Origin of the sequence: Pseudomonas sp. W2Jun17, assembly GCF_023127795.1 — a bacterium.
Classification (GTDB): domain Bacteria; phylum Pseudomonadota; class Gammaproteobacteria; order Pseudomonadales; family Pseudomonadaceae; genus Aquipseudomonas; species Aquipseudomonas synxantha_A.
Window position 1 is genome coordinate 1 of sequence record NZ_SPKO01000011.1, and the last position, 43,480, is coordinate 43,480.

Genomic DNA, 43,480 nt, shown 5'->3' on the forward strand with positions numbered 1-43,480 from the left:
GGTCGCGCTTGAGTTCAGGCAATCTGAAAATCCGACTTTTTCAACAGAATCGTTCGATAGCTGCCCTTCGGGAAGGGCAGCAATCGATAAATTATCGATTGAATCGCTCGACCAATGAATACTGGGTATTGGCGGTCTGGGTCAGTTCCTTGCTCAGCTCCGCCGAATGCTTGGCCTGTTCAGACGTCTGGTCTGCCAGGTTGGCAATAGTCGTGATATTGCGGCTGATTTCCTCGGCCACGGAGGTTTGCTCTTCGGTCGCCGCGGCAATCTGGGTCGTCATGTCCGTGATGTTCGCGACCGCTTCACTGATCCCGACCAATGCTTTATCTGCCTCAAGTACCCACGCCACGCCTTCTTCGGCCAGGCGATGCCCGTTTTCCATGGTTTTCACCGCATTGTTGGACGAGACCTGCAGTTTGGAAATCAACCCATGAATCTGCGCTGTGGACTCCGTGGTGCGCTGCGCCAACTGGCGCACTTCATCTGCGACCACAGCAAAGCCACGACCCATGTCGCCCGCCCGCGCGGCTTCGATGGCGGCGTTCAGCGCCAGCAGGTTGGTCTGGTCGGCAATACCCTTGATCACATCGACCACCGTACCGATTTCATTGCTGTCCTTGGCCAGTTGCGCGACGGTCAGTTCGGTTTCACCCACCACCACCGAGAGGCGCTGAATGGCTTCTCGGGTGCCCCGCGCCACATCGCGTCCGCGCCCGGTTAATACATTCGCTTCCTGGGTAGCGTCGGCGGTGCGCTGGACGTGACTGGCGACTTCTTGTGTGGTGGCCGCCATTTGATTGACCGCGGCCGACACCTGCTCGGTCTCAACCCGTTGGCGTTCAAGCCCAAGGGAACTTTCGGTGGCAAGGCCGTCTGAGCGGCCCGCCAGACCGGTTAGTTGCTCAGCCGTATCCTGCAAACGGGTGAGGCACGTATTGAGTCGCGCGGCCTGGCTGACAAACGCCGTTTCAAGGCGAGCCTGGTAGCCGCGTTCGTCGCTGTACATTTTGGCCAGCAAAGCGTCGCAAGTTGAGGGTTCGACCATTTCCAGGAGACGCAGCGCACCGCGGTTTTGCCTACTCGACACCCACAGCCCGAGCGGCACCGATACCCCGACCGTCAGGATCATCGCCACGGACATGCCGAGGAACATGCCGCTCAACGCCCCCACCAGGCCCATGGCCAACACCGGCAGCCAGGAGGCTAGGGCGGGTTGCCATTGATCTCTGACTGGGACGGCTGACTTGCCCGGGCTGAGGCGTTTATAGAGGGCGTTGGCGCGACGGATCTGCTCGACCGTCGGCTTGACCCTCACCGATTCATAGCCCACAACCTCCAGCCCCTCGAAAATCGGCGTAACGTAGGCGTTGACCCAGTAGTGGTCGCCGTTCTTCGAGCGATTCTTGACGATGCCCATCCACGGCTTGCCAAGCTTGAGTGCACCCCACATATGAGCGAAGACGGCGGAGGGCACGTCAGGGTGACGAACGACGTTTTGAGGCGCGCCGATTAGATCAGAATTGTTGAAACCGCTGATCTCGACGAAGGCGTCATTGCAGTAGGTGATGACGCCCCGCGCATCCGTTGTCGAGATGAGTTTCTGTTGAGGCCCAAGTACAACCTCGCGCTGCGTAACCGGTTGGTTGTTTCTCATCTGTATTGCTCCTATGCCCTAAACTAGGGGCATCGGCTGCAATATGAGAAAGATTAATGAGTAAGTCTGAAAGCGCAGGTAATGCGTCCGAAAAGAAGGCGTCGTCCTCTAATAGCTACGCTTGGCCAAAAAATGGGAACACGGTCAAACGTCTCCTTTCGGCCGATTCTGTTGAAAAAGTCGGCTTCGGCGTTCGGCTCAGAAAAGAACGCGTCTGAGATTGAAATCTGCACTGCGCGCAGAAGGATCAGGACTCGGATTTTACGTAGCAGCGTATAAAAATCACGTTTTCACCGCTCAATGCATTGCCCATTTGGCCGGGTCGACTTTTTCAACACAATCGGCCAGAAGCGGACATCGTACTCGCATCGTGACGCTGTAACGAAGTTCTGGCTGAGACTCCACGAAAACGAGATGAATATGGGGGATGGCCACCGCCCTGGATGAATATACTGAGAATGTCTTACAGCCCGATCCAGCTTCGACACTGAATTGCATCATGCGTATCGATACGTTTAAATCGGATTTGATCCGCTCCTTGAATCGCTCTCTCGTAGCTATAGATGGCTGGACCAGCCTTTCCAAAACGAAGCAGCCTGCAATTCATTGCGAAGGCTTGAACCGATCATGATGACCTCAATGCAACGGCTAAGGGGCGGAGAAATCTTCTTTTCGAAGCTCCGTCCGAACGTCGTTAAAGCTGATTACCAACGATGAGGTTCACTTACTAAATGCAACCCCCTCTACAGAGCGGTTGCACTCGGCCTCTCTATCGGTGTCGCTTAATTTGAGCGCAAGTTTCAACCCTTAGTAATTGTAAGTATGACGCATTCCCTGTGACCCTAATGCCCAAAGACTGATCAACCTCAAGCCGGCTTTAGCTGATGCGACCTAATCCACTCCAGTCTCGTAGACCCAGAGCTGATCCGTCAGCTAGGCCGCCCAGACAACCAGGCACCCTCGTCAAACCAGGCAAGAAGGGCGACCGGGGATAATGGCTTAGCGAAGTAATAACCTTGGCCCTGCTGACAGCCCCAACCTCGTAGTAGGTGGTAGTGCAGCTCCGTTTCAATCCCTTCCGCCACGACGGTCAGGCGAAGATTCCGCACCAAACTGATCAGGCCCCGGATGATGTGCCATTCGCTGTTACCCGGCTGAAGGTCAGCAAGCAGTGAGCGATCGAGCTTGACACTGGTTGCTGGAATCTGGCGCAGGTAGGCCCAGTTACTGTAACCACTGCCAAAGTCGTCAATCCCAATGGCAACGCCGAGATCGCGAAAGCGTTGCAGCTCAACCCGCACGGCTTGGAAGTCGGTTACCAAGACGCTTTCGGTAAATTCGAGCTCAATGAGTCGTGGTGCAACCTTGAAGGCTTGCAGGGCTTCGACCAACTGTTCGAACAGATGCCCGTCAGTCAGATCCAGTGCCGAGATGTTTAAGGAGACGGTCATTTCCAAGCCCTGAGCGCGCCAGTCTGATAGCTGCTCACAGACGCGCCGTACTACCCAGTTGGTGATGTGGCGAATAGAAGCTGTGGTTTCGGCCAGTGGGATGAATTCAGCGGGGCTAATTTCACCCAACTTGGGATGTGACCAACGCAGCAGTGCCTCAACCGCAACGCACCGGTTGCTGGCAAGATCGACACGAGGTTGGTAGACCAGCTTGAACTGATCACTGGTGGCAAGTGCCGCTACGATGTCATTGAGCAGCGCGGTGCTGCGTCGGAGGCTAGAGTCGATCGCGGGATCGTAATGGAGCCAACGCTGCTTGCTTCGGCGCGCAGCATCAGTGATGCTGGACATTAGACGTAGGATATCCGTTGGCTGGCCAGGCTCGTGCTTGAGCGGCAGTACGCAGATCCCTACATCGGAAAAAACGGGTACATCCATACAGTACAACTGCCTTTTGAACGCATGCACGATGCTGTCGATCAGGCTGGACAGCGAAAGTGTCCGGTGGCCGAGCAGTGCGACAAAGCCCAGGGTACCGGAGCGGTACAAACGCGTACCGTGGGGCAGCAACTTCAAGAGCAGCTCTTTGACCGCCAGCATAAAGTCGGTGAAAAACTCGCTGCCAAGCGACTTCGCCAAACTGTCCATCCCCGATGCGGAGAGCGGCTCTATAAGGATAGCGACCCGCTCATCCTGATCAGGTGGCTGCAGAATGTCTGCTTCAAAGCGCTGCCGGTTGGGTAAGCCAGTCATCGGGTCGATGTAATGCGAGCGATGCATGGACTCCAACCGCGCCACCACGACCTGGGCCGCGTTGCGCAGAAGGTTTCGCCCTTGCTCGTCCATCGGCGTGTGCGATTTATGGTCAATCACGCAGAGCCTGCCCAGGGTGCGCCCTGAGTTGATCGTCAACGGAGCACCTGCGTAATACCGGATGAACGGAGCGCCTATTACCAAGGGGTTGCTCAAGAAACGCGGGTCAGCGACAGGGTCGCACACTTCCAGAATCCCCCTTCGGCGAGGCTGTGGACGCAGAAGGACATTTCTCGTGGCGTCCGTTCAGATTCAATGCCCACACGGGCCTTGAAAACCTGATAGTCGCGCTCGATGATGCTTACCATCGAAGTAGGCACCTTAAAATAGCTGGAGACCATTGCCACGATGCTATTGAGCACAGGGTCTGTGCCGCTTTCCAAGTCCGAAGTCAAACGGTCTACGTCGACCAGCCGAGCGCGTTCTTCTTCGGGCGATGAGTTACTCGTCGTCATGTCGGCTACTATTGAGTAATAAATCGGCTGAAAAAAACAAGATTAGGTGCTAATTCTATGGCTTTAGCTTATCACAGCGCCAAAGTCACACAATTATGGTTAGCCATTACGCTGTTAGTCAGAAACTATAGGCCCTAGTTGTGAACCGCTTAAATCTGAAGGCCTTGTTGCCGATAATTATCTGCGGTGGCGAACCGTCGCCGTATCGACTGCCGACAATTCGCACCTCAGTTCTCTGACCCTGCCCCGACGGAGCAACACTTGATAAGTATTCTCTCTCGCACTCTTGAGGTGGTGCGCCGATTGGCGCGCAACCAGCCAAGCCCTCCGGTCAGCTACGCCGGCACCGTCATGGTCATCGCGCTTTGTGCCGCCGTGCGTGTTCAGCTTTCATTCACCGCATTACCGTATCTATTTTTCATACCGGGCCTGATGTTCATCGGTTTCTTCTTCGGCATTGGCCCGTCGGGCTTAGGCTGCGTGCTAGCAGTGGTCACCACACACTATTTCTTCATTGGCGAGATTGGCTTCAATGATGGCTTTACCGCCTGGGCGAGTAGTGCGAGTTTCGCCCTTGTGACTTTCGGCATGGCGGTTGTTTGCGCTTTGTTCCGAAGAACCTTGCGCGCCCTCTACGCCGTCAATGATCGTCTGGAGTATGAGGTCGAGCGTCGTACGCTGGAGCGAGATGGTATCTGGAATGTATCCCCTGACCTAATCTGCACGCTGTCCGAGGGCGGGGACGTCGTGGCGATGAATCCGGCCTGGCAAACCGAAACCGGGCTTTCAGATCTAGAACTCAAGGGAGGCGCATTTTTCTGCTTCATCTCCCCCTCACAACTGTCGGATGCCCTACGCACCCTGGGCAGAGGGGATATCGCAGAGCTCGATACCCAAGGCTCTCGCGCCAATGGCAAACCGCTGCACCTGAACTGGCGAATAGCACGTCGAGAGGGGCTGTACTTTGCGGTCGCTCGGGACGTTACTCTATACAAGGAACGTCAAGAAGCGCTTGAGCAAGTGAGTTCGCAGTTGCAGCAGAGCCAGAAGATGGAAGCAGTGGGCCAGCTAACAGGTGGATTGGCCCATGACTTCAATAACCTGCTGACCGTGATCACTGGCAGCTTGGACATGCTCGACCGACGTATCGCCCAGGGCAAGCAAGAGGGCCTACAACTATATGTAGGGCTCGCACAAAAAGCTTCTGCCCGAGCAGCCTCTCTGACACATCGGCTGCTTGCCTACGCCCGACGTCAGCCTCTGGCGAGCTCAGTAGTCAACCTGGCGTTGCTAGCTCAAGAAATGAGGGAGCTCATCAGCAGGAGCCTCACGCCGCGGATCGAACTGGAGCTAGTGGTGCCAGAAGAAACCTTGCTTTGCTTATGTGACGCCCACCAATTGGAAAACGCGATACTGAACCTGTGCATCAATGCACGCGACGCTATGCCTAATGGGGGTCGGCTACGGATCGAAATTAGCCAGACCCGCGTTGATGCCACGGGTGGCGCTACAGCTCCGAACGCAGGGCAATACGCACTTTTCCGGATATCTGATACCGGGATGGGTATGCCACAGAGCGTGCTTGAGCGCGCTTTCGACCCATTCTTCACCACCAAACCCTTGGGCTCTGGAACCGGCCTGGGCCTCTCGATGGTCTATGGCTTTGCCCAGCAATCATCGGGTGAAGCCCGGATCGAATCAGTTATGGGGAAAGGCACTACGGTGAGTCTTCTCCTGCCATTGCGCCACAGCGAGGCCGCAACTGTTGATGTCAGCGTACCCAGCAGTATGGGATACGATTTCCAAGCAGATAACGCCAGAATAATCGTGGTCGACGACGAGGTTGCCATTCGTGACCTTATTGGTGAGGCGTTGGAAGAAGTCGGCTATCAGGTCACTAAGGCTGGAACCGCTGCACAAGCATTGCGGGAGGTGGAAGCACAGTCAGAGGCAGCGTTACTGATCACGGACATCGGTCTGCCCGGCAGTATGAGTGGCGATGAATTAGCGGTGATCGCGCTCGACAAATTCCCGAAGCTCAAAGTTCTTTTCATTTCCGGCTTTTTGGAAAATGCTGTCCCGGCGATCGCACTAAAAAGCGGCCAGTCCGAACTCCTGCTAAAGCCCTTTGCCTTAAAGGAGCTTAAAGCAATTGTGCAGCGCCTAATATCTCAACGATAAGCAGCCTCGACACCACACGCCACGCTATTTGCCACCTTCGTGCCTTACCGTCCGCTAAGCGAATGACCGCATCTTTTAAAGTTGGCGAGCTACCGCTAGCCGATCCATTGCTCACACTACGTTCTCCCGAGTACTATTCCTTGATCGAATAGCCCACAGCAGCATCGACGTAGGATTAATTCAGACGTGCAGATACATCCCGAAGACGTCTGGAAGCGATCAGGAAGCGCTGGGCGGTGTTTTTCAGGTAGCGGAGGATGGACTTCTTGCTTGGGGAGTTAGAGCTTTAGGTCGGCAGGCGTCCGCTTTCGGCCCAGAGTGTGACAAAACCCTTGTTAGCGGCTTCCACTCTAGTATTTTTTCCTACTCAACTTAGGTTAGACATCAGTTGCTCAGATTCAGTAGGTGGTTTTGCCGGTACCGGCAAAAGCCTGAACCAGTAGCTTGTCAGCCGTGGAATGGATGATGGGCTGCTGTTCTTGAGTCCACTGCATGAGCAGCTCCTAAAGGTATTTTTTGAAGCTTGAGACGGTGATGTAAACGGACACACCCAACAGCACGGCGCAGGGCAACAGAATCAAAAGGGGGCTGATGCTGATGGGGATGGCCAGGTAGACCGTCCAGGGCACGATGGTCAGCGGAATGATCGTCCCCCTGGCTTTGTGATACAGGTAACTTGACTCGCGGCCGGAGCCGAATTTTCGTAGATCACGCCGCACCAGGCCATCGACCAAGCCAGTGAACGCCGCCAGTGCGAACAGTGGAATCGTCAACGTCAGAATGACCATTCGCACACAGAAGGTCAGGACTGTGTATAATGCGGCTAAGCCGTAGTCCTGGAATTTGATCATCGCCCGACCGAGTTCGTATCGAAGGTTCAAGGTTCCCGTTTGTTGTGGTGATGTTGAGCGAGCGTACTGTGTCAGTGCATTTATGTTGTCCTGCATGCCGGTTTTCACCATCAGCCAGTCATAGACCGTTTGTGCCAGCCAGGTTGCCGTACGCCCCGGTTCTTTGATGACAACGCTGTGCAGCAGTTCCTGGGACAGCCAGCCCAGTTCGTGTTGGAACATCTGCTGAGCATGTTTCCAGCCGGCATCCGGCCAGAACGTGTACATGCAAAGCCATTCAACGGCGATAGCGCCGAGCAAGGAGCCGAATATCACACCCAAGAAATGAAAAGGGGTAGAGAACAGCATGCCCAGGAAGTTTTTTTGACCTTCCTGTTGCTGCTGGGCTTTTTCCGCGATATCGGCCATGGTTATGCTCCCTCAGACCTATGCGGCTTTCCCGGTATTGGCCATCTGGCGGAAGTCGTCTACCAGGTCATCAGGAAGCGATTCACTTAATGCCTGATATCCCGGCGCTTGCCACCAGTCGCTGCTGGTTCCGGGTCCCTTACGCATACCTTCCAACATGGTCTGAAGATCCTTGGGCATCGCTTCATCGGGATCGCTTGCGGGCAACGGCATACGGATCTTCCACAAATTGCCGCCTTCCATCAGCGCAAAGCATTGTCCCTTGGGCAGCGAAACCACATGCGCCGGCTCGATCATCGGCACGCTGACACTTTGGATCTGATCGTGGATGTTAGAGGTGAAAGCGGCATTACCATTAATGGCGTCATTTGCACTGCTCGCTGGCGTACTAGTGAACACCTGAACCTTGGGTAATTGATTGGTTAACAGCTCGGCAGTTGCAGTCTCACGTACACGCAGCATGAAAAGGTTGTTGAAGTTACCGATCACTTGGCCAGCTTTAGCCCGGTTACCGATTTTCGCTTCAATATCGCTCATGGTTTGGGTGTAGGCCGTGACCTGCATGCCGGCGCCGCCGCCTTTGTTGATCATCGGTATGAATTCATCGCCCATCAGTTCGTTGAACTCGTCCGCGTGAACGTTAATCGCCACCTTGCCGCCGGTGGCCCCAGGTAAGCCATCATCGATGCCGAATTTGTATATGTGGCCCGCTACTGACACCAGGTCGCTAAACATCGAGTTGCCCACGGCCGCAGCAACCTCGGTATCGGACAAGGCATCCAAACCGATATAGACCACCGCCCGTTTGCGGATGATCTGCATCCAGTCGAAAATCGGACGTGGATCTTCAAGATCCATATAGTCAGGTGATAGCAGCTCTGCAATTCGTCCTGTAGTCAGTTTTTCCAGCAATGGCAGTAGGCTGGCCACGATTTTGTCAAAATAGGTTTTGTCATAACGCACCGCTGATCGCAGACCCTCCATCACGGGATCGGAGTTGCGTTGCTGTGTGAGGTACATGTCCAGGGCCACCACGCGCAGCGGTCGATCCTTCATGGCGAAGCTGAGGTTTTTACGATCGATCTTGCCTTCCAGTTCAACGATGGTTTGCCAGGCCTTAGGATCATGTTCAGCGAAGTGCTTCTGTGCATACTCAACGAATAGCGCATCAATATTGGTCACATGCTTTAGGATCTGTTCGTAGTCCGGTCGACGTCCCAAAGCCACCAAACCGCGCGCGATGATGTTGACGAACCGCCAGGCGAATTCGCGGAATGCCGCGGAGTTACCTTCCCCTGACAGTTGACCGGCAATCCGGGTCGCTACCTCCGAAATTCGACCGAAACGGCCAACAGCGTTATAGCGCGCTGAAAGGTCCGGCCATCCAAGGTGGAATACGTAGAATTCCTGCAGTCGGTTGGCGCGCTTGCATTCGATGTACATGCGCTTCAGAAGGTCTGCATCGCTTTTAGGGTCGAAGACAATCACCACTTCCCGTTCTAGGTCCACTTCTTCATGGCGCTGGCTTCGATGAACCGGTTGCACGCGGCGCCCCATGTGTACGCGGCGCCGGGGATTACGGCGGATTCGTCTGATGTCTTGGGTGATGAACAACTCTGCCAGGCGGGTTTTTCCAACACGAGTAGTCCCCAATACAAGGGAGTGCCCAACCCGTTCGCCCAGTGGCAGGCTGACATCCGCTTCGTTCGGCTCTACACCGTGTAAGCGCGGTAGTCCTCCGACTGGAGGAAATGGACGCGCCGGGTTAAATGGCACATCCCACGAGGTAGCCTTTGACAGCAATTTGATTGGAAAGGGCGCGAACTCCAAACGCTCTTCAATTCTGCGAGCAAAGGTATGAATAGAGGTGGGCTCGACATACTCGGCGTATTTTGGGAGGTAGGTCTCCATCAACCGCTGAGTATGTTTTTGGGTCCAGCGAAAACCTTTCCCGATGAATAGCCGCTCATTGCTGACCGGCATGTCTTTGCTGGTCATGGTGTAGTGGGGCAGGCGCCGAATATTGCGTCGGTAACGCAGCACCACCAATGCCTGTTTCAGGCGGATGAACCCCAGACCCAGAAAGCCTGTACCGGCAACCACGCCGAATAAGGGCGTCAGAGCAACCGCCCAGGGCGCGAAAATACAAAGCAACGCCGCAGCGACACATACGCAAACTGTGTACAGCTCGACGGCAGGGCGTAGTAACGACTCAATGGTGTAGGAGGTGGCCATGGATCACTTCCTATGAGTGAAAGAGGGCAGTGGCCCCACTGTTTCGAAATGGAAAACGACTGGCTTGCCTGTCTCAACTATCAGCCCATAGGACTTGGCCAGGCGGTATATGGGGTGGTAGCTGTTGAGGGAGTTGACGTGATCAGCAATGCGCTTTCGCCAGACCTCCAATGGCATCGCTGCCTTGCTCAAGTTACAAGGCACGCACGCGGGCATCATGTTGCTGATGGTGTGGTTCTCCGGCAGCCCAAAAATGATGGCGCCGGTGTACTTGCCGTTCACCCTTTCAGGTTCTCGCCATACTGCTTCCTTGTGGTCCGCAGGCCACCGGTCACCCAACAGCACACCGCAGTATGCGCAATGGCCCGCGAATTTAGCATGAAGCTCGCAGCGTTGCTTCTTGGTCAGCTTCATGGGGCCGGGTTCCTCCTTTGATGCTTGATGATGAATTGGCCAACTCTTGCCTCACTTGCTCAACTGCCTCGGGCAGGCGTTCTTTTAGCCGCTGACATAGCTCCACCTCGTCACCAGGTAAGCGGGTGATGACGGTGCCGCCATAGAGCTTGGCGACATAGGTAACCTGTTCAAAAAGCAGCTGGCCCGCTCGTGGGTCATTCGGTTGCTTGATGACCAAGGTGATGTGCGTAAGTGAGGCCATACCCTGATTACTGCTGGATCGTTGTGGCAGTGATCAGCAGCGGGTAATGCTGGATTCCCAGGCGCTGTGCCAGATCATTTGATGGTGCCGGGACCAACTGTAGATTTCCTGCCCATTGTTGGATTTCGGCAAACCGCTCGGCGCTGGCCACGTTAACCACAAGGCCAACTGCCTGCAGTTGCTGTAACTGATCGCGGCGCTGAGATAACCACTTTCTGGAGCTTTCATCGTCGCCTACAAGAAACAATGGTTGCAGGCCTGGTGCATTGATTACCCGGCCCTGGACCTGCCCGGGTGTCAGTTGGTCAGAGCGCACTGGAAACGAGCCTTGCCCACGCACACCAATAGTCTCTGCCTGTGCTGACTGCTCGGTAGGTTCTGGAGCCAAGTCCTGATAGTAGGGCAGAGCGGAAACACCCCCTCGGTCTTCAACAACAATCAGCGAGGTGGCATGCGCCGCCATGGGGGAGGCCAAACACAGCAAAACAGGTAGATGCAGCAATCTATTCATGGATTATTCGCCATCAAGTTGATACCGGTGACCCGGCTGAGGTGTTTGGCAAAAGCTCGTCGGTAGCGGGCAGCGGGTTCTCCTCCGGCAGGGCGGTGGTACCGGCCTGCAGCGGTGATCCAATCGCCTCCTTTGGCTTTTTGCTCAGCCAGGATCTGGGCCGTAACCGAGAGGTTTTTGTAAGGATCCAGCCCTTCGCACGGATAGCTATAACGGTGGCCGTTGGCACCGATGTTGGTTTGTCCAAGACCGACGTCGACTCTATTTGGGCCTGCGGTCTGAAGGGCAATCATCAACGCTCTGCAAGCATCGCTGCGTGTAGCAAAGCGATATCCGGCGCCGGCGACATTCAACGTCCAGGGCCAGGGGACGATCTGGCCGCGAAGTCGGGTGCCGCTCTCTTGCAGTGCAACGGAGTACAGCACCTCGGACGGAACGCCGGCAGGCAGGGCAATCAACTGATAGGCCGGCGGCGGAACCTCGGCACCGTTTGCAAATGCCGCGGTAAGCAGTAGCCCCGCCGTTAAAGCCGCGCGAATTACAGACGCTGCCATTGTCCATTCACCTCGCGTACCACGGCCGGCAGCTCACCGCCGAGTCCAAGGCCAAGCCATCGACCGGCATCGTGATTCAGTGTGATCTGTCGGCTTCGCACGCTGGCCGGTTCGACTCCGGCCAAGATGGCCCAGCGGCGAATTATTTCGTCATCAGCTTGACTACCAACGAAATACAGATCAAAGGACTGTTTCTGGTGTTGTAAGTCTTTGACGCGGTCAATACATGCGTTGCAACTGTTTTGAACAAAGACGGCTAGTCGTCCAGTGCCTTTCACAGCAGTTAACGCTCCCGGACCAGGAGCAGATGCAGGGTTGGACGATAGTTGGATGACTTTTTCATTGGGGTAAAGACGTGCGAAGGCTTGGTCATAGGCCCTTTGGTACGCCAATTCCTTATCGATACGCTGTCGCTCGGCTCGCACCTGCAGCTCTGCATAGCGTCGGCGCTCCTCCTCCGACTTCGCTTCGATGCCAAGTGCTGTCAGAGGATCCAGGCCTGGCGAATAGATTCCGCGAGGACCCTCCATCACAGTTTGAAAACGGGACCATTCTTGGGGGGTCAGTCCCCACTCGCGGGCGAGTTCTGTCTGACTTGCTCCTTGAGAAGAGTTGTGAACTTCACTGTTCTGAGTGTTCGAGATCGACGTTGATTGCCCCGAAGCCGCATGACAGCCGTATGCAAACGCGAAGGTGGCCAAGCCTGCAATGAAACCCAAAATGTTCCTGGGCTTCATTGTTTTCGAGGAAGTGGTAGGGGAGTGCATAAAAGAGGTCCTATTGCGCGACGTTTACGGTTTGAGGTGCTCCGGCCACGTCAAAGCGTGCGGATCTTCCGTCCAGCGCGTTGAGTCGCCAGGCGGTGCCCGCCACAGCGTCACCTGGTCGGATAAGGTAAATTTGATTCAACTGCGTGCTGCCAGGCGGTGCTACGGACAAAAAGCGTTCACCGCCGCGATACTCGATACCGACAACGGTAAAAGGGGGTGTTTGCGGTGTGACAGTGGTGGTAGCGGGCGGTGTTGGCCGCTTTGGTTGTCGGGCAACGGGCTTAGGCTTGGGCTTGAGGGGAACAGCGGTGGTTTGTTTGATTCGTGACTGACTGAGTTCTTGAAGACGGCTATCGAGTGTTTCGACGCTGGCTTTGAGGACTACCAATTCACCAGCAGACGCAGTATTTTGAGAGATTTCTTGCGCTGACTCCGTCGCTTGCTTTGCATACGCTTGTGCGGCATCAATTCGATTCGATAAAGCCTGCTGCCCGGCTCGGAAGTCCTCATTGGTCACCAGGTGGTTGCCGGCTACCGTGTCCAGTCGCTCATCGACTTTGCCCAGCCGCGTCAACAACGCATCGAGCGACTCTTTGTCTGCAGTCGCAGCCAAGCTGTTGCTGAGTTGGGAGAGTTGATGATGCTCATAACCCAGAATGCCTGCCAATAATGCAAGGCACAGACTGAGTATCGCTGTGGTTCGAGTAGGGCGTGGTAGGTTCATGGGCGTCCTCGCGCAAAAGCGAATACACCCTCTCAAACCGGTCTCTTAGGTGCATCAGGAAATAGGTTTTCCAGGACGCATGGTTTTTGAAGTGTCGAGTTGGCCGCAGGTAAATTGGGGTCGTTATAAAAAAATGGCCACCCGAAGGTGGCCGTAAAACTATGAAGCAATGAGCTGCCTTGCAAGTGTCATTTCAACTGAATCACCATCTTGGTTCAGCGAGTCGAGACCAGAATCTGGCACATCTCCCGACGTGCTTTGAGCCACGGCGATTTTCTTGGCCATCAACTGCAGGCAAGTAATCTGAGAGCTGCCGGCATAGCCAAAAAAAACCACCCGCACCGGCTGCTTTTGCCCAATCCGCCATGACCGTCGAGCTGCCTGTTGCAAGGTGTATACGTTGTACCCCGTCTGCAGGAACGCAATGGTCGGAAAATCGAGCAAATCCAACCCGGTCTTGACCAGCTCCGGGTTAGTGATCAGTACGTCGACACCTCTGTCTACCTGGTCGAGGATCCAATCCTCGCGCCTGGCGGTATCTACTGACGCCCTCAGGACCGCTACTTTTAAACCAGATTGCTCCAGCAGTCGTTTCAGGCGAGAGGTGGTGTCTCGAGTGCCGCTGTACACGGTATAGGCCAGAACCTTCCGGCCTTTGGCTTTTTCCGTGAGGCAGAGCTCGAGCAGTGCTTTCTCCTTCGGCATTATTTGCTCATCTGCAAAGATCGAGGGGACGAACGCCAAGGTATCTTTGCTACGCGGGTGCTTAACGATCTCCGGTCGAAAGCAGCAGTCAGGCCAAGCCAGCAGCACGTTGAGTACTACCCCTAGCAAGGTAGTGTCTCGACGGGCCAATGCTTGGCGAAGTTCCTGCGTCAGTTTTCCTGCCAATTGCTGATAGGCCGACGCTTGCTCTGCAGACATGCTGATATCGACAAATTCCTCCTGATACGCCGGCAACACGTTGCCACCGATATCTTTAAGTTTCAGAAACACGGTGAACGGCAACACAAAGCGGTGAATGCCTTTAGGGCCGAAGCCTGGGGCTTTCACCGTTCGCACCGAGAGTTTTTTTCCCTTGGCTGTTTTGTGTGACACGTTGTCCCGCTCGGTGTAAATGTCCTTCAATACGCCGTGGTCGCGCATGAATGACATCGCGGCCGGTGCCATACTTCCGCGCGAGTTTGGTTTGTAACCGTCCTCGATCATTCGCCGGGTAAGTATTCGGAACAGGAGGTAGAACAGATCATCGGCATAGCCACCCATGAGGGTGCCTGTCAGCAGCACGGTTTTACGTGCTTTCGCTGCCAATACACCCATGGCTTGACCCTGGGCCGAGCCACTGTTTTTGTATTCATGTCCTTCATCCACCACCAGCAGGTCGAAATATCCGTCTGGTAGGTAGCGTTTGATGAACTCGGTGGGTTGGTAACCGCCCTCGCCAAAGCCAAACTCAATGTTGGCCATGGCGCGCTCCATGCGTTTGGCTTGGCGGTCGCTGAAGATGAAATTGCCCTGAGCGTCCATCAGGTTGATGAATTCGCTGACGTTGTCAATCAGCATCGAGGCGAGGAAGTCCTCCCCGAAGTCATTCAACAATCTGTCCGCACGTACTGGGCCGATAGTCGGAATCCGGCACATCGATTTTAGTATGGTCGCACGACGAGTTCCGTTGTCGGCTTTGCCCGGGCGCATCAGCGTCCAGAGTTGTCCTTGGCAATGGGGGCAGCTCCGACGGCGTTCCTCTCGGTGAAACTCTTCGACAGTCACACGGTTGCCTTCTAAGTCCTCCAGAAGGCGTCCGCAGTCGGGACATCCTGCGAAGTTGTATCCGCCGCTGGCGCGACGTGGCCAACATACCGTACGCCAGTGATACCCCATGCGCATTCGCACGCGTCCGAGAATGAAGAACTCTTTTCGGCCATCGTAAGGACCCCCCAGTTGGTCACGTAGCTTGATCAGCTTAACCAGCGTATCGGGTCCATTGAGAACCCACACGCGTGCGTCTGGGATGGTTTCGAGTATCTCCCGTCGCCATTTGTAGACCAGGTGTGGAGGCGAAACCACCAAAGTGCGGCGGTAGCCCGCACTGTGCATGACAGCGGCTACTGCGATGGCCATCATGGTTTTTCCAGTGCCCATTTCAGCATTGATAACGGCTGCCTGCTCGTTGCGGTCTAGCAATAAAGCTGCAACGGCCTGCACTACATCAGCTTGAGCAGGGAATGCCTGGCGTTTGAGTTCGCTCATAACCCGTTGATGGGCTTCGTTGATGTTGCCGGAATAGACCGGTGGGTTAGAGCGATTGAGGGAGTCCAATAATTCATCACCGAATTCGTCGATGAACTCAGTCAGGCCGATGGCCAAGGGCGATTCAGAGACTTGGGATAGGTCGTTCATGAGTGTTTCTCCAATAGGAACGAAACAGGGCATGCACGACACCCCGACGGGTATGGTGAATACCCTGCGGGTTGGTTAACGGATGGCCAGTTTGGCGTGGTGGGTCAGTAGTCCGAGGGCAGCAACACGGTTGTTGCACTGCGGTCAGCTTCGGTGATGATCCAGAGCCGGGTCTCATCGCCGGCGCATATGTCATAACAGGAGAACAATCGATCCCCGTAGGTCAGAGCCCGTTGGTTACTGCCCCAGTCTTCTTTAGGCAGTTCCCCCCAGTCACCGGAGAAATGCCGACGCAAGTAAGTGCTTGGATCGAGATGTCCATGCTCAATCAGGTGGTGCACTGACTGGGTCAGCACTAAGCGGCCAGGTTCAAATGTCACTCGTGGTGGTGGGGGCAGTGTTGGCTGTGTCACCGCCTCATCAGGTTCATGCGGCGTATCCGCCGATGAACTGATGGTGATCACGCGGCCTTGGTTGGCAGAGCCTGGCGTCATGTCCCATGCCCGAATGATGGGCACGAAACGATCAGTCAGGATCCTTACCTCGGACACGTTGCCGTCCTGGTCCTCGGTGAACTCGGTCTTGCGGACCTTATCTTTGTAGGTATCGCCTTTGAGCACCAATACTCGGCCGGTTTTGGATTTCACTACGCCGGAAATCGCACCGGCAGCCAATGCCAACGCCAAGTGCCAGCGCGACAGCTCCCTCACGGGAGGTCGTGGCTGAGCGCCGCTTTGACCAAAGTGCAGTGTGAAGTCAGGCCACATGCCACGAAGTCTTTTGATTTCTTCGCTGAGCTGTTCAGGTTCAAGGCTGATACGGTAGAAGTGTTCCAGCTCGTTGGATGCCGGGAGAACCCTGTAGGGCTCCCATGGCCAACTGGTTGGTAACGCTTCCGCGCTCAATGTGCCGGCACCGATCGCCTGAAGGCGTGCGCGTACGTATTTGACCTCTTGCGGTCGAGCGAGGTCCTGCCGACGGATTCGTATACCGAAGATCACTACCTGTTTAAAGGTTGGATCAGCGGCTTTGTAGATCCGCAGTTCAGTAAAGTGATTGCATAGCCAACCACACAGCTCATCGTCCAGCACGTAGTGCGGAACAATTAGCACCAAGACTCCACCGTACTGCAGCAGTGGTAGCGTCCGTTGATAGAACATCTTCTCCAGGCGCCGACGGCCGTTACCTTGGTACTGAGATGCACCTGCATGGTCAGTGACCAGGTCACCGTAGGGCGGGTTGAGCCAGAGCAAGCCGAAGGCCTGGCGGCTGATCATGGTGTCCATCAAGTCGCTGTGCAGCACGCAATCCAGCAGTGTCTTGCTGTGATTGGCACGCTCCTGGTCATACTCGACTGCGTAGGTCTCAACGCGGTCACGCCCGAGTGCATGAGCAGTTTCAGCTAAGGCAACGCCTTCGCCTGCACAGGGATCGAAGATCCGCATCTTCCCGCTTGGGGATGGTGCCAACGCTTGTAGGGTGAGTTCCAGCGTCGTTTCGTCAGTGGGGTAGTAGCCATTGCAAGCGAAGTTGCGCGCCAATCGTGGGAACATCAAAGCCATGGTGAGGCTCCTTGATCAATGCTCAAAACTGAGCGTGGGTTGAGAGTTGCCCCTGGCGAATGAGCTCGCCCAGGGCTGTTTCGAGAACGTCGAGTTGCAACGACAAACGCCATGCCGCAACCGCACCGGACGTTCCAGGTAACAGCTGCAGCATGTCGTGTTGGGTGAGCAACCCCATTACCTGCTCCTGCCAATGTGGCAGCAGCGGTAATGGACAGGTGTCCTGTATCAACGGCCAAAGCCGTTGATGAGGTGACTGCCCGTTCTCAAGAAGGGCGTAGGCGAAGTGGTTGGCCCGATCCGGCTGCACGCAGCGTCGGTCAAACAACCAGAGGTGAATCAAGCTGCCGAATAACGTACCGCGCATTTGTCGCGTGGTGCGCTTTTCCAACAAATCGATGTTGGGAAAGACAGGAAGACTTTGGCCATCTACAACGATGTGAAACCGGCTTAAACCATCTTCTGTCGTGCCGAGGGTCAGCCTGGCCAGGAACTCTTGTAGCGCCGTGTCTCGACCCCATGCAGAGAGGAACACCAGGTTGCGTTGTTCGTCACACGCGCAAGCGTCGACGAAAAGATCATTGCACTCCTCGATTGGGAAGAGCGGGGTAGGGCTGGGCATGGGAACCTCCATAATGGAGGGGGAACCCGCCCAGAGGGGCGGTGAGCCCCTCGGGGGTGTTAGCAGTAAGTGTTATTGCTTGGGAAACAGCTGGTCGTCCGATTTGAACGTTTTATCGTTCGGGTCAAACGAGACCGTCTCGTCTTGAAATAGAGGGCTGTGCCCAGTGAGAAAGATTTGTCCCAGGTATTTGGGGCGAAGTGCAACGGCGGCATCGGCTTGTTCTGCCGTCATTTCGAGCTCCTCTACGAAGAAGTCCCAAAGCTCCTCATTCGTCGATACCTCGTTATTGGCGAGCTGATCTTCAATGTTTTCAAGGAGTTCTTGGGTCAGGTTATTGAAGATTGGATTCATGTGCTGCTCCTGCTGAGTCGAGGAGCGCCCAGGAGGGAGCCCCTCATGGGTTGTGCCGATTGGCTTGGCGTATCGCGGGCCTCGTTAGGTATTGGAGATATTCCATACCTGCAGTTTGAAGTTGTGTACATAGCCGAGCTCAGAGAGCCGACTGCACTGTTGGCGTAGTTGCTGACGATCAACAGTTGTGTCCAGCCTGACTGTATCGCTTAGAGGCCAGATTGTGCCGAACAACTCGGCATCTGCCTCGAGGTCGTTGGTTCCGCCGGTCGGGGTCATTCCAAACGGGGCATCCTCTTTTGATACCTGTTTACTTGTAGCCGGGACGGCGGGCGGATTATTCCGCTGCACTGGCTTGGAGAGGTTGGAAGAAGACTCTTCATCCATAGGGTCAGGCTCGTTTGGCGAGAGCCTGGCGGCGTCTTCTGGTGTCAGATTGTCCACGTCGTCGAGGCTCATGCTTTCCAGCTTTGCACGGATCTCACCGACCAGGCGACCTGCTGTGGAGTAATACGAAGGACGGATCTCCGTTATCAGAAAGTCGCCTCGGTATTTACCTTCATCGTACTGATCGAGGAGTGCGTCTTTGATCACGAACTCACCGATAGAGGTCGAGAGCCGTCCGACGTTGAATTCGCCATTGCGGCCGCTGATGGTACGGATGGCCAGTTGGCCGGGGATGTTGATCATGGGCAGCTCCACACTGCTACGAATGAAAAAAGCCCGACAGATGTCGGGCTTTGGGTAGTGCTGTGAATGTCGGAGGGTTATGGGCAAGAAGTATGAGTTTCTTCCTTGAGTGAGATGTACAGATAGAAAACGCCTGGCGGTGATTCTATGCGGTCAAGTTTTAGGTCCAGCCAGACTCGATCGGTGCTATTGCCAGCAGGCAATAAACGATAGAGGCCGAAATGGATTTGTGTGCTGTCAGGTTGCAAATGCAGTTCTCGGTAGGCCTCCAGGACAACATCGCCCAGTCGCTCACTGACAACACTTGCATCGTGTGGGTTTTCAATATGCACCGCTTCCTGCCAGGCCCGGGGGGTTAAAACGACCGGGAGTTTGAGCAGGTCAGACGACACGAGGTTAGTGGTGGTTTGCATGTTTATTTCCAAGTGCGAAAACCACCTGGCCCGTTCGGGAGATGGCTCCCGGCGGGGTATTGTCAGCTGTGTGATTTATGCTGTCTTTTGAAGGCTAGCAAGAATCGATTGGTACTTAGTCACCTTCTCGGCAGATAATTCTGCCCAGAACGTGTCACCCATCGTTTCCGCTTCTGCCCCTTGAGAAAGCCAGAGGTTAATTGATTTCTGCGCCTTCTCCATATCCGCTGCGCAAGTAGCAGTTGAAGGGTCTGATGCAGAATTCGCAGATTGTGTTTGAAGCGTGTCCATGTCGTTCTCCGGCTTCGAGAAGCAACCCAGTTCACTAAGGTGGCGAGTTAGTAGTATTCGGGATGAATAAGCTCATCTTCCAACTCCCAGCGCGCTCTTCGATATTCCTTGAGAAGTCCGTACTCCGTTAACAGTGGGCTGTTTTCGGGATTGAATTCATCTCGATGGTCCATCTTTGCCAATGTGATAACCCCATCCAGTACTTCTAACCAAAGATCAGTAGTAAGGGTGAAGCGCGGGTCATCATCGGGATGGAGCGCCGAGTTGCTCGGAAGTAGTTTATCCAGCTCGCTGTAAACACTAGCTTGAGCGGCTAAAAGACCAATTTCGGTCAGCAGCGGCAGTCGTTGAGGATTCATCATCATGGTTTATCTCCAGGGTTCGGAAATCACCAATCCCGAAGGGAGGCGTTCCCTTCGGTACGAATATTAAAAGGCGCCCAGGGGGCGCCATGATTTCAATCATGCAGATTGACGTTGTTCAGGTTCTGGTTGTCCATGGGCGTTATCCGAATCATCTCCAGCAGCACCATCCTGGGCAGGAAGGGGCTCAGCAGAGTCTTTCGGTTTGGCTTCATAGACAGTTACCCCATCCACCTTGATCCAGCCGATAAACAAAAGGCGTCCCTTGAGGCTTGCTCCAGGTTGACCTTTTTTATCGCCTTTTTCGTAGGTAAATGCGTCGGTCCAGATATCACCGATTCGGAAGCTCACAAGGACCTTCTTTCCGGCTTCAACGGCTGCTTGGCTGCGACGAGTCAGCTTTTCAGCTTCAGCGCCGACCACGTTGCAGTCGATATAGGAATACTCGGCATCATCCATCGAGCCGCGTAGTGCCGCAACGGTAACTGCCATGAATGGCTTACCTTTGCCGCGAGGTTTCACTTCACGGATACGGTTGAGATAACCGATACCAGTGGTGTGAAGGTCGAAGAATTTTGCTTCGTTGGATTGATTAGTGCTCATGGTGATTCTCCAGTTTCGAAATAACAGAAAGCGGAGAAACACTTCGCCCTAGGGGGGAAAGTGTTCCCCGCGAGGGTGGGTGGAGCTTAAGGTTGTTTAATGCATCAGCTTCATTGCAGCGATCATTACACCGACAGCTGCAGACAACATGACGCCCATGCGAGTGGTGAGCTTGACTTCAAGCTGCGAAATCTCAGATTTGAACTCTGCAGCAAGAGCAGTTAAATCTGCCTTGGTAGCCAAACGTGAAAGCATGTCGGTCTCCAAAGCTTCAATAACAGCATTTGCCTTCTGTTCCGGGACGTTAATCGAAATCAACGCCTGGTATAGAGCCAGTTCAGTTTTCATCAGACCTCCAAAAGTGAGAGGCCTGCCCTGACGGGGTAGGCCCGTCAGGGGGGGGAAAGGTGCTTCCATCGACTGAGTCGACTGATCGCGCTACCGGAAGCTATGGCGATCTTGGGAGTGGATCAATGCGGAAAACCGCATCGTAGTCTTGCGGATCCAGACTACTTGGGCATGTTGCTGACGACGTCAGCGATACATGTGCAGATCATGGAAATACGATTGTCGCTTGTCAAGCCCCTACCGTGAAAACTCTGAGGAAACCTTCCCATGGGGAAGGCTCCCTACAGAGGCGAAGGGCGCAGACTTAGCAAGTTGCTGGCACCAACGAGCGTGCAGCTGGCTTCTTACGCGGTTTCCGAGCAGGCTTTTCAACCACTCGGGTGTTAGCCGCGTACCAAAGGTTCAGGTCGACACCTTTACGAGTTATTGCCGGTACATGATCCATCTCACGTAGGAGACGCTCAGGTACGCAGGGCGGTGGAAGCAACGGAGCTGCTTTGGTATGGATAGCTGTGGGCGCAGCGCTGGTTTTCTTTACCGCACACAGAAACTGTCGCGTGATGGTGCCAAGCGCGAAACCGAAGCCATAAGCAAGTTTGGACATGGTGATTCTCCTGCAGGTTGAATGCGGAGAACCCACTGACCCCGTTGGGGAAGTGATTCCCCGCGAGGTGAGTTGCATAAGGTGCTTCCATCGACGATTGTCGACCGACCGCGCTACCAGAAGCTCAGCGGTCTTGGGCGGATCTGACACGAACATCGTGTCGCAGTCTTCAAGATCCTGACTGCCTGGGCATTATGCTGACGACGTCAGCAAAGCACGTCCATATCATTGAAGGGGGGATGGTGATGTGTCAAGCGGAGAGGGATATTTCGCGGAGGGCAAAGCAGATTCAGGTCGACAGGAGAAGCTACCGAGAGTAGCTGGGTCAACAGTCACTCTCGGATGTAGTAAGTAGCGTCTTTCAGAAAAAAATACCACCTGTGCGGGGCGAAGGCGTTGTTGATCCCTGGGCTGTGATCTGAACGTCTTACTTCCAACACCTGGCCGATTATCGTGGCTGAGGCCAGCTAGCATAAGGCACGCATCCGCGCACAAAGGGAGCCCTGCGTTTCGCCGGCGGGCCACCGGCCAGGAAAAGCAGCTACCAATAGGTAGCCTGATCATCCTTTGCAAGATGATCAGGCTACCTATTGTGTGAGCTTTAAAAAGTGTGGGCCACAACACCAGTGTGGCCCTTAGACTACGGTGCTTCGAATCTCAACAGAGCCCTATGTGCCTTTGAACTCGCAATTCACGAGTTAGACGGCTGCGTGTCTGGCTTGAACAGGGAGACACAGGGAGAGCTCTGAACCAGGTCCGCACGCCCTTCCCGGAGCTAAGCGTGCTTTGGGGTTGGTGATGAGGCAAGCCGCATCACCGGGCGCTACTGATGACCGCCAGTAGCCAACGGGGTGGAAACGTTGTTGTGATCATTATGTTGATAGGCCGGAGCTTATGCAACCCGGGGCCTTTCAAAGTCGGTCGACCCATACTAATTGACGGCGACGACCGCACCTTCGGGAACGGGGGACGAAATTGCTATACCGGTCGCCCCAGTTATCTGTGAAATCAGCATTCCTGAACGCTTTAAACCAACGGTAGTTGTCTTTGTCAGGTCTACCAGCACAGAAGGCAAGCCTGACGGTGCAGCCCCATCAAAATAAGTATAGGCCGTTCCTGATGAGATGTAAGAGCCAACGCCCACAGGTTTCACAAACCACCCAGGTAGGTTGAGCGCAGAATCGCTCGGTACCCCACTGAAGCCCGGGTTGGCCTGGGCATATTCGGTAGCGGCAGATCGGTACACCAGAAAGCCGCGACCCAGCGAGTCAAGGGTAGCGTAGTCGGATATACGTTGGTCCTGATGTTGGTTCTCCATGAAAATGCTGGAGGCAATGAGCACAACCATCAAAACGAGCCATTGCATTGTCATGATATGAGCTCCATCCACAGAATGGTGGTTGTTACCACCTACGCGTCAATAACAAAACTATTTCGTGAGGAAAATCAATGTTAAGCAAATTCCTACTAGGCCAAGCGCAATGGCAGTCCACTTTGCGGCTCGCTTGATGCTCATTGGTTTGCGTTGTGGATTAATTAATTCCATAGTGGCGATCTTCTTCACTAAATAACGGCCAGAGGGCGTTGGGTGTAGTTTGTAAGTAAAGTCGCCGACCTCGAATGCCTCTTTTCCTTCTAATGCGCGACGCCATAGCACAGTTGACCATATCCTGCTTCGGGTGCTTAGCCAGGTCTGTAATTCTCCAGCGCTATACTCAACGTTATTCTCAATCGTCTGCACTGCAATAATCCCCATAAACATACAATAAAACGTTTTTGAAATTTTATAAATGGATGCTTTATTTGAAGCAGCTCCAATAGAAAAGACCTGGCCAGGAAAGTCGAGATGTGGAGAGAAACCATCCACTTGCATTTCTGAAGATGTACCCAGTCTCGCTATCTCCGATGCCAAAAGCGCCAGTTAAAGAACATGACTTCCATGTAGTGTCGCCAAGGGAGCAGGTCACACTTCCTCTGGCAGGCGCCTGGCAGGTGCCCTGGATCAGCTGAAATTCCCACCCACCTGGTCTTTTCCATAAGCCTTGTTCGCAGGACAAAGTTATTCCCGCGGCGCTTTTTGCAAGAAGGGTTCGGTCACTGCACTGTTGCCCCTCGGTAGCTATGCCTCCCAGGGACAAATATTCATTTGTCTGAATGCGATCATAGGCCGTTATCTTGCCAGTCGAGGTTATCTTTCCACCCCATAGTTCACCACCGGTTGAAAAGTTTTTGTCGTTATAAACCTGGACCCAGTTGGGGCTATTTTGATAAATCCCGCCTCCCCATTTTTCGCTGTACCAGCCTGTGTCACCACGTGTTCTGAACCAACCACCTGTGCTGGTATCACCGGTAATGGTTGCAGTCGCGGCATTAACATTGGCTGTGGCGATGACGTTTCGAGCTGTAATATCGGCATTAGCTGTTATGTTGCCCGACGCTGTGATATTTCCTGCATTGTTAATATTGTGGTTTCCCATCGTGATATCAGTATTCATCGTGTTGAATTCTGGATGGTTGGGTACTGCGTTTCGATATAGATAGTCATTAGCCAACGCACCATCCATAAGGAAAAGTGCGCTGGCTGTATGTCCTGGGCCAGGAGCTATAGCATAGTTACTTAGTGCTACCTGCCATCCCCCCCTCACCCCCTGGACGATGCTCGGGTTGGCTGAAGAGATGAAGCCACCAGGTCCTCCAAGATTTTCAGCGATGGTTCGGATACCCATTTCTGGAATTGTCTGCCCACCAGTAGTAACCACAATTACTTCCAGTTGATTGGGGTTGGGTTTCCGGGCGAGGCCGAGAATGGTCTGCCCAAAGGCGTTAGTGGGGCTGAAACCTGCAGGAAGGTAGTTGGTGTTGACGAGCATCGGAACGGTTATTTGCACCGGTACGGTTGCTGCCGCGTTGGCCAGCACCACGCTGTAGTTATCCTTCAGATATTTGGCCAATGCCTCTGAAATGGTTCTCTGTTGATCAGCAGCAATTCGATAGCCCTGAGAGTCCATCTGCTTGATTTGCCATGCGATCGCCAAAGTGACGACGACGGAGAAAACGGCCAATCCGATCGCCATGTCCAAGCTCAAGAAGCCCCGCTGCTTGTTCCTACTGGTCATTCCAGAGACTCCTTGATGATTGGTGAGCGATGTCGTGATCGAGCATCGTGATCTTTCCTGCATGGACTTTCTCTCGGATGCCCGGTCCGTCATCGCCCGTGAAAAGCAGGCTCTGCAGGGTTAATCGACGACTCCCTTCGTTGCCGCTTGATAAGGACTGGTGAAGAACGGCCACTAACCCCTTGGAGAGCAGCTCTCGGGCGTTATTGAGTAATGGCTGAGCCAGGGCTGATATACGCTCAATGCCTTGAGTAACGCTGCCTGCATGGCCTGTGCTGATGATGAGATGGCCATTGATCGAGGCTTGAATTACTTGTGCTGCTGTCGAGCTGTCGCGAATCTCTCCCACGAACAGGAAATCGGCTCTTGTGCGCAGCGCTAGAATCAACGCCTCCTCGTATCCCCCCATCCGGCGAGAGACCGGAACTTGAATGCAGCGCCCACTGCCATGCCGACCATTCAAAAACGGTTCTGGGGGATCCTCGACAGCCACACAAATGCCTCCCCAGGCCTCAAGGCGAGCTTTCACCAGTGATGCAGCACTGGAGGTTTTCCCTGTGCCCATTTCCCCACAAATGAATATCAGGCCGCGAACCGTGTCACTCATCAGCGCGTCCTGCAGATAGTCGGGCAAACCCAGCATGTCCAATGGACGGATCTGGACTGAGGATTTGCTTACGACAAACACAGGCTTGCCATTCAAATCCAGCAACTGGGTTACACGAAGGACGACGCCATCTTCAATTAGGGCGAACTCTGGATCCTGGGTTGCCTTGTGCTTTTCCTCGCACTGCGCCCGTAAGCGCTCAAGGTCTGCCCGCCATTCGGCGGGCGCTTCAACCCTTCGTGCCTGCCCAGGGAGACCTTTGGCGTCGGCAAATCCATCGCCGAGGTACAGGTCGACGAATTCAGCATCAGAGATCACGCTCACACTGAATTCCTTAGTACGAAGTCCAAGCGATGGTATTGGCGTCCGAGGAGCAGCTGGTCGCAGCTGCCACCGCAGTGATTTCGCCGGCAATTGCAGTGCCGCCGTTGATCGCCGTCGTTGTCTGTTTGTCCTTGGCCATGTTTGAGGCAAGGGTGATGCAGGCATTTTTTGGCAGGTTGGATTCTGTGATGGTGAAGGTCATGCCGTTGCTCATCACGGTCACTGCGCCGTTCCAGCGGTTGGACAGGGCATTACCGTTGATGCTCATGCCGCCAGTTGCCTCGAGGTTGATCAAAGAAGGCGCCAAGTTGGTGCCTGCCGTGGCGTAACCCGTGGTGCTTTTCAGTCGTTTGGTATTGCTCAGCAACGTGCCGAGATTGCTCTGTTCAATAGTGACGTCCGAGCTGCCGAACGTTCTGTAGCCCATGAACACGATGAAACCAAGCGCCACCGCGATCAGCATCAACCAGAACATCCCGTCCAGGGAGAGAAACCCGCCTTGTTTTTTTGGGGTGTTAATTGGCATTTCCAGTACCTCATTTAGGTTTGGTTTAAAGCGTTGCAGTCACATTGCCGGCCAACTGGAAGATCCCGATCACTACCAGAATCATCATGACCCCCATGGCCATGGAGGACATGCCGATAAGAGATTTGGCGATGGCTTCGACGCGTTGAAGCGTTTGCTCCAGCCACCGGTTTGAAAACCGTTCCATCGACTCGGCGAAGCCTTTGCGGGTGGCGAGCACTTCCAGAAAATGCATCGCCATGGGGTCTGGGAATTGATGACCCGCAAGCTTCAATGCGGTACCGAAGTTTTTGCCGGCGCTCACTCCGTAATGAATGGCGCTCAGGCGCTCTTTCAACCATGGAGAGGCATTGCGTTGAAGAGAGGTCAACGCATCGAGTTGGTTGATGCCTGAGCGCAGCATCACAGCCATGTTGAGCAGAAAGATCGAACCGTGGAGTGTCTTGTAGACTGACCAAGGCGGGAGCCTCTCTGCTCGCACTCGCAGGATCTGGAGCAGCTTGTTCAACTGCAGCTTCCAGGATGGGCTGGCGGCCGTGATCTGGAGTCCGCAAAAAACGGGGAGAGTGACTACCGATATGAGGATGAAGACAATCACAGCTATCAGCGTCACAAGTCCGTAGTGGGTCACGAAATTCGATAGGGCGTAGAGGAAGGCCGGCACTCCGGTCCACGCCTCAGGGTTGGAGCGTCGTGTCATGGAGGGCACCATCCACACTGCAATCACATACAGCAACGCCGCCATGACGCTCCACACCACGGAGGGGAAAACTGTGGCTGATGCCACGAGTTTGCTAATCCGCTGACGTACCTCGATGATCCTCACGCAGTCCCGAAATGCCTGCACCAGGTTGCCGGTGTCTTCCCCGGAAGCGATCAGAGAGTTCTCGTCATAGGGAACCCAGCCTTCGCAGGAAATGCTCAGGGATTTCCCGCCTTTCACCGATTGCGCGATATCCCTGCATGCAAGGGATACAGGATGTAGCTTCTGGCCGTTATCGCTGAACGCTCTTGCCACCGTATGCAGCGCGTCCTCAAGCGACACACCATCCTCAAGGATGCCCATCAGGCTCTCGTAGAACTGGATTCTTTCGTTTTTGCCAAACTGCTTGGCATAGAAGGTCTCTGCCCAACGATTCAGCATTGCTCTGAAGTCACTCAGCATGAGCGAGCTCCAGGATTTGCTTGTCAAAGTCCAAAGGCCCCACCGTCATTTCGGCGTGGCGGGGGTCTACTAAGCCTTGTTTCAGTTTGATGATCGTGTGTGCGGTCTTGGTAATACCGCCCATTTCCTTGACCCAGTGGCGACGTGCCGCACTTGCACCCTGCCCATTGAAAACGCGCATGAACTCAAGGTCGGTGAGCAAAGTTTCCGCCACCACCGTGCGGCCGGTGATGCCCAAGCCTTTGCAGTGCGGGCATCCAGGTCCTTTGAGGTAGGTCTCATCAAGCGCTTCCAGATCGCTCAAGCGCTGCACCAGCGCACTGCTGAGCTCCCCGAGGTGCTCGCGTGCGGGTACGCGGCAGTGGGAACACAGCACGGGCAAGAGGGATTGGTTGACCACGCTTGTCATCAATGCAGGATCAGTAACCAGGTGTCGGTCTACACCCATGTCGATCAGTCGTTGAAGAGCTGCTACAGCGTTGTTGGTGTGCAGTGTCGTCAGCACCAGGTGACCAGTCATACCGCCGCGGAAAGCTGCTTGTGCTGATGCAAGGTCCCGGATCTCCCCATACATGAGAATGTCAGGGTCGAGCCGCATGGAATTGGTGATACCGTCATTCCAGGTTTCACCGGCGCCCAGCGGTGACTGATTGGCGAGGAGTGGATATTCAGGTGGATCTTCCATCGTCAGAATGTGTTTTGTTCCACCGCACTCTTCATGCAAGAGGTTCAGGTTTACCTGCAGCGACTTCGATTTGCCGGAACCGGTGGGTCCAGTGATCAGGTTCACCCCATAAGGCAAGCTGCGGATGCGGCTGAATGCATCAATTTGCTGCGTCAGGAAACCGAGATCACTAAGCGTCATTTTAGTTTTGTCGTCATACAGCAGACGCAAAACCATCAGAGGGCCATCTACGAGCGGCCGAGTGGCGACTCGGGCACCGAACAAACCGAGTTGGTCGACATAGGCGCGTTTTACCCTGGCGTCCTGGCTCACCTGCGGCTGGTAGTGGTCTTTCGCGACATCGCACATGCTGTTGTAGAGGGACGAGCAGAGCTCCATGCCCACCTGGCTCTGATGCTGTTCTGCCTCCCACAAGAGCCCGTGGATGCGAAAGAAGATTCGAGTGATATCGTGACCTACGACAAAGTGGACGTCGCTGGCGTTGCGCCGGTGGGCTTCTCCTAAAAGCTGCACTGCCTGGGCCTGGCGCTTCGTCTCGGTCGCCGATAGCGCTTTACCATTTGCATCATCATTGGCGCGGTAGAGTGCCTTGATCGTGCTCATCGAGCAGACCTTGACCTCAAAGTGGTGATTTTCGTGTTCCAGCTGGTCCTCGAATGCCATGACATAGGCATCCGTTTGGTGTTGGGCTGACACATACAAAATCCCATCGCTGGTTAGCGCACATAGTTGACGCAGCTCGGGTTTCAGCTCAAACGGTCCACCAGGGGCCGTCAGCAGTGTTTGGTGCGACGTCAGTAGGACTGCAGCAGACTCATCACTGTCAGGCTCTATGACATCTGGTTTTTCAGTCAGGATCGTCATCGAACTTCTCAATCAACGTTGGCCAGGGATCAGCCCAGGCGGCATGGGTGCTGATGGGGTAATGCTGGGGGCTGAATTGTTGACGTTGCTCAAGCTGGCCGGGGGCGTACTGGAAAAGCCGAGGGGGTAGCGCTTACCGCCACGCTCGAGGGTCACGTTTTCGACGGAGAGGATGGCCACGCGATAACCACCGGGTAACTCCCGAGATGAGGCATCTGCGTCTACTTCAAATCCACTGCTGTAGAGCAGGGTTGCACGGAGCCGTTTTGCTGAGCCGAATACCGCTTTCACGACAGGCAATTCAGACTGTGTATCACTGCTGTGGGCCGAGGCTGCAGCCGGCTGTGCGAGGTTTCCTTGAGAAAAAAACACAGTTGACGGCTGCGCCGTCGCACTTTGGTCTTCGCCCTTGATCGATCTTTCGGCCTTGGCCTTCTCGGCTTTGGCATTCAACAAGATCGTCTGGCTTTGAATCTGGGCCAGCTCGCCGACGTTCACCCCAGATAGTGTGTTCTCATCCGCCCAGCTCGATGGTGCCCCTAACGCAAGGATGGAGCACAAAAAGAACAGCGCTTTATTTCGCATAAAGGTCACCTATTACTGACCAGACAAGGTGGCCGGTCTCATATTTGGTTGTGATTTCACGCAGCCGTAAGCCTTGACTGGGTGCGCCGGACAATGAGTCCAGCGGGGTAATGCCAGTGGCATAGCTCAGCTCGAATTGCTTCCATTGAGGTGGTGGTGGTGGCGGCGGAGCAGGTTGACCGGGAATGGCTGGTTGAACGGGCACAACTACCGGTACTTCTTTCAGCACTGGGGATTGATTGAAGCTATGCAACCAAGAGGAGAGATTCGCCAACATCACGATGGCGTCTTTAAGAGGCTCATCACCAGCTGCGGGTAGCGAGATGTCGAATTTCAACGTGGCCGAGTTGCCTTCGTCAAAGAAGGCCGGCCGATCAGAAAAGTGACCCTGAGTCGCCTGTATCAGTTTGTCGGCCGTGCTATTGCCCGAGCGCTTATAAGAGGACAAGACCTGTGCGCCGTCGCAGACCGCACTGGTGAACTGCCATCCCTGAATGGACAGAGGCAACTGATAAATGACGTTGCTGCAGCCCTCCAAGAAATCAGCAACAGATGGACGTTTGGCCCAGGGGTGTTCAAGCGCTTGGGGCGGCTGCTCCATACCGGATTCTTTTTGCAGCCTGGCCAACTCTGCCAGGCGTTGCTGTTCAGCCTGGAAAGCCGCCTCTTTGGCTATTTGGTCCTGATGGCTCTGCCATTGAGCCCACCCGATGATGCCGGCAGCGATCAGCGCTCCAAGAATCGCCAGTTGCACCAGTTCTGCTTTGGATAGCCCAAAGACGAGTGGCCGAAGCCGATACTCGCGTTTCAGGTGCGAGGGCTTTAGTAGCTCTTCCACGTCCAGTGGTTGACCACCCATTTCGAACTCTGGGGGTAGGTACTCATGGTCGAAGTTGATGCCACGACTACGCTGTTGTACGACTCGTCGGCGCACCTCGGCACCTGTGCTGATCATGTCGCAGCCAGAGATCACCCCACCTTGATACACAGCAACGAGAGCATATTGGTCAATCTCGCTTTCAGTTTTCCAGGCCGCGATCCATGAGTCCCCCAGCTGTCCAGCCAGGGTGGCCGCGAGCGAGTACATCCCTTTGGTGACCTCCTCGCTTCGCGCTACAAAACCTGCCTGAATAATGGCTGGTGTTCTTCGAATGGCGACAATGTCGAGGTGGTGCTCACGACCGTACTGGCGCGCTTCCGTCATGTGACCGGTGACACTGCCCAGCGGATGCCAGCGCAGACCGGTGACAAATGATTTTCCTCGATACTGGAGTACCTGGACCCGAGCAGAGCGTGCATTTTTTGAGGTTTCCGCAACCATGGCTTACCCCTTGGAACCTGTGCAATGCAGCAGTGGGGTAGGGCAAGAGCCCCAAGGCTCGTTGGCAGCAGGTGAAATCACCGCGCTGGGGCTGCCTGTGTCGCTATCAACAACAGGAGTAATCAGCACTACGAGCACGCTGTGCCCTGTGGTGCGGACACGGCTGCCGCCCAAACCGAAGAACCCTGGATCCCCCACGCCCGACTTGGTTGCGTTTTCGCTGTTCTCTTCAAAGCCAGTCAGTACGAGGGTTTGACCGCTGCGCAATTTGACCTTGGGCGACAGGTTCTTGGTGTCGTAGTCCGCTGTCTGGACACTGGAGCCGTTGCTCGTAAAAGTGGTAAACGTCGGTTTGCTGCTCATGCTCAGGGTGATCATCAGCAGCATGTTGTCCTGGTCGATGATTCGAGGAAGCAACATCATGTTGAAGCCGCTGGTGATGGTCGCGGGGGTGAGCGAAGTAGACGATCCAACGGAAGCCGTGGTGGTTGTCGAGCTTGATGCGACATAGCTCTTTACGTTGCCGATCTGGATTGGTGCCGGCTGCAGATTCAGCGTGGTGACCGACGGCGAGCGAACGTTTGAGATACGGCCCTGTTCTGAGAGTGCTTTTATGATTAAGTTGGAGCCAGCCCAGGGAGACTTCGACGTGTCCAAAATACTCAGGGAGCCCGAAACCGCACCCGTGCTTATGCCGGTGGTGGCATTTTTCAGGGAGAAGCCCCATTTGTTGCTCAGGGACGTATAGACAGCTGTCCAGTCCAGGCCAGTCTGGTCTGTGTCAGTGAGAGTTACCTCGAAGACTTTGACATTGAACAAAACCTGACGAGTGATACTGCTGTTGATCGAATTCAGGTATTTGGCAACGTTAGAAAGTACTTCTGGTCGATCACTTACCGTCAGGGTGCCAGTGGAACGCGAGAGGAACATCCGACCTTGGGGCTGTTGGCTCAGCATCGCCTTGACGTTTTTTTCAATGTCTCCGATCAGCGAGGTCTTGATGGTAACGGTGGTGCTCTGGTTGCTGCCTGATTCACCCGTTGCACCTGTCGACGAAGATCCGCCGCCGCCACCACCGGAACTGCTCCCGCTGCCTGTAGCGGTCAGCAAGCCCGACTTCACTGTGCTTTCAATGACCTGGTCATCACCAAATGACCAGACGTCGAACGTCTTGGTGTCGAAGTAAGTGACATGCACGCTTCGATCATCGGAGGAATAATTCCACGCTAAGCCCAACTGGGAGGTCGATTGATTCAACAACCCTGACAGCTTGCCGCTGTACTTAATGGGGAATGTGTTGGGCGCAGTCAGCCCAATCGAATTCATTGAGCGGGCGTTGCTCGGAACATTGCCGATGACGCCGGCGGGCATGAAGTTGGTCAGGTTGTCGGCAGAGCCCAAACCAGGTGGAACTGCAGGTCCTGAGTTGCCCTGCGTCGAACTGGAAAGGACACTTGGGTCGATTGCGTCAGGGGCTACGATGACCGGTAAACCACATTCACTAGTGATGTACTGCGCGATCTCAGCGATCCCAACGTTATATGAGGGGCGATAGGTGATGTCGCAATCCATGGTCAGCGGTAAACCACGCTTGGCGACCAGCGGCTTTTTGGATACCCATGGTTTGTCGCTGAACACCACCGTAGCGCGCGCGGACTCTTGCTGCTGATTTCTCAGAAATCGGCTGTATTGAGAGGCTGTCGCAGCGTCATTTTCAGCTCGGCTGGCCGATTCATTCACACGCTGCAGCGAACAGGAACTCACCAGTGCGACGATAAGTGACAAGGCTGTGCTTTTGATCCAGAGACGAGCAGTCATCATTTGTTCCTCTCTGTAATAAAAATCAGCCGCTGTGAGGAGTTACTGTCGACCACATCGACCAGAAAGGACCGTGGAGCCGAGTCGTAGAGTGGGAAAATCGACCCAATGGCTTCTTGGAAACTGCCCTCAAATCGAAGTGGAGCGTCAATTGAGTAATCCAAATCATCGACCTGCCACATCAGTTTCCAGCCCGCTTTTGCAGCCCAGCCTTCGACGGTTTGACGAAGGGTTGAGCCAGTTGAAGCCGTCCATGTCTGGGCCAGCGGCTTCGGCGCTGCAATGTCCGTCGCAACCGGCTTTGGCGCTGCAGAAACTGCGGACGGCGCGGTGACCAGTTTCGGAGTTGAAGCGGCCTTGGCATCTGGGTTGCTGGACGAGGTCGAGGCCGGACTCTGAGTCGGCAAGGCAGACGTTTGTTTTGTAGAGCCATCCTTGGTAATCACCGTAGGAGGGGCCACGGTTTTGGCTGGTGCAGCGTTCGCCATAGGGGTAGCGGCTGATGCCGTTGTTGTGAAAGGCGCTGTTTGGGGAACGGCAGCGACTACTACTTGGCTGCCCGCATCATTGTTATTGCTCTTCGCTGCGATAGGCTGTGCAGTTGTCGATGTGTTGAGTTGAGCAATCTGAGTTGATGCAGGACGTGGAGAGTCCGGGAGCTGGTAGCCAGGGCGCAGGACGTAGCACACCTGACGGTTGACCTCGTCGACCTTCACCTGCCAGGCCGGACCTGCGAGCACCTGCAGGGTGTTACGCAGGGTCATAGGGCCAAGTTTATATTGGGCTGCTGGCAGTGGTCGGGTGTAGAGGATGTTGACGTGGCCAGTGTCTGCCGAGCAAAGCGTATAACCGGAACGGTCCACCACGTACTGCATCGCCTCACGCACATTTGGGTGCATGTTGGCTGGAATGCTGATGTCGATAATCTGAGCCATCAGGTCACGTTGGCCAGAATCTGGCAGCGTGCTGACGAGGGTGTAGCGGCCATAGCGCACTACTGGTTCTTTTTCAGGAACGGCGCCGCCAGGATAGAGGTCTGGCGTCAACATGTCCGGATTGCGACTACTGTCGAAATCGGGCTTGGGTGTCTGCGCCGTTTGGGTCGTGCAACTGGCGATTAACGCGAGCAGCGAGAGCGTGGTGACGTGCCTGATCATGTGCCGAGAGGCCCCCTGTAATGATAGGGGAACGGTGACAGGCTGGTACCAGCTGCGCAGTAGGAAATAGAAAACTGCGTCTATAGGTATTTATAGGGTATACAAAGATGACGCGGACCGAGCAGAAGGCCTGCGGAAAAAGCGCACGGATCTTTGTGCAATGACTTGGATAATCAAATGAATTTGAAGCGGAGCACCAATCGTATGAAGGGAATCTTGTTCACAGCATTAGCTACCTTGGTCACTGGAGTTTCGGCTGCCGAATCAATACTCGTGACGGCTGAGCTGACGCGTAATGGTGAGCTGGTTGACAAGTTTTCGGGGTACACAATGGATCGTGCCACTTTACCGTATCGGAATGTGCAAACAATTCCTTATAATAAGGCCTCCGATCAGGGCAAGATTGCTGTAGATAATTTGGAAGTCGGAACTGTTGGATTTGTAACCCCGGCCATTATGAACGATGAGAAAATTCTAATACGTTATAAAGTCAACTATGTTCGACTCCTGGAAATGAATGCGAGCAAGGTCGGTAAACTCCAAATAGATTTGCCACATACGGAAGTCTTCCAGATATCGAACGAAACGACAGTTGCCGACGGCGAGACCTTTCAGATACCAGAAAACAAAAGTAATGGTTCCAAGTATATTTACAAGGTCTCAGCCACTAAGCAGTGATTCACCGCTGCTCTATAAATTGGTCGCCAATGCTTGTCTCGCGTTGGCGGCCGCATCGGGCTCGATGAGGTCACTTGCTAACTGGCGCTTATCCAGCAGCATTTGCCAGAGCATGTGGTCGATGGTGTTTTCCACCAGCGGGATTTTCACTACGACCATGCGCAATTGCCCATTCCGATAGGCCCTATCCTCTGCCTGGTCCTGCAGTCCTGGCGTCCAGGGCAGGCCCAAGAACATGACATAGTTGGCCGCAGTGAGGTTGTTGCCGGTGCCGGCAGCGGAGGTAGTGGCGGCAAAGATGCGGGTTTCTGGATCACTTTGGAATCGATCGATCGCTTTCTGCCGTTTGCCCACAGAGTCACTGCCGACAACCGTGACGCACCCGTACTCAGCTTGCTTGCACAGAGTGCGAAGTGTTCCTACCGTATCCTTGAACTCACAGAACAAAATAACTTTGTCCTCTGCATCAAGTTCGCACAGCAGGTCCATTACGACACGAATCTTGACCTGCTCAAGCAATTGACGCAGTGATCCCAATCTGGCGAGGCTAGGCCTGTCTTCAAGTCGAATCTGATCGTATTGCTTGCGCTCTTCAGCAGTGAGCTCGATGGGTAACGTTTGGCGCTGTTTGCCCTTGAGACCGGGCAGGACATCCTTGCGTCGACGAAGCATCCAATCGCCGATTGCGTCCCGCAGATTCATGCGGAAATCCTGACTGCCGGCGAACTGTTCGCAGAATTCTTTCAAGGGCAGTTTCCCAACGGGGTGGCCGGATAGCCGTAGCAGCGTGTGCAGCTCAGATTCTCGGTTGAGGACTGGCGTACCCGTCAGCAGGTAGCGGTTGGGTATCTTGGCGGCAATGTCGAAGCCGTGACGTGTCCACGCGGCGGTCGGCTCTTTCAGGCGGTGCGCCTCGTCGATGATCATCACGTCAAAGTGTCCTGCATGCAGAACAAAGTCGCCCAGGCGTTCGTAGTTGGTGATAATCCATTGCGAAGAGGGATCAAAGACCTGTTGGCCGATTGTGGCCTCGGGATACACCATCTGGATTTCGCGTTGCCAGTTGATGATCAACGTCGACAGCGTGATTACCAAGATGGGCCTATCAGCTGCTCGAATTGCAGCGGCAATGATTGCCTGTCGAGTTTTGCCCAGCCCCATGTCATCCGCAAGCAAGGCGCTTGTGCGCTGTAGCAAGTGACGGATGCCTGCCGGTTGATGGTCCAGCAAAGAATAACCAGCCAATGCCTGGTTAATCTGTTCGGTGGTGAACCCGGTGCGCTCGATTGAGGGCACCGCGGCTAGATACACATCGGTTGAGGTGCTGTCATCAGCCGCTTTTACAGCGCGCTCTTGTGGAGGTCCACCAAGACTGATGCGGGTGATTTCATCAGCTGGAACAACGGATCCGTCGGTCAGCAGCTCTTGCACGGTGTCGAGGATCTCGAACTGATCCTCCGACATTCCAAGCTCCAGGATCAGGTTGCTTCGCACCACTTCCGCACCAGCGTCGATGCGCCAGGACTTGGAATGCCCGAGAAACACGCCGTGCATGCGCCTTGAAACGGCGACCGCGCCAGGATGGTAGTCACCTGACAGCAGGATCCCGCCCTGAACGAGTGGAGCTATCCGAAAGGTCAGCCCCCACGTGAATGCCTGCCGATCTGGGTCGTTTTGTGCGGCTGTGATTTTATGTGAAAACGTCTCCCAACTTTCATTGAATCGGTCCTCGGACAACTCCATCAAACGGTGGAAGAACACATCCAGGTCATCCAGCAACTTGCCTTTTGGTAATCGCCAATAGCGATGTTGAGGATGCTCGGCACGCCGAATATAGAAACCATTACGTTCGAGAAACAGCCGGTTCGCACCCTCAACGTATTGCATTAAGACCCCGAAGTCATAGCCGTCAAAAATGACTTTTTCGACCAGGTCCTGCCGGCGGTTCATCAGACGAGGACGACTCATGTCCTGCTCAATCGTTGGTTGATCCATTCCGCACAGGCCTGGGCATGCATTTTTTTCCGGTTTCGATTTGTATAGCGCGACATGGATAGTGTTTGGTCGGGCCATTCCAGGTTAATGGCGAGCTCACCCGATTTGATCTTTGCCCAAAACCATTGATAGGCCCGGTCAACCCTGGAGCCCGACTTAGGTGTGCGATTGCGGAGCCCTCTCAGTTGTATCGTCACCAGGTGTTTGGGAGTCAATTTTGCTAACGTTTCGCCCCAGGCACTTTCATCCATTTGGATTTCTGCAGAGGCCAACGATTTCCCGTTTTCGCGAACCGAAAAAAGACGGCAGATGCCCCGATAAGCACTGTAGTCGTAACCATCAATGCAATGGCCCAGCGCTCGATGTTCCGCATCAAGATCGGCGGGGCACTTCAGTTCGATAATTTGCAGCCCATTTGGACTCACGAGGGGTGTGCTGGTTGAATAAAGCAGCGGCTTCCAGGGCGTTAAAGAGTCTGTTCTTGTTTGTGGATCTACTGCATCTAAAGCCTCACGGATGTCTATCAACGCGAGGTGAAAGCCATTCACCAAGCTGGCGATCTGGTGATAGGAAGCAGTAGCAATGAAGCTTTTGAGTTTCTGCAGTGCTTCACCAGAAGCTGGTCCGTCGCTCTCATCAACGTTGTTAAAGAGCTCGTTCAGGTCTCGAAAGTCGTCGGCGATTTTGGACCAATTATCGTCCGACCAATCAGTTGGACACCCTGACAGCAGCCTGTTCCAGTCCTGCGTTTGATCCAGCAGTTGATACGGGATTTTATCCAACAGCGCGAAGAGAGTGATCCAGTGCGCTTTTTTAAGAGGACGGCGATTGCCCAGTGAGGCTCCCAGCAGCAGTCGATACCAGGGGCCTTGTGGCCCCTTGCGGCTGATACGGGTCAATGCACTGCCGGTATCGAATACCCGCTGTTGACCCAGGTAGCGCACTGCAGTGCGCGGCGCCTGTAGCAGCCAAGCCAGTGTGTCGGAAAGGGGGAGGCCCGCGTCGGCTATGCGACCTAGCAGGCACTCTTCAGCGGAAATCAAATAACGGTCCTCACTCCAGTATGGGCGCCACGCCTGAAGTTCATCCCATGGGCAGTTCATGTATACCTGCTGCTGCCCATCCCACGGCCACGGCCATTGATCTGCTAGTACCAGAAGTGGAATCAGTACTGGCTGGGCTTTTAGGGCCTGAAGGCGGCGTTTTCGGTCACCTTGAGCCAGCCAGTTATAGAGCTTGGGTGAGGGACATTGCGCTGAACGAATGGCGAATAAAAGCTCTTGGTCCAGACACTGGCAAAACTGCTTCAGCGTGCTGCCAATCTGCTTCAGGTAAAATCGGGTGCGGGGATTGAAGTACCGATTGTTGCTCGCCGTCCAATCGAAGCCGCGGCGATTAAAGCTTCCTAGATCTTCAATCGAAAGGGCTTTCGCCCTCTCTCCAGCCGACTTGCAGAAGGAGGTCAGTAGAACGTCTGCATACCAGCGTTTTTCAAACCTGAGCAGTAGCTGCTGGGCCACCATTGCGGTGGGTTTTCTCTTATGCACGCGGTCCTTGCTGAAGATTTTGCAGGCCTTAACCTGATGACCATCGAAGTACTGAAGGTGATCGCCGATTCTGGCCAGGACCGGCCGTGTTTGATCATCTGTAGAGGGCAGGGCTACGCACCAGCAACGAGTATGGACAGTGGAACTCAGATAGGTATCGATGAAGGAGGTCAGCTGGGAGGGCGGTACGTTAAATTGTAAAGCCCAGGTCTGGGCGACTTCAATTTGCCGGTCTGAGAACTTCTCCAGCTTCGGCGCTAAGAGGCGCAGCCCCACCACCGATTGTCTCTTCTGTACGCTCACCCATGACCTCCTCTGCAATTTCGCAGAGGACTGTCAGGTATAGGAATGGTGGGCTTCTAGGGTTAATGCGTAACGGCGTTGTCGGTGATTTATATCGGCAATGGCAGAAGTCACACCCCTCTGGGTTTATTGAGATCTGGTTTGCCATTCAAGTTTGGAAAACTCACCTTGCATCCATTCGATTTGAAGCCTGTACAACCCCAAAAGTCATAGCCACCGTCCCCTTTTTTCTGTCGCCTTGCGAGGGGCTGATTGCACTTTGGACAGTTGAAAGCGCCACCTGCTGTGGCTGGGCGTGGAGCGGACGCCATCGGCACACTCGGCATTCCACGTTGCTGAGTCAGTTCCACTTCCAGGCGTCTATGCAGACGCCCAACGACAGCTCCATAGGTGTCTTGGCCCTGGGCGATTTTGTCCAAATCGCGCTCCAGCTCCCTCGTAAAATCGAGCTCCACGAAACTGAAGAACCCTTCCAGCTTCGCGATTGTTTCCTCCCCCAGCGGCGCCGGTACCAGCTTGCGGCTTTTTTCCTCAATCATTCCTTTGCTGGTGATGTTCTTCAAGATCGAGGCGAACGTACTGGGACGACCAATACCGCGGCGCTCCATTTCTTTGATTAGACTGGCCTTGGTGTAGCGGGATGGCGGCTGAGTTTTCTTCTTCAGCAGTTCTCCGTTGTGCACAGAGAGGATCTGTTTTGGTGTGAGTGCAGGAACTGGGTTGCTCGCTGCTGCATCTTCCTCATCGTCTGTGTCATCGCCCTTGAGCAGTTTCCGCCACCCAGGATGAAAAAGGGTTTCACCAGTTGCATTGAATCGCAAAGCCTTACCATTTGGGCCAACCGCGAGCAGTTTTACAGCACGCACGTCGAATACCGCCGCTTCGATCTGGCTGGCCAGCGCCCGGACCCAAATCAACTTGTACAGGGCGAGCTCCTCGTCGTTCTCACCAGCTTTTGTATCAGCCCAATGCGTCGGGGTAATAGCGGGGTGGCCTTCCTGCGCGCCTTCGGCGGCCTTGAATGTACGTCGCTCGTCGACGGTCTTCAATCCGATAGATCTAGCTACGGTTCTAATATCCTCCATGGCCTCGTCTGGTACGTTGGGATTATCCGTCCTGTGGTAGGTGATCACGCCTTGTTCATACAATCGCTGGGCGACTTGCATGGTCTTGTCCGGGTCCCATTTCAAGGCGTTGCTGGCTGCTTGTTGAAGGGTGGAAGAGATGAAGGGCGCGGGTGGGTGGCGCTCGGCCTTGCGGTCTTCACAGGACTCGACGACGACATTACGTGTGCCGGCGACGAGTTGGGCCAGGTTGGCATCTTGAACGTAAGGAAAGTCTTTGCTCGCGAAATCCGGTACCGGTTGCCAATCCGCATACCAGGTGGTGCCCTGATTCATATCCACACAGTTCAGACGCACACCGAAGTGGTTGATTACCTGAAAGTTGCGGATCTCGCGCTCGCGCAAAACCACCAAGTATACGGCAGGCGATTGCACGCGGCCTGCAGAGGTGGGCTTGCCCATCAGTCGGCGTAGCTCCTGAGTCACCAGGTAACCCACCAAACGATCAAGTACACGCCGGCATTCTTGTGACGCGACTCTGTTCAAATCGATTTGGCGAGGATTGGCTAGAGCCTCTGCGACACGCTTCAGGGTGATTTCATTGAAGGTGATGCGTTTGTAGGTTTTGACTGCCAGTACCTGCTGGATGTGCCAGCTGATGCTTTCACCTTCGCGATCCGGGTCGGTTGCGAGGTAGATTTCATCGGCCTGTTTAGCTGCGGCCTTGATGGTCCGCACGGCCTTGGCGCTCTTATCCAGGATCTCGTACACCGGTGTGTAATTTTTGCGGACACCTGTGGTGATCATGCTGTCGTCCTGCCCTCTGGCCGGCAAGTCACGTATGTGCCCACCACTGGCGACAACCAACCAGTCTTCGCCTGGGCGCAGCTTCTTCATCATTGGCTGAAGCTTTTTCAGCTTCCCAGGTGCCTCGATGATCAATAGCTTCACGGTGTGCCCCTTCTCAATTATGCAGAGAGGGACTGTCACGTCATGGCAGGTAGGGCTTCAATGGGAAATGGTCAATGCACAACGGGAGGCTTTTAGCGGCTAGAGGTTCAGCGTCAGCTGCTGTTCCTGGGCAAAGCCCTTTAGCCACGATGCGCGCATCGCAGGATGGTGGTAAGGGCAGTCATACACCCGTAGCCCTTTTCGGGCGGCGTCAGCACCGGCTGTTTGAACGGCAGTATGAGGGTTATTGAATTGCCGCCTATCTGCTGGTTTCAAAGAAGTTCGAGATTGCGCCATTGGCTATCGGTCCCCGAAGAACAGATCTATCAGACTGTAACATCACGAATAGGGCATTTTCTGCCTCAAAAACGGAAGTTTTAAACTTCTATGCTTGAGATAGCCGAATGGAAGTGTGACTCAACCTGAAAGTTAACGAATGGCGCGATTTTTTGCCAACCAATTGGCGGTTTGATGTCAATTCGAAGCTGGCTCGTCCGTCCAGTTCGCAACTCTGATCCACGCGATGAAGTCCTGAGTGGATTGTCCGCTTTGAACACGTAGTTGTTCCAGCTTGCCGTATAAGTGTTCAGTCATTTCGTCGTCGTCGTCAAAGTCGACGCGGTATTCAGTATCTAAACGGTATTCATCGAGCAAGGTGTTGATAAATCGGCGGGCTTGCCAGGTATCAAGGTCTGTCTCTTCACGGCCCCCCATCAGATACTCTCCCGTTCGCCACCCAACTGGAGCCCATGATGCTCGGTTTAGGTCCAGGGTGAGCCCGTAGTAGTCCGGAGCATTCACCTCGCTTTCATCAAAGTAAGTCCAGTACATACGGCCTAAAGTTGGGTGCTCTGCGCCTATGACAACGTACCCTGTTGGGTCCCTCAAAACTTCATCCATCGGCACGTCCTAATTTGTAGTGGTCCCTATGAGGTCGGGGGAAACGATGAGCAGTTTCCCCCAACACCGACAGCTGCACGAATGGGCCGAAAAATTAAGCCCCTGTTTTCAGAATTGCGGTGGATCGGTATCTGGATATTCATCCGGGCCTGGAGCTGGCTGCGGCCGCGATTCGGGTCTGTTGGACTGTTGGGAATTCTGGTTTTGCGAAGGCGCCAGATTCACCATGGTCACGCGGTGCGGCAGCATGCCGACCCGGCTGGCCTGAATTTTCAAAGCTTCGAATTCACCTTCGTCGTTCTTCCAACGGTCCATGACGGCGCGACCGGATACCAGCACTCGCATTCCTTTCTGGAACAGTTGCGAATAATGCTCGGCGTCCTTGTGCCACCACTCCACGTTCGCCCAAAAACCGCCACGATCTTCGTAGCCGCCTTTGCCATCCGGAATCGAGTTGTCGAAGTAAACGTTGGCTCGCATAAGTCGACGTGGGTCTTTATTGCCGTTGGGGAATTCTTTGAATTCCGGTGCAGAACCGATATTGCCTTCCCAGCCTTGTACGGGCGTGCCCATGAGTATTCTCCGAGGTTATTGGTGTTGCGTTGGGTTGTTGAGCTGCTGCAGGCGAGCGGTATACACGGCCTCTGCCTGGCCCATTTTTTCTGCGCACTCGGCGGCCTGTTTGGTGATCGAGTGCAGCAAACTCATTTGCATGTTCAAGGTGATGCGCTGCAGCTCCATCACGTAAAGATCCTGCAGCATGGATTCCGGTGTTCTGGGTGAACCCATCATTTCTGCCCAAACTCCGACGCCCATCCTCCGATCTGTCACCAGCTGCCATCTCAAAAACTGGGTACCGGCTTGGGTGTTTTGCTCAGTCAACCGCACTGGAACAAGGGTGAATGGATATCGGCGGGCCTGGATCAGTACTTCCTGGGCAAGAGCTTTTAAGTCCGATTCTTGAGCTCGGCAAAGATCGGCAAATTGGGTCAGCTCCCCCTTACCTTTAAAAGGCTTTAAAAGGCCTTTTAGTGAGGCAGCCTGTTGCAGTCGCTGAAAGGCTTCCTGTTGCAGTGGCCGGAAGGCGGTCTGTTGCAGCGACCCATCATTGGAGGGAATCTGGCCCATGCTCTTCAACCCTCAACGGAGTCATCGAGATGATCATCCGTCTCGGTTTGCTGCTGACCGCGGATGATCGGTGGCGCGAAATTCGAACGGCGGGTGCCTTCCAGGATGTCCTGTGGCAGCTCACCATACCGCTCGTACATTTTGCGGGCTGCTTCAGCCTTGGCATTGTTTGCCGCGAAGTCGTCGCGAGCAGCGCCTGAGTACTTATAGATCTGGGCCAGGCCAAACAGTCTCCGTAGTACCGCTGCGCCTTCATCGATCCAGGTTTCCATATCGTGTCGCCCGACAAGGCCAACGTGCTGGGCCAGCAGAATGCGTCTGACAATTTCGTCGTAGTTCGTCAGGAGGTACACAGCCTGAAATCCCAGGGGATTGGAGATGTAAAGCGGGAGGCTGACAGGCTGGATCGACAGGTTTTCGCTAATGCTGATGGCCGGCGGAAGGGAGGCCATGGCTGTGTCCAGGCGATCTTCGATGGTCTTTAACGCTTCCTTGGAATCGTTGATCTTCTCTTCGAGGAGGATCATCCACCAGTCAGAGTAGGGATCATCTTGTTGGGCGCCACGAGACATCCGATTGACGACAGTGCAGAACCCTGACAGACCGATGATGCCGGCTTTGAGATCATTTTTAGGGCGCCCCATCCATATACGAGCGGCATGGTGAGTGTGAAGGGTGAGCTTCACATCGCTGCGCAGTGAACCGATGTTGAGCCGGAAGTTATCAGCCATGGTGCAGTGTTTCCTTGGGAAGAGGATTGACGTACCCATGCTGCAATTTGGCTATAGGCGACGCAGCATTAAATGCGTAGCCCGATGGAAGGGGATTTGTTGAGGCTTCTATATATAGGAAGAGCTGTAACTCGCCAGTGAGCTGATAGCCACCACCGATTTCGGACTCCTTCATTGCGGTGCGGGCCGAATCACTTGCAGAGCTGCCCAACCGATGCTGAATCCTGCCAAGGTGTTGCGGGCCGCAACACTAATATGGCTACCACCTCCGGTGCCGGATCTTGTCAGGGTGTTGTGGGCCACAACACTTGCTGTGTCCCCGGCACCGATATCGGAGCCTGTCGAGGGCGATGCGGGCCGAATCACTTGTGTGACTGTTAGCAACGATCCGGGAGTCTGCCGAGGTGATTCGGGCCGAATCGCTCGCGTGACTGCCAGCAACGATCTCGGATGTTGGCTGGGTGACGTAGGCGACATCACTTGCAGGAAGTTCACCAC

General features: G+C 54.6%; 41 protein-coding genes. 2 read left to right on the forward strand and 39 right to left on the reverse strand.

All coding sequences use genetic code 11. The features are described 5' to 3' along the window. Window positions 1-91: 91 nt before the first annotated feature. The 3 genes from E4O98_RS08935 to E4O98_RS08945 all read right to left on the reverse strand — a co-directional run bounded on the left by E4O98_RS08935 (window position 92) and on the right by E4O98_RS08945 (window position 4,376). A complete protein-coding gene (locus E4O98_RS08935) occupies window positions 92-1,657 on the reverse strand; it encodes a PAS domain-containing methyl-accepting chemotaxis protein (RefSeq protein ID WP_248134734.1) in 1,566 nt (521 codons plus the stop codon). Between the two features lie 929 nt (window positions 1,658-2,586). Continuing rightward, a complete protein-coding gene (locus E4O98_RS08940) occupies window positions 2,587-4,020 on the reverse strand; it encodes a bifunctional diguanylate cyclase/phosphodiesterase (protein WP_248134736.1) in 1,434 nt (477 codons plus the stop codon). 53 nt (window positions 4,021-4,073) lie between these two features. Continuing rightward, entirely contained in the window at window positions 4,074-4,376 is a 303-nt protein-coding gene (locus E4O98_RS08945; protein ID WP_248134738.1) for a hypothetical protein, read from the reverse strand. A 261-nt stretch (window positions 4,377-4,637) separates the two neighbouring features. Here E4O98_RS08945 and E4O98_RS08950 point away from each other — a divergent pair, with 261 nt between their 5' ends. Further along, window positions 4,638-6,557 (forward strand): ATP-binding protein, encoded by a 1,920-nt coding sequence (locus E4O98_RS08950; RefSeq protein WP_248134740.1) that lies wholly within the window; start codon window positions 4,638-4,640, stop codon window positions 6,555-6,557. Between the two features lie 503 nt (window positions 6,558-7,060). Here E4O98_RS08950 and E4O98_RS08960 read toward each other — a convergent pair. The 28 genes from E4O98_RS08960 to E4O98_RS09095 form a co-directional block, all read right to left on the reverse strand. Continuing rightward, a complete protein-coding gene (locus E4O98_RS08960) occupies window positions 7,061-7,816 on the reverse strand; it encodes a TIGR03747 family integrating conjugative element membrane protein (protein ID WP_248134742.1) in 756 nt (251 codons plus the stop codon). Between the two features lie 18 nt (window positions 7,817-7,834). Then, the gene (traD, locus tag E4O98_RS08965; protein ID WP_248134744.1) at window positions 7,835-10,051 is read right to left on the reverse strand and encodes a type IV conjugative transfer system coupling protein TraD; all 2,217 of its coding nucleotides are present in this window, start codon (window positions 10,049-10,051) and stop codon (window positions 7,835-7,837) included. 3 nt (window positions 10,052-10,054) lie between these two features. Then, complete coding sequence (locus tag E4O98_RS08970; RefSeq protein ID WP_248134745.1) at window positions 10,055-10,465, reverse strand: HNH endonuclease; 411 nt, start codon at window positions 10,463-10,465, stop codon at window positions 10,055-10,057. Then, window positions 10,425-10,709 carry a hypothetical protein gene (locus tag E4O98_RS08975; RefSeq protein WP_248134746.1) on the reverse strand — a complete coding sequence of 95 codons (285 nt, stop codon included), beginning with the start codon at window positions 10,707-10,709 and terminating at the stop codon, window positions 10,425-10,427. The genes E4O98_RS08970 and E4O98_RS08975 overlap by 41 nt, the downstream gene beginning before the upstream one ends. A gap of 7 nt (window positions 10,710-10,716) precedes the next feature. Continuing rightward, the gene (locus tag E4O98_RS08980) at window positions 10,717-11,220 is read right to left on the reverse strand and encodes an integrating conjugative element protein (RefSeq protein WP_248134748.1); all 504 of its coding nucleotides are present in this window, start codon (window positions 11,218-11,220) and stop codon (window positions 10,717-10,719) included. Further along, complete coding sequence (locus E4O98_RS08985) at window positions 11,217-11,774, reverse strand: lytic transglycosylase (protein ID WP_057725796.1); 558 nt, start codon at window positions 11,772-11,774, stop codon at window positions 11,217-11,219. Before E4O98_RS08985 ends, E4O98_RS08980 begins: the two co-directional genes overlap by 4 nt. Then, entirely contained in the window at window positions 11,759-12,511 is a 753-nt protein-coding gene (locus tag E4O98_RS08990; RefSeq protein WP_248134876.1) for a TIGR03759 family integrating conjugative element protein, read from the reverse strand. Before E4O98_RS08990 ends, E4O98_RS08985 begins: the two co-directional genes overlap by 16 nt. A gap of 40 nt (window positions 12,512-12,551) precedes the next feature. Next, window positions 12,552-13,268: a methyl-accepting chemotaxis protein gene (locus E4O98_RS08995; protein ID WP_248134750.1), complete on the reverse strand. Its 717-nt coding sequence runs from the start codon at window positions 13,266-13,268 to the stop codon at window positions 12,552-12,554. Window positions 13,269-13,427: 159 nt separating this feature from the next. After that, on the reverse strand, window positions 13,428-15,668 hold the full coding sequence (locus E4O98_RS09000; protein ID WP_248134751.1) for a DEAD/DEAH box helicase: 2,241 nt from the start codon (window positions 15,666-15,668) through the stop codon (window positions 13,428-13,430). Between the two features lie 104 nt (window positions 15,669-15,772). Then, window positions 15,773-17,230 (reverse strand): DUF6094 domain-containing protein, encoded by a 1,458-nt coding sequence (locus tag E4O98_RS09005; RefSeq protein ID WP_248134753.1) that lies wholly within the window; start codon window positions 17,228-17,230, stop codon window positions 15,773-15,775. A 22-nt stretch (window positions 17,231-17,252) separates the two neighbouring features. Next, entirely contained in the window at window positions 17,253-17,852 is a 600-nt protein-coding gene (locus E4O98_RS09010) for a hypothetical protein (protein WP_248134755.1), read from the reverse strand. 72 nt (window positions 17,853-17,924) lie between these two features. Then, a complete protein-coding gene (locus E4O98_RS09015) occupies window positions 17,925-18,206 on the reverse strand; it encodes a hypothetical protein (RefSeq protein WP_248134757.1) in 282 nt (93 codons plus the stop codon). Between the two features lie 84 nt (window positions 18,207-18,290). Next, a complete protein-coding gene (locus E4O98_RS09020; RefSeq protein WP_248134759.1) occupies window positions 18,291-18,896 on the reverse strand; it encodes a DUF3275 family protein in 606 nt (201 codons plus the stop codon). A gap of 77 nt (window positions 18,897-18,973) precedes the next feature. Beyond that, window positions 18,974-19,309, reverse strand: coding sequence for a hypothetical protein (locus E4O98_RS09025; RefSeq protein WP_248134761.1), 336 nt, complete (start codon window positions 19,307-19,309; stop codon window positions 18,974-18,976). A 75-nt stretch (window positions 19,310-19,384) separates the two neighbouring features. Further along, window positions 19,385-19,600 carry a hypothetical protein gene (locus tag E4O98_RS09030; protein ID WP_248134763.1) on the reverse strand — a complete coding sequence of 72 codons (216 nt, stop codon included), beginning with the start codon at window positions 19,598-19,600 and terminating at the stop codon, window positions 19,385-19,387. 47 nt (window positions 19,601-19,647) lie between these two features. After that, window positions 19,648-19,965, reverse strand: coding sequence for a hypothetical protein (locus E4O98_RS09035; RefSeq protein ID WP_248134765.1), 318 nt, complete (start codon window positions 19,963-19,965; stop codon window positions 19,648-19,650). A 96-nt stretch (window positions 19,966-20,061) separates the two neighbouring features. Continuing rightward, window positions 20,062-20,565 carry an STY4534 family ICE replication protein gene (locus tag E4O98_RS09040; protein WP_248134767.1) on the reverse strand — a complete coding sequence of 168 codons (504 nt, stop codon included), beginning with the start codon at window positions 20,563-20,565 and terminating at the stop codon, window positions 20,062-20,064. A 96-nt stretch (window positions 20,566-20,661) separates the two neighbouring features. After that, window positions 20,662-20,913, reverse strand: a complete 252-nt coding sequence (locus E4O98_RS09045) for a hypothetical protein (RefSeq protein WP_248134769.1) — start codon at window positions 20,911-20,913, stop codon at window positions 20,662-20,664. 1,535 nt (window positions 20,914-22,448) lie between these two features. Further along, window positions 22,449-22,889, reverse strand: a complete 441-nt coding sequence (gene pilM, locus E4O98_RS09050) for a type IV pilus biogenesis protein PilM (RefSeq protein WP_248134771.1) — start codon at window positions 22,887-22,889, stop codon at window positions 22,449-22,451. Window positions 22,890-23,316: 427 nt separating this feature from the next. Then, window positions 23,317-24,633, reverse strand: coding sequence for a shufflon system plasmid conjugative transfer pilus tip adhesin PilV (pilV, locus tag E4O98_RS09055; protein WP_248134772.1), 1,317 nt, complete (start codon window positions 24,631-24,633; stop codon window positions 23,317-23,319). After that, window positions 24,623-25,564 carry an ATPase, T2SS/T4P/T4SS family gene (locus tag E4O98_RS09060; protein ID WP_008437359.1) on the reverse strand — a complete coding sequence of 314 codons (942 nt, stop codon included), beginning with the start codon at window positions 25,562-25,564 and terminating at the stop codon, window positions 24,623-24,625. Before E4O98_RS09060 ends, pilV begins: the two co-directional genes overlap by 11 nt. 10 nt (window positions 25,565-25,574) lie before the next feature. Then, entirely contained in the window at window positions 25,575-26,027 is a 453-nt protein-coding gene (locus E4O98_RS09065) for a type 4 pilus major pilin (RefSeq protein ID WP_171902656.1), read from the reverse strand. 88 nt (window positions 26,028-26,115) lie between these two features. Then, the gene (locus tag E4O98_RS09070) at window positions 26,116-27,255 is read right to left on the reverse strand and encodes a type II secretion system F family protein (protein WP_248134774.1); all 1,140 of its coding nucleotides are present in this window, start codon (window positions 27,253-27,255) and stop codon (window positions 26,116-26,118) included. Beyond that, window positions 27,245-28,804: an ATPase, T2SS/T4P/T4SS family gene (locus E4O98_RS09075; protein ID WP_248134776.1), complete on the reverse strand. Its 1,560-nt coding sequence runs from the start codon at window positions 28,802-28,804 to the stop codon at window positions 27,245-27,247. The genes E4O98_RS09070 and E4O98_RS09075 overlap by 11 nt, the downstream gene beginning before the upstream one ends. A 12-nt stretch (window positions 28,805-28,816) precedes the next feature. Beyond that, window positions 28,817-29,389: a type IV pilus biogenesis protein PilP gene (pilP, locus tag E4O98_RS09080; protein ID WP_248134778.1), complete on the reverse strand. Its 573-nt coding sequence runs from the start codon at window positions 29,387-29,389 to the stop codon at window positions 28,817-28,819. Next, window positions 29,379-30,710, reverse strand: coding sequence for a type 4b pilus protein PilO2 (pilO2, locus tag E4O98_RS09085; RefSeq protein ID WP_248134780.1), 1,332 nt, complete (start codon window positions 30,708-30,710; stop codon window positions 29,379-29,381). The genes pilP and pilO2 overlap by 11 nt, the downstream gene beginning before the upstream one ends. A gap of 3 nt (window positions 30,711-30,713) precedes the next feature. Continuing rightward, complete coding sequence (locus tag E4O98_RS09090; RefSeq protein ID WP_248134781.1) at window positions 30,714-32,528, reverse strand: PilN family type IVB pilus formation outer membrane protein; 1,815 nt, start codon at window positions 32,526-32,528, stop codon at window positions 30,714-30,716. Continuing rightward, on the reverse strand, window positions 32,528-33,685 hold the full coding sequence (locus tag E4O98_RS09095; RefSeq protein WP_248134783.1) for a TcpQ domain-containing protein: 1,158 nt from the start codon (window positions 33,683-33,685) through the stop codon (window positions 32,528-32,530). Before E4O98_RS09095 ends, E4O98_RS09090 begins: the two co-directional genes overlap by 1 nt. A 204-nt stretch (window positions 33,686-33,889) precedes the next feature. Here E4O98_RS09095 and E4O98_RS09100 point away from each other — a divergent pair, with 204 nt between their 5' ends. Beyond that, the gene (locus E4O98_RS09100; protein WP_248134785.1) at window positions 33,890-34,363 is read left to right on the forward strand and encodes a hypothetical protein; all 474 of its coding nucleotides are present in this window, start codon (window positions 33,890-33,892) and stop codon (window positions 34,361-34,363) included. Between the two features lie 12 nt (window positions 34,364-34,375). Here E4O98_RS09100 and E4O98_RS09105 read toward each other — a convergent pair whose 3' ends face one another. The 8 genes from E4O98_RS09105 to E4O98_RS09140 all read right to left on the reverse strand — a co-directional run bounded on the left by E4O98_RS09105 (window position 34,376) and on the right by E4O98_RS09140 (window position 42,982). Continuing rightward, the gene (locus E4O98_RS09105; protein WP_248134787.1) at window positions 34,376-36,331 is read right to left on the reverse strand and encodes a DEAD/DEAH box helicase; all 1,956 of its coding nucleotides are present in this window, start codon (window positions 36,329-36,331) and stop codon (window positions 34,376-34,378) included. Beyond that, window positions 36,328-38,208 (reverse strand): hypothetical protein, encoded by a 1,881-nt coding sequence (locus E4O98_RS09110; protein WP_248134789.1) that lies wholly within the window; start codon window positions 38,206-38,208, stop codon window positions 36,328-36,330. The genes E4O98_RS09105 and E4O98_RS09110 overlap by 4 nt, the downstream gene beginning before the upstream one ends. A gap of 110 nt (window positions 38,209-38,318) precedes the next feature. Then, on the reverse strand, window positions 38,319-40,223 hold the full coding sequence (gene topA, locus E4O98_RS09115) for a type I DNA topoisomerase (protein WP_248134791.1): 1,905 nt from the start codon (window positions 40,221-40,223) through the stop codon (window positions 38,319-38,321). A gap of 99 nt (window positions 40,224-40,322) precedes the next feature. Then, the gene (locus E4O98_RS09120; RefSeq protein ID WP_153838938.1) at window positions 40,323-40,520 is read right to left on the reverse strand and encodes a CrpP family ICE-associated protein; all 198 of its coding nucleotides are present in this window, start codon (window positions 40,518-40,520) and stop codon (window positions 40,323-40,325) included. Window positions 40,521-40,697: 177 nt separating this feature from the next. Next, window positions 40,698-41,123: a hypothetical protein gene (locus E4O98_RS09125; protein ID WP_248134793.1), complete on the reverse strand. Its 426-nt coding sequence runs from the start codon at window positions 41,121-41,123 to the stop codon at window positions 40,698-40,700. Between the two features lie 108 nt (window positions 41,124-41,231). Continuing rightward, a complete protein-coding gene (locus tag E4O98_RS09130; protein WP_057726180.1) occupies window positions 41,232-41,696 on the reverse strand; it encodes a single-stranded DNA-binding protein in 465 nt (154 codons plus the stop codon). 15 nt (window positions 41,697-41,711) lie between these two features. Next, window positions 41,712-42,251, reverse strand: a complete 540-nt coding sequence (locus tag E4O98_RS09135) for a DUF3158 family protein (protein WP_248134795.1) — start codon at window positions 42,249-42,251, stop codon at window positions 41,712-41,714. Between the two features lie 5 nt (window positions 42,252-42,256). Further along, on the reverse strand, window positions 42,257-42,982 hold the full coding sequence (locus E4O98_RS09140; RefSeq protein ID WP_060765247.1) for a PFL_4669 family integrating conjugative element protein: 726 nt from the start codon (window positions 42,980-42,982) through the stop codon (window positions 42,257-42,259). Between the last annotated feature and the right edge of the window lie 498 nt (window positions 42,983-43,480).

Excerpts from the sequence above, each read along its gene's own strand:
- E4O98_RS08935 (WP_248134734.1), bottom strand. The coding sequence starts at position 1,657 with ATGAGAAACAACCAACCGGTTACGCAGCGCGAGGTTGTACTTGGGCCT.
- E4O98_RS08945 (WP_248134738.1), bottom strand. The coding sequence starts at position 4,376 with ATGACGACGAGTAACTCATCGCCCGAAGAAGAACGCGCTCGGCTGGTC.
- E4O98_RS08960 (WP_248134742.1), bottom strand. The coding sequence starts at position 7,816 with ATGGCCGATATCGCGGAAAAAGCCCAGCAGCAACAGGAAGGTCAAAAA.
- traD (WP_248134744.1), bottom strand. The coding sequence starts at position 10,051 with ATGGCCACCTCCTACACCATTGAGTCGTTACTACGCCCTGCCGTCGAG.
- E4O98_RS08970 (WP_248134745.1), bottom strand. The coding sequence starts at position 10,465 with ATGAAGCTGACCAAGAAGCAACGCTGCGAGCTTCATGCTAAATTCGCG.
- E4O98_RS08975 (WP_248134746.1), bottom strand. The coding sequence starts at position 10,709 with ATGGCCTCACTTACGCACATCACCTTGGTCATCAAGCAACCGAATGAC.
- E4O98_RS08980 (WP_248134748.1), bottom strand. The coding sequence starts at position 11,220 with ATGAATAGATTGCTGCATCTACCTGTTTTGCTGTGTTTGGCCTCCCCC.
- E4O98_RS08985 (WP_057725796.1), bottom strand. The coding sequence starts at position 11,774 with ATGGCAGCGTCTGTAATTCGCGCGGCTTTAACGGCGGGGCTACTGCTT.
- E4O98_RS08990 (WP_248134876.1), bottom strand. The coding sequence starts at position 12,511 with ATGAAGCCCAGGAACATTTTGGGTTTCATTGCAGGCTTGGCCACCTTC.
- E4O98_RS08995 (WP_248134750.1), bottom strand. The coding sequence starts at position 13,268 with ATGAACCTACCACGCCCTACTCGAACCACAGCGATACTCAGTCTGTGC.
- E4O98_RS09000 (WP_248134751.1), bottom strand. The coding sequence starts at position 15,668 with ATGAACGACCTATCCCAAGTCTCTGAATCGCCCTTGGCCATCGGCCTG.
- E4O98_RS09005 (WP_248134753.1), bottom strand. The coding sequence starts at position 17,230 with ATGGCTTTGATGTTCCCACGATTGGCGCGCAACTTCGCTTGCAATGGC.
- E4O98_RS09010 (WP_248134755.1), bottom strand. The coding sequence starts at position 17,852 with ATGCCCAGCCCTACCCCGCTCTTCCCAATCGAGGAGTGCAATGATCTT.
- E4O98_RS09015 (WP_248134757.1), bottom strand. The coding sequence starts at position 18,206 with ATGAATCCAATCTTCAATAACCTGACCCAAGAACTCCTTGAAAACATT.
- E4O98_RS09020 (WP_248134759.1), bottom strand. The coding sequence starts at position 18,896 with ATGATCAACATCCCCGGCCAACTGGCCATCCGTACCATCAGCGGCCGC.
- E4O98_RS09025 (WP_248134761.1), bottom strand. The coding sequence starts at position 19,309 with ATGCAAACCACCACTAACCTCGTGTCGTCTGACCTGCTCAAACTCCCG.
- E4O98_RS09030 (WP_248134763.1), bottom strand. The coding sequence starts at position 19,600 with ATGGACACGCTTCAAACACAATCTGCGAATTCTGCATCAGACCCTTCA.
- E4O98_RS09035 (WP_248134765.1), bottom strand. The coding sequence starts at position 19,965 with ATGATGATGAATCCTCAACGACTGCCGCTGCTGACCGAAATTGGTCTT.
- E4O98_RS09040 (WP_248134767.1), bottom strand. The coding sequence starts at position 20,565 with ATGAGCACTAATCAATCCAACGAAGCAAAATTCTTCGACCTTCACACC.
- E4O98_RS09045 (WP_248134769.1), bottom strand. The coding sequence starts at position 20,913 with ATGAAAACTGAACTGGCTCTATACCAGGCGTTGATTTCGATTAACGTC.
- pilM (WP_248134771.1), bottom strand. The coding sequence starts at position 22,889 with ATGACAATGCAATGGCTCGTTTTGATGGTTGTGCTCATTGCCTCCAGC.
- pilV (WP_248134772.1), bottom strand. The coding sequence starts at position 24,633 with ATGACCAGTAGGAACAAGCAGCGGGGCTTCTTGAGCTTGGACATGGCG.
- E4O98_RS09065 (WP_171902656.1), bottom strand. The coding sequence starts at position 26,027 with ATGCTGATCGCGGTGGCGCTTGGTTTCATCGTGTTCATGGGCTACAGA.
- E4O98_RS09070 (WP_248134774.1), bottom strand. The coding sequence starts at position 27,255 with ATGCTGAGTGACTTCAGAGCAATGCTGAATCGTTGGGCAGAGACCTTC.
- E4O98_RS09075 (WP_248134776.1), bottom strand. The coding sequence starts at position 28,804 with ATGACGATCCTGACTGAAAAACCAGATGTCATAGAGCCTGACAGTGAT.
- pilP (WP_248134778.1), bottom strand. The coding sequence starts at position 29,389 with ATGCGAAATAAAGCGCTGTTCTTTTTGTGCTCCATCCTTGCGTTAGGG.
- pilO2 (WP_248134780.1), bottom strand. The coding sequence starts at position 30,710 with ATGGTTGCGGAAACCTCAAAAAATGCACGCTCTGCTCGGGTCCAGGTA.
- E4O98_RS09090 (WP_248134781.1), bottom strand. The coding sequence starts at position 32,528 with ATGACTGCTCGTCTCTGGATCAAAAGCACAGCCTTGTCACTTATCGTC.
- E4O98_RS09095 (WP_248134783.1), bottom strand. The coding sequence starts at position 33,685 with ATGATCAGGCACGTCACCACGCTCTCGCTGCTCGCGTTAATCGCCAGT.
- E4O98_RS09100 (WP_248134785.1), top strand. The coding sequence starts at position 33,890 with ATGAAGGGAATCTTGTTCACAGCATTAGCTACCTTGGTCACTGGAGTT.
- E4O98_RS09105 (WP_248134787.1), bottom strand. The coding sequence starts at position 36,331 with ATGAGTCGTCCTCGTCTGATGAACCGCCGGCAGGACCTGGTCGAAAAA.
- E4O98_RS09120 (WP_153838938.1), bottom strand. The coding sequence starts at position 40,520 with ATGGCGCAATCTCGAACTTCTTTGAAACCAGCAGATAGGCGGCAATTC.
- E4O98_RS09125 (WP_248134793.1), bottom strand. The coding sequence starts at position 41,123 with ATGGATGAAGTTTTGAGGGACCCAACAGGGTACGTTGTCATAGGCGCA.
- E4O98_RS09130 (WP_057726180.1), bottom strand. The coding sequence starts at position 41,696 with ATGGGCACGCCCGTACAAGGCTGGGAAGGCAATATCGGTTCTGCACCG.
- E4O98_RS09135 (WP_248134795.1), bottom strand. The coding sequence starts at position 42,251 with ATGGGCCAGATTCCCTCCAATGATGGGTCGCTGCAACAGACCGCCTTC.
- E4O98_RS09140 (WP_060765247.1), bottom strand. The coding sequence starts at position 42,982 with ATGGCTGATAACTTCCGGCTCAACATCGGTTCACTGCGCAGCGATGTG.